This window comes from Acidobacteriota bacterium (assembly GCA_003225175.1).
GTDB lineage: Bacteria > Acidobacteriota > Terriglobia > Terriglobales > Acidobacteriaceae > Gp1-AA112.
Genome location: QIBA01000051.1, coordinates 1 through 56828 on the forward strand (window position 1 = coordinate 1; position 56828 = coordinate 56828).

Annotated in this window: 62 protein-coding genes and 1 pseudogene (1 of these 63 running past the window's edge); 26 read left to right on the forward strand and 37 right to left on the reverse strand. The window is 55.6% G+C overall.

Going from position 1 to position 56828, the window contains the following annotated elements; translation table 11 throughout:
- Positions 1-97: 97 nt before the first annotated feature.
- On the forward strand, positions 98-1174 hold the full coding sequence (locus DMG62_14120; protein ID PYY22233.1) for a hypothetical protein: 1077 nt from the start codon (positions 98-100) through the stop codon (positions 1172-1174).
- A 229-nt stretch (positions 1175-1403) separates the two neighbouring features.
- Here DMG62_14120 and DMG62_14125 read toward each other — a convergent pair whose 3' ends face one another.
- Both DMG62_14125 and DMG62_14130 read right to left on the reverse strand, forming a co-directional pair.
- Positions 1404-1820, reverse strand: coding sequence for a VapC toxin family PIN domain ribonuclease (locus DMG62_14125; protein PYY22234.1), 417 nt, complete (start codon positions 1818-1820; stop codon positions 1404-1406).
- Entirely contained in the window at positions 1817-2068 is a 252-nt protein-coding gene (locus DMG62_14130) for a toxin-antitoxin system (protein ID PYY22235.1), read from the reverse strand. Before DMG62_14130 ends, DMG62_14125 begins: the two co-directional genes overlap by 4 nt.
- Before the next feature lie 197 nt (positions 2069-2265).
- On the opposite strand from DMG62_14130, the gene DMG62_14135 reads away from it, so the two are divergent.
- Both DMG62_14135 and DMG62_14140 read left to right on the forward strand, forming a co-directional pair.
- Positions 2266-4011, forward strand: coding sequence for a lactate permease (locus DMG62_14135; GenBank protein PYY22236.1), 1746 nt, complete (start codon positions 2266-2268; stop codon positions 4009-4011).
- A 323-nt stretch (positions 4012-4334) separates the two neighbouring features.
- Positions 4335-5252: a carbohydrate kinase gene (locus tag DMG62_14140; protein ID PYY22237.1), complete on the forward strand. Its 918-nt coding sequence runs from the start codon at positions 4335-4337 to the stop codon at positions 5250-5252.
- Here DMG62_14140 and DMG62_14145 read toward each other — a convergent pair.
- Positions 5249-6091 (reverse strand): hypothetical protein, encoded by an 843-nt coding sequence (locus DMG62_14145; GenBank protein PYY22238.1) that lies wholly within the window; start codon positions 6089-6091, stop codon positions 5249-5251. The genes DMG62_14140 and DMG62_14145 overlap by 4 nt on opposite strands.
- Positions 6092-6201: 110 nt before the next feature.
- Between DMG62_14145 and DMG62_14150 the strand changes: the two genes are divergently transcribed.
- Together DMG62_14150 and DMG62_14155 are read left to right on the forward strand one after the other, a co-directional pair.
- Positions 6202-6486, forward strand: a complete 285-nt coding sequence (locus DMG62_14150; GenBank protein PYY22239.1) for a hypothetical protein — start codon at positions 6202-6204, stop codon at positions 6484-6486.
- Positions 6483-7736, forward strand: a complete 1254-nt coding sequence (locus DMG62_14155; protein PYY22240.1) for a tyrosine--tRNA ligase — start codon at positions 6483-6485, stop codon at positions 7734-7736. Before DMG62_14150 ends, DMG62_14155 begins: the two co-directional genes overlap by 4 nt.
- 67 nt (positions 7737-7803) lie before the next feature.
- Here DMG62_14155 and DMG62_14160 read toward each other — a convergent pair whose 3' ends face one another.
- The 7 genes from DMG62_14160 to DMG62_14190 all read right to left on the reverse strand — a co-directional run bounded on the left by DMG62_14160 (position 7804) and on the right by DMG62_14190 (position 17283).
- On the reverse strand, positions 7804-10035 hold the full coding sequence (locus tag DMG62_14160; protein PYY22300.1) for an oligopeptide transporter, OPT family: 2232 nt from the start codon (positions 10033-10035) through the stop codon (positions 7804-7806).
- A gap of 200 nt (positions 10036-10235) precedes the next feature.
- On the reverse strand, positions 10236-10565 hold the full coding sequence (trxA, locus tag DMG62_14165; protein PYY22241.1) for a thioredoxin: 330 nt from the start codon (positions 10563-10565) through the stop codon (positions 10236-10238).
- Between the two features lie 332 nt (positions 10566-10897).
- The gene (locus DMG62_14170; protein ID PYY22301.1) at positions 10898-11626 is read right to left on the reverse strand and encodes a hypothetical protein; all 729 of its coding nucleotides are present in this window, start codon (positions 11624-11626) and stop codon (positions 10898-10900) included.
- A 6-nt stretch (positions 11627-11632) separates the two neighbouring features.
- Positions 11633-12898 carry a cardiolipin synthase B gene (locus DMG62_14175; protein PYY22242.1) on the reverse strand — a complete coding sequence of 422 codons (1266 nt, stop codon included), beginning with the start codon at positions 12896-12898 and terminating at the stop codon, positions 11633-11635.
- A 420-nt stretch (positions 12899-13318) separates the two neighbouring features.
- Positions 13319-14734, reverse strand: coding sequence for an MBL fold metallo-hydrolase (locus DMG62_14180; protein PYY22243.1), 1416 nt, complete (start codon positions 14732-14734; stop codon positions 13319-13321).
- 12 nt (positions 14735-14746) lie between these two features.
- A complete protein-coding gene (locus tag DMG62_14185) occupies positions 14747-16498 on the reverse strand; it encodes a hypothetical protein (GenBank protein PYY22244.1) in 1752 nt (583 codons plus the stop codon).
- A 2-nt stretch (positions 16499-16500) separates the two neighbouring features.
- Positions 16501-17283 carry a 23S rRNA (guanosine(2251)-2'-O)-methyltransferase RlmB gene (locus DMG62_14190; protein ID PYY22245.1) on the reverse strand — a complete coding sequence of 261 codons (783 nt, stop codon included), beginning with the start codon at positions 17281-17283 and terminating at the stop codon, positions 16501-16503.
- A 291-nt stretch (positions 17284-17574) separates the two neighbouring features.
- On the opposite strand from DMG62_14190, the gene DMG62_14195 reads away from it, so the two are divergent.
- Positions 17575-18756 carry an acetyl-CoA C-acyltransferase gene (locus DMG62_14195; protein ID PYY22246.1) on the forward strand — a complete coding sequence of 394 codons (1182 nt, stop codon included), beginning with the start codon at positions 17575-17577 and terminating at the stop codon, positions 18754-18756.
- Between the two features lie 326 nt (positions 18757-19082).
- Here the strand turns inward: DMG62_14195 and pstS are convergent, their stop codons facing one another.
- The 3 genes from pstS to folK all read right to left on the reverse strand — a co-directional run bounded on the left by pstS (position 19083) and on the right by folK (position 21188).
- Positions 19083-20087, reverse strand: a complete 1005-nt coding sequence (gene pstS / locus DMG62_14200) for a phosphate ABC transporter substrate-binding protein PstS (GenBank protein PYY22247.1) — start codon at positions 20085-20087, stop codon at positions 19083-19085.
- A gap of 220 nt (positions 20088-20307) precedes the next feature.
- Positions 20308-20634 (reverse strand): hypothetical protein, encoded by a 327-nt coding sequence (locus DMG62_14205; protein PYY22248.1) that lies wholly within the window; start codon positions 20632-20634, stop codon positions 20308-20310.
- A 65-nt stretch (positions 20635-20699) separates the two neighbouring features.
- The gene (gene folK / locus DMG62_14210) at positions 20700-21188 is read right to left on the reverse strand and encodes a 2-amino-4-hydroxy-6-hydroxymethyldihydropteridine diphosphokinase (protein PYY22249.1); all 489 of its coding nucleotides are present in this window, start codon (positions 21186-21188) and stop codon (positions 20700-20702) included.
- Between folK and DMG62_14215 the strand changes: the two genes are divergently transcribed.
- The 19 genes and pseudogenes from DMG62_14215 to DMG62_14305 all read left to right on the forward strand — a co-directional run bounded on the left by DMG62_14215 (position 21187) and on the right by DMG62_14305 (position 40865).
- Complete coding sequence (locus tag DMG62_14215) at positions 21187-22872, forward strand: hypothetical protein (protein ID PYY22250.1); 1686 nt, start codon at positions 21187-21189, stop codon at positions 22870-22872. The two genes, folK and DMG62_14215, sit on opposite strands and share 2 nt — an antisense overlap.
- 301 nt (positions 22873-23173) lie before the next feature.
- On the forward strand, positions 23174-24106 hold the full coding sequence (locus tag DMG62_14220; protein ID PYY22251.1) for a pyridoxamine 5-phosphate oxidase: 933 nt from the start codon (positions 23174-23176) through the stop codon (positions 24104-24106).
- A gap of 145 nt (positions 24107-24251) precedes the next feature.
- A complete protein-coding gene (locus tag DMG62_14225) occupies positions 24252-24686 on the forward strand; it encodes a dehydrogenase (protein PYY22252.1) in 435 nt (144 codons plus the stop codon).
- 38 nt (positions 24687-24724) lie between these two features.
- Positions 24725-25150 carry a hypothetical protein gene (locus DMG62_14230; protein PYY22253.1) on the forward strand — a complete coding sequence of 142 codons (426 nt, stop codon included), beginning with the start codon at positions 24725-24727 and terminating at the stop codon, positions 25148-25150.
- Between the two features lie 92 nt (positions 25151-25242).
- Positions 25243-25612: pseudogene (locus DMG62_14235) on the forward strand (hypothetical protein).
- A gap of 17 nt (positions 25613-25629) precedes the next feature.
- The gene (locus tag DMG62_14240; GenBank protein ID PYY22254.1) at positions 25630-26103 is read left to right on the forward strand and encodes a hypothetical protein; all 474 of its coding nucleotides are present in this window, start codon (positions 25630-25632) and stop codon (positions 26101-26103) included.
- Between the two features lie 278 nt (positions 26104-26381).
- Positions 26382-27554, forward strand: coding sequence for a hypothetical protein (locus DMG62_14245; protein ID PYY22255.1), 1173 nt, complete (start codon positions 26382-26384; stop codon positions 27552-27554).
- Between the two features lie 2 nt (positions 27555-27556).
- Positions 27557-27850, forward strand: coding sequence for a hypothetical protein (locus DMG62_14250; protein ID PYY22302.1), 294 nt, complete (start codon positions 27557-27559; stop codon positions 27848-27850).
- A 292-nt stretch (positions 27851-28142) separates the two neighbouring features.
- Positions 28143-28547 (forward strand): hypothetical protein, encoded by a 405-nt coding sequence (locus DMG62_14255; protein PYY22256.1) that lies wholly within the window; start codon positions 28143-28145, stop codon positions 28545-28547.
- Positions 28548-28649: 102 nt separating this feature from the next.
- Positions 28650-29906, forward strand: coding sequence for an RNA polymerase subunit sigma-24 (locus tag DMG62_14260; protein PYY22257.1), 1257 nt, complete (start codon positions 28650-28652; stop codon positions 29904-29906).
- Positions 29907-30101: 195 nt separating this feature from the next.
- Positions 30102-32129 (forward strand): hypothetical protein, encoded by a 2028-nt coding sequence (locus DMG62_14265; protein ID PYY22258.1) that lies wholly within the window; start codon positions 30102-30104, stop codon positions 32127-32129.
- Positions 32080-34113, forward strand: coding sequence for a hypothetical protein (locus DMG62_14270; protein ID PYY22259.1), 2034 nt, complete (start codon positions 32080-32082; stop codon positions 34111-34113). Before DMG62_14265 ends, DMG62_14270 begins: the two co-directional genes overlap by 50 nt.
- 256 nt (positions 34114-34369) lie before the next feature.
- Positions 34370-35518, forward strand: coding sequence for an NAD(P)(+) transhydrogenase (Re/Si-specific) subunit alpha (locus DMG62_14275; protein PYY22260.1), 1149 nt, complete (start codon positions 34370-34372; stop codon positions 35516-35518).
- Between the two features lie 13 nt (positions 35519-35531).
- Complete coding sequence (locus DMG62_14280; protein ID PYY22261.1) at positions 35532-35879, forward strand: pyridine nucleotide transhydrogenase; 348 nt, start codon at positions 35532-35534, stop codon at positions 35877-35879.
- A complete protein-coding gene (locus DMG62_14285; protein PYY22262.1) occupies positions 35876-37246 on the forward strand; it encodes an NAD synthetase in 1371 nt (456 codons plus the stop codon). Before DMG62_14280 ends, DMG62_14285 begins: the two co-directional genes overlap by 4 nt.
- A 164-nt stretch (positions 37247-37410) precedes the next feature.
- Positions 37411-38565: a hypothetical protein gene (locus DMG62_14290; protein PYY22303.1), complete on the forward strand. Its 1155-nt coding sequence runs from the start codon at positions 37411-37413 to the stop codon at positions 38563-38565.
- Positions 38566-38815: 250 nt separating this feature from the next.
- A complete protein-coding gene (locus DMG62_14295; protein PYY22263.1) occupies positions 38816-39157 on the forward strand; it encodes a PilZ domain-containing protein in 342 nt (113 codons plus the stop codon).
- 73 nt (positions 39158-39230) lie between these two features.
- Complete coding sequence (locus DMG62_14300; protein ID PYY22264.1) at positions 39231-40235, forward strand: hypothetical protein; 1005 nt, start codon at positions 39231-39233, stop codon at positions 40233-40235.
- A gap of 114 nt (positions 40236-40349) precedes the next feature.
- Positions 40350-40865: a hypothetical protein gene (locus DMG62_14305; GenBank protein ID PYY22265.1), complete on the forward strand. Its 516-nt coding sequence runs from the start codon at positions 40350-40352 to the stop codon at positions 40863-40865.
- On the opposite strand, the gene DMG62_14310 is transcribed toward DMG62_14305, so the two are convergent.
- The 4 genes from DMG62_14310 to DMG62_14325 all read right to left on the reverse strand — a co-directional run bounded on the left by DMG62_14310 (position 40840) and on the right by DMG62_14325 (position 45136).
- Positions 40840-41295: an NUDIX hydrolase gene (locus DMG62_14310; protein ID PYY22266.1), complete on the reverse strand. Its 456-nt coding sequence runs from the start codon at positions 41293-41295 to the stop codon at positions 40840-40842. The two genes, DMG62_14305 and DMG62_14310, sit on opposite strands and share 26 nt — an antisense overlap.
- A 33-nt stretch (positions 41296-41328) precedes the next feature.
- A complete protein-coding gene (locus DMG62_14315) occupies positions 41329-41901 on the reverse strand; it encodes a hypothetical protein (GenBank protein PYY22267.1) in 573 nt (190 codons plus the stop codon).
- 23 nt (positions 41902-41924) lie between these two features.
- On the reverse strand, positions 41925-44303 hold the full coding sequence (locus DMG62_14320) for a hypothetical protein (GenBank protein ID PYY22268.1): 2379 nt from the start codon (positions 44301-44303) through the stop codon (positions 41925-41927).
- A gap of 170 nt (positions 44304-44473) precedes the next feature.
- Entirely contained in the window at positions 44474-45136 is a 663-nt protein-coding gene (locus DMG62_14325; GenBank protein ID PYY22304.1) for a nitroreductase family protein, read from the reverse strand.
- A gap of 74 nt (positions 45137-45210) precedes the next feature.
- On the opposite strand from DMG62_14325, the gene DMG62_14330 reads away from it, so the two are divergent.
- A complete protein-coding gene (locus DMG62_14330; GenBank protein PYY22269.1) occupies positions 45211-45762 on the forward strand; it encodes an isoprenylcysteine carboxyl methyltransferase in 552 nt (183 codons plus the stop codon).
- 5 nt (positions 45763-45767) lie between these two features.
- On the opposite strand, the gene DMG62_14335 is transcribed toward DMG62_14330, so the two are convergent.
- The 20 genes from DMG62_14335 to DMG62_14430 form a co-directional block, all read right to left on the reverse strand.
- Positions 45768-46013, reverse strand: coding sequence for a hypothetical protein (locus tag DMG62_14335; protein PYY22270.1), 246 nt, complete (start codon positions 46011-46013; stop codon positions 45768-45770).
- 223 nt (positions 46014-46236) lie between these two features.
- Positions 46237-46734: a 50S ribosomal protein L17 gene (locus DMG62_14340; GenBank protein PYY22271.1), complete on the reverse strand. Its 498-nt coding sequence runs from the start codon at positions 46732-46734 to the stop codon at positions 46237-46239.
- Between the two features lie 168 nt (positions 46735-46902).
- Positions 46903-47970, reverse strand: coding sequence for a DNA-directed RNA polymerase subunit alpha (locus tag DMG62_14345; GenBank protein ID PYY22272.1), 1068 nt, complete (start codon positions 47968-47970; stop codon positions 46903-46905).
- Between the two features lie 251 nt (positions 47971-48221).
- The gene (locus DMG62_14350; GenBank protein PYY22273.1) at positions 48222-48851 is read right to left on the reverse strand and encodes a 30S ribosomal protein S4; all 630 of its coding nucleotides are present in this window, start codon (positions 48849-48851) and stop codon (positions 48222-48224) included.
- A 190-nt stretch (positions 48852-49041) separates the two neighbouring features.
- A complete protein-coding gene (locus tag DMG62_14355; GenBank protein PYY22274.1) occupies positions 49042-49479 on the reverse strand; it encodes a 30S ribosomal protein S11 in 438 nt (145 codons plus the stop codon).
- Positions 49480-49481: 2 nt separating this feature from the next.
- Complete coding sequence (locus DMG62_14360) at positions 49482-49868, reverse strand: 30S ribosomal protein S13 (GenBank protein ID PYY22275.1); 387 nt, start codon at positions 49866-49868, stop codon at positions 49482-49484.
- A 9-nt stretch (positions 49869-49877) separates the two neighbouring features.
- On the reverse strand, positions 49878-49991 hold the full coding sequence (locus DMG62_14365; GenBank protein PYY22276.1) for a 50S ribosomal protein L36: 114 nt from the start codon (positions 49989-49991) through the stop codon (positions 49878-49880).
- A 21-nt stretch (positions 49992-50012) separates the two neighbouring features.
- Positions 50013-50231: a translation initiation factor IF-1 gene (locus DMG62_14370; GenBank protein PYY22277.1), complete on the reverse strand. Its 219-nt coding sequence runs from the start codon at positions 50229-50231 to the stop codon at positions 50013-50015.
- A gap of 22 nt (positions 50232-50253) precedes the next feature.
- A complete protein-coding gene (map, locus tag DMG62_14375) occupies positions 50254-51006 on the reverse strand; it encodes a type I methionyl aminopeptidase (GenBank protein PYY22278.1) in 753 nt (250 codons plus the stop codon).
- A 208-nt stretch (positions 51007-51214) separates the two neighbouring features.
- On the reverse strand, positions 51215-52606 hold the full coding sequence (locus tag DMG62_14380; protein ID PYY22279.1) for a preprotein translocase subunit SecY: 1392 nt from the start codon (positions 52604-52606) through the stop codon (positions 51215-51217).
- 14 nt (positions 52607-52620) lie between these two features.
- Positions 52621-53064 (reverse strand): 50S ribosomal protein L15, encoded by a 444-nt coding sequence (locus DMG62_14385; protein PYY22280.1) that lies wholly within the window; start codon positions 53062-53064, stop codon positions 52621-52623.
- 58 nt (positions 53065-53122) lie between these two features.
- A complete protein-coding gene (locus DMG62_14390) occupies positions 53123-53338 on the reverse strand; it encodes a 50S ribosomal protein L30 (GenBank protein ID PYY22281.1) in 216 nt (71 codons plus the stop codon).
- 4 nt (positions 53339-53342) lie between these two features.
- Positions 53343-53855: a 30S ribosomal protein S5 gene (locus tag DMG62_14395; protein ID PYY22282.1), complete on the reverse strand. Its 513-nt coding sequence runs from the start codon at positions 53853-53855 to the stop codon at positions 53343-53345.
- 4 nt (positions 53856-53859) lie between these two features.
- Complete coding sequence (locus DMG62_14400) at positions 53860-54231, reverse strand: 50S ribosomal protein L18 (protein PYY22283.1); 372 nt, start codon at positions 54229-54231, stop codon at positions 53860-53862.
- 69 nt (positions 54232-54300) lie between these two features.
- Positions 54301-54840 carry a 50S ribosomal protein L6 gene (locus DMG62_14405; protein PYY22284.1) on the reverse strand — a complete coding sequence of 180 codons (540 nt, stop codon included), beginning with the start codon at positions 54838-54840 and terminating at the stop codon, positions 54301-54303.
- Positions 54841-54902: 62 nt separating this feature from the next.
- Positions 54903-55301: a 30S ribosomal protein S8 gene (locus DMG62_14410; protein ID PYY22285.1), complete on the reverse strand. Its 399-nt coding sequence runs from the start codon at positions 55299-55301 to the stop codon at positions 54903-54905.
- 152 nt (positions 55302-55453) lie between these two features.
- Positions 55454-55678 (reverse strand): type Z 30S ribosomal protein S14, encoded by a 225-nt coding sequence (locus tag DMG62_14415; GenBank protein PYY22286.1) that lies wholly within the window; start codon positions 55676-55678, stop codon positions 55454-55456.
- Between the two features lie 41 nt (positions 55679-55719).
- Entirely contained in the window at positions 55720-56265 is a 546-nt protein-coding gene (locus DMG62_14420) for a 50S ribosomal protein L5 (GenBank protein ID PYY22287.1), read from the reverse strand.
- Positions 56266-56268: 3 nt separating this feature from the next.
- Positions 56269-56598, reverse strand: coding sequence for a 50S ribosomal protein L24 (locus tag DMG62_14425; protein ID PYY22288.1), 330 nt, complete (start codon positions 56596-56598; stop codon positions 56269-56271).
- Positions 56599-56623: 25 nt separating this feature from the next.
- Positions 56624-56828: the 3' portion of a 50S ribosomal protein L14 gene (locus DMG62_14430; GenBank protein PYY22289.1), read on the reverse strand. It continues 167 nt past the right edge of the window; 205 of the gene's 372 nt are visible here — the last part of the coding sequence; the start codon falls outside the window, past its right edge; the stop codon is at positions 56624-56626.

Genomic DNA, 56828 nt, shown 5'->3' on the forward strand with positions numbered 1-56828 from the left:
GAGCGGTGAAATGATTCGGCCCTTCTGCACTCGCCTCTGCAGGTTGCTCATTCTGCTTACATCGTGTTGCGCCTTTGGCGGGATTCGGCCTTCGTTCATGCTCGACTACTCCTCCTGGCATGCCACCGATATCGTGGTGGTCACTCCTCTGAGTGACGACGGCAGCTTTCAGGTGTTGGAGTCATGGAAAGGCGATCTGCTCCCGGGAACTATCGTTGCTATTCCTGATTTGGCGCCAAAGCCCGATTCAGTGCCGATTAGCTGGTATCCGCGTGATTCCTTTTCACCTTTCAAAAGATGGACTGAGGTCCCTATTGTTCCTCCGGGAAGCAGAATCGTGCTGTACCTGAAAGATGGGTCACAGGCTGCAGAGAGCAGAGGGAAAAGCTCCCGTTGGGTTGCAGCTAATCTTTTCAGCGATATGAAGGCTTCGGCAGCATGGATCTACGACGGTCGTGCGTATGGATTCGTACAGATGATCAATCCCGGTCCGAGCGTATTTGTCCGTCTGTGGTATTCGACTGAACGGAATGCGGGGGAGGTCAGGAGGGAGGAGTTGTCAGAATCCAGCCTGAAAGAGAGGACTTTCGACGTTCTCCGGCTTCAACAGCAAATCGAAGCCGCCGTCGCGATTGAAGATCGCAAGGCGCGTGCTGAGGCTTTGAGATCGTACGCCGATTCGAAAATTTACCCAGCCAAAAACTTTGTGCTGGAGGAGCTGGGAAAATCTGGAGAGGCAGCACTGCCCACGATTCGTTCCATGTTGGACGATCCGAAATTTTCAAAAGACGATGGAACGCTCATAGAACAATATGCCAAGGCGGGAGGAGCTGCGGCAGGTCCGGAGCTGACATCCAGGCTGGAAGCTGATGTGAAATATTGGCAGGCGATTGGCCCAACGCTGCCGGTAGGCTGGTGGAATCTGATCGACCAAAACGGCATTTGGGCTGAGACTCACGGTTACAGGGATCGCTATAGCCAGACAATCGCTCTTATACGATCGCTGGATGAAATTCGGTACCAACCAGCCATCTTCGCAGCCGAGCAACTCCGGGATTTTTGGAAATCCCTGCCACAGTTGAACGATCCGTCTGGACTAAACCAAACGGCCAATGAGGCCGACAAGCTTGTGAAGCACCTGCAGCCGGGGAATTCGGAAAGAGACGAACGCTGAAGTGTTAGTGTGCCAAAAGGGGAGAGCCTGATCTGTTACTGAGTACTCCCGCTGACTACTGTCCCACCTGATACCTAAGCACCGACAAGGTTGGAGGTTGGAAGATAGGCGTATCTCGCATTCGTGTTCCCGATCTGTGAATCGGTCGTTCCGCCGCCCTCGGCCGGTATGCTGCGTCCCGCTCCTGGTCACTGCGATCTTCAATTCGTGGCCGAATCCTCGCGGCAGCTTAGGCGAGCCAGGGGTTAACTACAGGGACGGACAAATCTTCAAAGTGACTCAGGTTGCGCGTGGCGAGCGCAGCGTGATGCGCAACGACGATCCCTGCGATCATCGTGTCCCGCAGCTCTCCCGGTCGGCCTCGTCGTTTACGAGATGCCCTCAAGTCAGCCGCCTGCCTGGCCGCGGCGGCATCAAACGGTGCGACCCGCTGGCTCATCATGTCGAGCAGATTTTCAAATGCTTGCATCAGCAAAGATCTGCGTTTTCCCCTGGCCATGATCTGCAGCCCGAATCGCACTTCGAGAAGCGTCAATGACGTAGTCCAGATCGATGTTCGGGGCTGCTGGTCGAGCCACGCCACAACTTTCTTATCGGGCTCCTGCTGCATTAATGCGGAAAGCACGTTGGTGTCGAGAATAATCATGACTCGAACGATGCCGGGTTTATTTCGTTACCTCGCAATTCTGCAATGTCAGAGTGCAATCCGGTTTTGGCGAACAAGCGGGCAATCTCGGAGCCAAGTCCGCGAGCCGAGCCTTCATCATCATTAATGACCGCATTGCGAAGAATTTCACGCACCTCCTCCTCCATGCTTCGGCGATTCCGCCGGGCCCGCTGCTGCAACCGTTCCTTCACAGCGCTCGCGAGATTCCGCACCACAAGCTGCCCCATATCTTCCTCCGATCTTATCGCTTGATATCATGATATCACATCATTGGTGACGAGCCTATGCCGCGTGGTTCGGGCCGATGCAATTTGAGCGTAGGAGTCATCAATCGCAAAGGATCACCCGAAATGTGAACAATCACCCAGTTCTCAGAACCGCTAACCGCAGCCGATCCGGGTGTTGTTCGGTACAATCCCCACCCATGGCCTGGACCCAGACCTACGATCCGTTCGGACATTGGTGGCTGTCCACGTTGTGCGCGGCGCTGCCGATTATTGTGCTCTTCGTGTTGCTGGCTGGACTGCAGGTACGTCCGCATCTGGCTGCGTTAGCCGGCGTGGCGACGGCGATGGTCGTCGCGACTACGGCGTTTCACATGCCTGTCTCGCTCGCCGCGGCTAGCTTTCTGTACGGTGTCTCATTTGGATTGCTGAAGATTGTCTGGATCGTAGTGGCTGCCGTCTTTCTCTACGACGTCTCAGTCGAGGCCGGCAAATTCGAGATCATGCAGCGCTCGATTGCTCGCATCACTTATGACCAGCGCCTGCAGGTGCTGCTCGTGGCCTTCTGCTTCGGCGCGTTCATCGAAGGCTGTGCCGGATTTGGATCGCCGGTCGCGATTGCCGGCGCGTTCATGATCGGCCTGGGATTCCGTCCCTTCCACGCCGCTGCGCTCAACTTGATCGCGAACACCGCTCCAGTCGCATGGGGAGCGATCGGCATCCCGGTACACACGCTGGCTGCGGTTTGCGGCCTGCCTGAGCCGGATTTGAGCGCGATGATTGGACGCATCCTTCCCATCACGGCGGTCATAGTTCCATTTTGGCTGGTGCGCGCCATGGTGGGATGGGAGCTGACCTTCGAAGTGCTGCCGGCGATCCTCGTCGTTGGATTCTCCTTCGGCGCCACGCAGTTCTTCTGGGCGAACTACATGGATAGCAATCTTGTGGATATCACCAGTGGAGTCGTCTCGATGATTGTGCTGGTGGTGTTTCTGAAGCTCTGGAAACCGAAGCGCTTATGGCGAGAGGGAAAGGTTTTTACAGCGACACTGAGTGTCACGACGAAGTCTCTGTCAAAGGAGGAGGCAGACCGCATTCGCCAGTCGCTGATCGATAACCCGCCGCCAGATCCGAAGGTATTTATGCGCGAGCGGCGCAAAGAAGCAGCATTGGCCTGGCTGCCGTTCCTCATTCTTTCCGTCATCGTGTTGCTTTGGGGCCTGCCAACCATTAAGACCGCCATGAATCGCTACACAACTCCGGCATTCCAGCGCGGCGGCTGGGAGTTCCCGATTCTGCACAACAACGTGATGCGCGCGGCTCCTGTAGTGGCCAAGCCCACGCGCGAAGCGGCGAGGTTCGATTTCAACTGGCTCTCAGCCACGGGCAGCGGATGCTTTCTTGCCGCCGTCATCTCGGGTTTCATTCTGGGACTCAGTCCGCGACGGCTGCTGCGTGTCTTCGGCCACACCTTGTATCGAATGCGCTTTGCCATACTCGCGATCTCGTTCATGCTCGGCTTGGGCTACGTCACGCGATATTCAGGCCTCGATGCCGTTTTGGGACTCGCTTTTACCCGCTCCGGAAGGTTTTATCCATTCTTCGGAACCTTCCTGGGATGGCTCGGAGTGGCGCTCACCGGCAGCGACACGTCGTCAAACGCGCTCTTCGGCAGCCTGCAGCGCATTACCTCGCAGCAGCTCGGCCTAGATCCGGTGCTGATGTGCGCCGCCAACAGCGCCGGCGGCGTAATGGGGAAGATGGTGGATGCGCAGTCGATCTGCGTGGCAACAGCAGCGACCAATCAGCTTGGAAACGAGGGCCAGATCTTCCGCTTCGTGGTGTGGCACTCGATCGCACTGGGAGCGATCGTGGGATTGATCGTTTTGATGTACGCCTATGTATTTCCCCAGGCAGTGCCACACGGACTGATCCTGGGACACTAGAATGGTCCCGAGTCGTGCTCGTTAAGAACTGTCATCCTGAGGCGCGCTGTTGGCCGAAGGATCTCCCGGAATGAATCAGACTGACTCGCTGCATCCCGGCCCTTTCACGAGGATATTCGCCAAAGAGCCGTGAGGCAGCAAGTACGTTCCAAGGCATCGCGGGAGATCCTTCGGCCAACATCGGGCCTCAGGATGACAGTTTGGCCAGTCACAACATTTCTAGTACCCAGATCACCTAAAAATGGTGTGTGGCACAGGCGCCGTCGCCTGTGTACTATGCAGAGTCCACAGCCGAGGGCGGCTGTGCCACATAGCTTCCTATCATGGCTCTGCCCGCACACTTGGTAGTCGGCATTGGCGAAGCTCTGTGGGACATGCTTCCCACGGGCAAACATCTCGGCGGGGCGCCGCTCAACTTCGCGTACATCGCTTCCCTGCTGGGCGAGCATGCAATCATCGCCTCCCGAATCGGGAATGACTCGCTGGGCGCGCAGATTCAGTCGGAGCTCGCCGGACGCAATCTCGACACCAGCGGTATTCAGACCGATTTGAAACTTCCAACAGGTACCGTGGAGGTTCGATTCAGAGCCGGTCAGCCGGAGTACGAAATCCGCCAGCCGGTCGCCTGGGATGCGCTCGAATGGACCCCGAAATGGCGCGAAATAGCCGCTAACTGTGACGCCGTCTGCTGCGGAAGCCTGGCGCAAAGAACCCCAAAATCGCGTGAAACCATTCAAAATTTTCTCGAAAACACGCGCCCGGAGTGTCTGCGAGTCTTCGATATCAATCTTCGAAGGCCGTTTTATGAGCGCGGAATCATCGATTCGTCGCTCCATTTGGCGACCATTTTGAAGTTAAATGACGTGGAATTGCCCGAAATAGCGGCGATCTTGGGCCTGAAAAGCGCTTCTAACGGCGCGCTAATGCGCGAATTGCTGGACAAATACGGCCTTAAAGTGGTGCTGGTAACGTGCGGAGAGCGTGGCGCAATGGCTGCACAAGGCGAAAAAGTCGTGTCGCATCCCGGCTTTAAGGTGCGCGTGCGCGACACAATCGGCGCCGGCGACGCCTTTACTGCCGCCGCCATCCACTGCATTTTGCGCGGATTAGAGCTGCAAAAGACGCTGGCATTTGCCAATAAATGGGCGTCCTGGGTGGCTTCGGAAGCGGGCGCAATGCCGCAAATGGATGATGCGCAACGGCTGAAACTGCTCGCGGAAGCCGCAGTTTCCGTCTTTTAAGCGCTTAACAGGCGCAAAGCGCGAGGAATAACGTGCACATCAATCGGAGTTTGGCACACCGGTTCGCCATCCGCAAACACCCAAGTAGGCGGATTGCTCTCGATTCGCAGGCGCTCGGAGGAGAAAGAAGTGACTTCCTTAAGCTGCAAATGACGCACTCGAAGCAGCGCAATGGCGCTCCGAAGAAGCTTTAAACGTCCCATTTTCTGCACCAGAACGCACTCCAGTGCGCCGTCATCGAGCTTTGCGTGCGGCGCAATGCGCAATCCACCGCCAAAAGAAGGTGTATTAGCGAAGCTAAGCATGCAGGAATCCTGCGTAATTTCGCGTCCATTAGCGCAAATTCGCAGCCGCAAAGCCGGCGCTTGCAGCAGCGCACGAGTCATTCCAAGCACATAACCGCCGTTTCCACGAAGCCCGCGCGGCATAGAATTGGCGCATTCGGCTGCAATTGCGTCCAGTCCAAGGCCGCCAACACAGCAAAAAGGGATCTCGTAACCGTATTTATTGACGATGATTCCGACGTCTATCACGCGCAGGATGGCGTTTCCGGCGACGAATTGCCGCGCCAGATCCAGCGCATTTTGTGCTGTCGAGATGCTTACAGCCCGCGCCAGGTCGTTTCCACTGCCGCATGGAACCAGCAAAACCGGGATTTTCACCCGCAAAAGCTGTGGAAGAAAGCGATGAATTGTGCCGTCTCCGCCCATAACAGCCACAAGATCGGCGGCGGATTGCGAATCACTGGTGTCCCAATGCTCAACCTTTAGGCCGGTGTCTCGCAGACGTTCTAAGTCGCTGTCCTGCGCTCCAGGTCCGAGAATGGCAAGAGCCCGCATGCGGAAAGGACGATATCGCGCAGCGTAGGTTAGCTTTGGACATCGGTTTCTTTCTGGTCTCCATGTTCAACCCGCCTTTTCCCGTAAAATGAAGGATTCCTGGAGCCCCGATGATCTGCCTGACAGTTCATATCACCGTAAAAGCTGGCCGCGAACAGGAAACGGCCGATATGTTCCGTTCCTATGTCAAATTGGTACAAACTGAGCCCGGATGCATGCGTTTCGACGTGCTCCAGTCGCGCAAAGAGCCGCGAAAATTCATGCTTTACGAGCTCTATCGCGATGACACCGCGCTCGACGCGCATCGCCGCACCCCTCATTTTCTCGACTACACGCCCAAAATGCAGGACCTGACCGAGCAACGTGAGTCGGAGCTCTTTACCCATATCGCATGACCTTTCCTCAAGTTGACGAGCAGCTCGCATATCTAAAGAAGGGCGCGGTGGAAATTATTCGCGAGCAGGAACTGCGCGAGCGTCTGGAAAAATCGTTCAAAACCGGCAAGCCCCTCAAGGTGAAAGCCGGCTTCGATCCCACCGCGCCCGATCTGCATCTTGGTCACACGGTTTTGATTCGCAAGCTCAAACATTTTCAGGACATGGGTCACACCGCCATCTTCCTGATCGGCGACTTTACCGGCTTGATCGGCGATCCCAGCGGACGTTCGGCCACCCGTAAGCCATTAACGCGCGAAGAGATCGACCGCAATGCGGAGACCTATAAGGAGCAGGTCTTCAAAATTCTCGATCATCAAAAAACGGTGATCGACTTCAACAGCCGATGGTTCTCGAAATTCAGCGCCATCGATTTCATCCGCCTCGCTGAAAAATACACAGTGTCGCAATTGCTGGAACGCGACGACTTTCATGATCGCTTTCAAAAAGAGCAGCCAATCGCCATGCACGAGCTCCTGTATCCACTCGCGATGGGCTATGACTCCGTCGCTCTGGAAGCCGACGTGGAACTCGGCGGAACGGATCAGAAATTCAATCTTCTTACCGGCCGTGAGATGCAACGCCAGCACGGTCAGCCCACGCAGGTTGTCCTGATGATGCCCATCCTCGAAGGGCTTGATGGCACGCAGAAGATGTCGAAGTCGCTGGGGAATGCGATCGGAATCAAAGAGCCGCCACTCGAGATGTACGGCAAGCTGATGTCGATCTCCGACGAGCTGATGTGGCGCTACTACACTCTGCTCACCGATTTGCGAACGGCGGAGATCGAGGACTTGAAGTCAAGGGTCGCGTCAGGCGCAGTGCATGCCATGCAAGCCAAGAAGGATTTGGCACGCAGAATTGTCAAGGATTTTCACTCCGAGCAGGCCGCGCACGAGGCGGAGGAGAACTGGGCGAAGCAGTTCCAAAAGCATCAGGTACCTGATGAACTGCCGCAATGCAACGTGCTTACTTCCCAGATTGGATTGGGTGGTGCTGCCGCCGATCCTCTTCCCATTGAGATCGACAAGCTGCTGGTAGTTTGTGCTCTCACGCCCTCGCGCACCGAGGCTCAAAGAAAAATTAAGGAAAGAGCGGTTCACGTTGAAAATGTGCTAGTGGAAGATCGAATCTTGAGACGGAGCCTTCCGAATCCATTTGTTCTCCGTTTGGGAAAAAGGATGCTGAAGGTTCATTTAAGGGCGGGCTGAGAAAGAAAACCAATGTGGCACAGCGGCCTCACAGCCGAGGGCGGTGTGCCACAAAGACAACAATGGGTTAATTTTTTGCTGCTGTGCTTCCACCACTCCCCAGCGGTTTGCGGGCAAAGTGATAGAGAGACCACGCGAGCACAAGAAACGCAATAACCGCTACTACATTCAACCCCAGTGCACCGAAACCCATCGCCGGCAACCGCGAACTGATGTCCAACGGGTTTGGCTTGTCGGCTCCAAATATGAGCTTCACACCAATACCAGCCAGGCCCATGATTCCGCCCGCAGCGATCAGGCCGCTGGCATACAGAGAACCGGGGCTAACATCGGTTTCAGCCGGAGTTTCGCCGGCGCGTTTGGCGGCGGACTCTACGAGCCAGCGGACAACGCCGCCAGCGAAGATCGCAAGCGTCGTTCCGATCGAGATGTAAGCCCCCACAGCAAACGCCAAAGAGCGAATTCCCAGCAGCTCGACCACGATCACCAGGAACACTCCAAGCATTACCAATCCCCAAGGCAGCTTGCGTGTCAGAATGCCGTTGATCACAGTCGACATTAACTGTGCTTGAGGAGCGGGAGCACGCTCACTCCCGATGCCCTGGATCCACTGTACTTCGATCTGTCCCGATTTAGGGCTGTAGAGGTACTTGCCGCTGGCAATTTCCGAGGAATTAATCGCATTCAGGACGTAGTAGTCATGCCCGGGGAGAGTGACCATCTGCCCTTGGGCATCGCGATAGCTGAAGCGATCGCGCGTGAAGCCGCGTTGCCCGTTGGTTTCTTCGACGGTGACTCCCGGCGGCAGACGATTGAGGTCTATCTGCCTAACAAGTGGCCGGAATTCTTCGAGCCCCTTGTTCATCCCTGTCAGCGTGTAACCAACGGCGAATGTGGAAACGGTGACTCCGATCAGCAAGGCCGCCTGTTGCCACTTCGGAGTCGCCCCAATCAGATAGCCTGTCTTTAAGTCCTGCGAAGTGTCGCCGGCATTGGACGACGCGATACAAACTACTCCGCCGATGGTGAGCACGAGCGCGCCGAAAGCGGGAGCCGTCCAGCCCAACGCCAGAAAGATCGCGGAGGTAGCCATCAGCGTCGCGATCGTCATTCCTGAAACAGGATTGGCCGAGCTGCCGATCAGGCCAGTAATGCGCGAAGAAACTGTAACGAATAAGAATCCAAAAACGACGACGAAGACGGAAGCCACGATATTGGCGAAGAGCGAAGTCTGCGCGCCTGGAACAGGCTTAAACGTGAGAAACCCCCACATCATGATAATCAGCAGCACCGAGCCGCCAACCGTCACCCACATAGGCAAATCGTCATCTGTACGCAGGTTGGAGCGTTCGCTCTTTTCCGAGCCCAACTGTTTCACGCTGGTGCGTATTGCCGAGACAATGGTTGGCATGGTCTTCATCAGCGTGATCAGGCCGGCACATGCCACAGCGCCTGCGCCCATGGGGCGAACATACGTGCGCCAAAGATCGGTGGGCGACATCTGTGAGATCGGCATTGTGCCGGGATAGATGGGCGTGGCCAAGCCCGCGCCGAAGAAGTGGATGGCCGGCATCAGCACGAGCCACGAAAAGACGCCTCCAGCGAACAGCACACCCGCGACTCGCGGTCCGATGATGTATCCGACGCCCATGTATTCGGAGGTGGTGTTGGCGCGAATCGACGCACCCGCATATTGCTTGATGTCCCACGTAGGCGTGCTAGGCCAGGCGGCGAGCAGATTCTCATTTTGGAAAAACGTGTAAAGCGCACCCAGGCCGAGTCCCCAGAAGACGCGGCCGGCGAAGCTGCCTCCCCGGTCGCCGGCAACGAGAACATCGGCACATGCCGTCCCTTCGGGATAGGTGAGGACGCCATGCTCCTTCACAATCAATTGCCGACGCAGAGGGATCATGAAAAACACACCGATGAGTCCACCGACAAGACTCAGCAGAAAAATCCGCGCAACTTCGAGCTGAAAGCCTAGAAAGATGAGAGCGGGCAGAGTGAAGATCACGCCCGACGCGACGGACTGCCCGGCATTCCCAGTCGTCTGCACAATATTGTTTTCGAGAATGGTGGCCCGACCAAAGGCGCGCAGAATACTGATCGAGAGCACTGCGATGGGAATCGACGCAGAAACGGTGAGACCAGCGCGGAGCCCAACGTACACCGTCACACCGCCGAAGAGAATTCCAAATATCGACCCGAGAATCAGCGCACGCGGAGTGAATTCTTTGAGCTTCGTCTCGGAAGGAACGTACGGTTCAAATCGCGCTTCCGGAGTTTTCGGTTCAGTGATGGTAGCCAATGCTCATCCTCCCGCGCGGAATCCCGTACCGTGCTGTTCCGGCGACCGATGATTCTAAGGGGAAATGAGGAAAAGCAGGTAGTAGTTGCGTCTTTAGCAGAAAAATGAAAAGCGCACCGTACTTACGGCGCGCTCTGGATACAACAAAACTTGAGCTTCGCAGCTGAGAAGCTCAGCGGATTAGAAGCTGACTACACATGCTTGTCTAATGCCTTCTGAATGGTGTCTTTCGGCACATACCCGACGATCTGCTCCGCCACCTTGCCGTCTTTGAAGATCAGCAGCGTGGGGATTCCGCGCACTCCGTAGCGCATCGGTGTCGAGTTATTGCGATCTACGTCCATTTTGTAGACCTTCGCCTTGCCGTTATAAGCCTGTGCTACCTCATCCACTACTGGCGACAGCGCTTTGCATGGGCCACACCATGTAGCCCAGAAATCCACCATTACCGGCTGTTCAGACTTGAGCACGCTCTGCTCAAAATTGGCATCGGTCACTTCCATTACCGCGTCACCTGCCATGTAAGTTCTCCCCCATCGAAATGGTCCAACCTTCAATCCTAGCATTGGGCTAGCTGAAGTTGATTAGATGATGTCCCAGCCAAAAAGAAGCGGAGCCCAGAAGGCCTTGGCGCAGTAGAAGTTAAGGGGCTCGCGTTAACCCCCGTCAATAGCGAGCCCCGAAATTCAAAGCGCCTGCCGGCCCGAAAGCCGCAAGCGCCCGGCAGCCCTCCCCCAGAACTGCCTTCGTGAGGGAGAATATTGTGAGTCACTGCCGCTGTAAAGACCTCTCTAGTAACTTCGTGGTAATCGCAAAAAGTTACTTGCTTGTGAATCGCTAACTCCTTGAAGCACTATGACTTGAGTCTGAATTCTGCCAGAAGTGGCAGGTGATCTGATGCCAGCAGCGAGAGCCGATTCCGAACTATTCGGAATCGAACAAGCTCCAACGAGGGATCGAAGTAGATGTGATCAAGCTCCAATACCGGTATTGGGCCGGGAAAAGTTCCTCGTCTTTTTTGGTGTTCATGAAGATGGATCTTGCTGAATTGCTTGACCATCAGCTCTGAGGTGAGGCCTCGCGTCCATTCATTGAAGTCCCCGAGAATCACGCGAGGGCCGGTGTGGGCGACATGGTTCAGCATTTCCTCGCTGAGCAGTAGAGGGCCTTGGGCCCGGCGCTCGAGGTAGCTTGTGCCAAGATGCACATTGAAGACGTGCAACAGCTCTCCTCTTTTCATACGAATGTCCGTGCGCAAGCACCCGCGGGGCTCGCGGTGCTTCCAGCTAAGGTCATACGTCTCGCTGCATGCAACCGGCAGCCGAGCGAGCGTGGCATTCCCATAATGGGAGCCGCGCAGGTCACGCGTCCGGCCAAAAAAAACTTCGTATTTCCCCGTCAGAGCATCTGCGATCGCCTCCGCCTGATTCACTCTCCCTAATGGAGAGCCGTCCACTACCTCCTGCAGCGCAATGCAGTCTGCCTTTAAGGGCGCCAACACACGCGCAATGCGCTCCGGAGAAACACGGCGGTCCCAGCCGCGGCATTTGTGGATGTTGTATGTAACCAGGCGGATCGTGATCGCCATTTATTGCTGTCGCTGAAGAAACCACCCTGCGGTTTCGAAAGCACGCTCCCATACCGGCCGCTTTTTCCACTGGTCGTAGGTGACTCTCCGGCATTCGGCGAGATCGTGCTGGAAATCTTGCGTCAAGCGAGAAGCAAGTTCGGGACTGCGAGTTGCAAGGTTTACCTCATCGTTGATGCCGAGCGAGCGATTGTCGAAGTTCGTGGACCCAACTACAGACCAGTGTCCATCGACGATGAGCACCTTGGCATGGATCATTGTCGGGTTGTACTCGTAAATCTCAGCTCCCGCTTCCAGCAGATCGCCATAAAGCGCACGGCCGGAATTGCGAGTCATCGCATGGTCACTCTTGCGTCCTGGGGTAATGATTCTGATCTGCACGTGACGCTCTTTGATGGCTCGCAGCATCTCCTCGCGAATGGAGGTGTCCGGAAGAAAATACGGAGTTGTAATGTAAATCGACTTATTTGCCGAACGTATCAAAGCTTGATAGAGAACGTGGGCCCGAGTCGATCCGCCGAACGACGGACTGCTGTCGATCACGAATCCCTGCGCGCTTCCATTCGTCGGAAGCTCCGGAAAGAAGTCGTTTCCAGCAAGAATCTCGCCCGATGAATTGAGCCAGTTCTCGAGAAAGACGCCCTGCAGTCCAGCAACTGCTTCACCGCGCACACGACAGACCGTATCGCGCCAGCGTGGCTGCCGGCGAGTACCGGAGAGCCACTGATCGTCAATTCCAGCTCCTCCGATAAACCCAACTTCGCCATCCACCACCATCAACTCACGGTGCGTTCGATTGTTCACCCTGGTCCAGTTGTTCCATCGTAGCGGGTGATACCACTCCATATGTCCGCCAGCCTCGAGCAGAGGCTTGAAAAAATGTCGCGAGGTACTGAAGCTTCCCAACGCATCGACCACAATGCGAACCTGCACTCCGGCTCGTGCGCGCTCGACCAAGGCTTCCAGAAAGCGGTTGGCGATTTTCCCATGATGGAAGATGTAAGCCTCGAGATTGATATTCCGCCTTGCCTTGCCGATCGCCTCGAGCTCAGCTTCATAAAAATTTTCTCCATTTGTCAGCACATCAATGGAGACAGCGCGCTGCAGCCTGGTATCCGTCATCGCTTCCAGTTGGCGAACGAAATCGGGTGAGTCGATGGAACCGTCAGGCGTTTGCGCCAGGTGGTATTTAGGCGCGGGCTGCAGCAATACGATCAGCGCCCATGCAATGCCGACGATGGTGACGATGATCGCGAGCGTGCTCATGTTGTGGTGCCGGTGAAAAAGACGCGGATTCTTATGAAGCCTGAGAGTGCGCGGCCGGTGACTGGAACTCGCGGAATTCGCAGTACGCAGCATCAGAAGCTTGGATGCTGACGGGAATAGGGCTGTGGTTTAGCGATCGAGAGATTTCGCGACACTTTCGGAGAACCGACGTGTTGAGCTCACCTCAATCCCTCCCATCCTGTGCCCCTCCTTTGGGCGAAGGATCGCCGGCGATCATTCGATTCCATGCCGTTTCGTGGCTCTTATACGACAAATCCTCGTGAAAGAGCCAGGATGCAGCAACGGAGTTCGGCTCATTCCGGCAGATCGTTCGGCTAAAGGAGAGGCTCAGGATGCCGGTTTCATAATGGACAGCGCCGGGTACAAAGCCTTGCGACTGACATTGGCTTGACGGTCGAGCTAGTGACCGATCTCCACCTTCTGGAGCCACTGCGCGACATCCACTTTCCACCCAAGCTTCTCGCTAATTGCATCGCGCAGAGCTGCAGCCGCCGGCGGTTCGCCGTGGACCAGATACGTCTGCGACGGGTTTTGCGTGAACGTCGAAAGCCACTTCAGCAACTCCGGCGTGTCGGCATGATCGCTGAACTGCTCGAGTGCGGCGACCTGCGCGCGAACGTGGACCTCTTCGCCGAACAATTTGACTGATGATGCACCAGCTTTTATCAGAGCACCTCGCGTGCCTGGTGCCTGAAAGCCAATGAAGATTACAGTGTTTCTCGGGTCTGAAAGCCGATGGATCAAGTGATGCACAATGCGCCCGCCGGTCACCATGCCGCTGGAAGAGATGATGATCATCGGATAGCGCGCGTCGTTTAGTTTGCGCGAGTCTTCCTGCTTCTGATCGAAGAAGAAGCTGTCCCACTGGAGAGGAGAGCCATAACGCGCGATCAATCCACGCGTCTGCGGCGTGTATTCCTCGGAGTGCTTCAGAAAGACCTGAATCGCGGAGATAGCCATGGGGCTATCGATATGGACGGGAATGCTCGGAATCTGCTTCTCCTCCATCAGTTCCTTAATAAGGAAGAGAAGCTTTTGCGTGCGCTCGACGGCGAAGGCAGGAATTACAACGGTGCCACCACGCGCAGCGGTATCGGAGATGAGTTTCGCCAGCTCGGGACGAACGTCGCTGGTCGGATGCAGGCGATTCCCATAAGTGGATTCCATCACGAGCACGTCGGCAGACTCGCCCTCTCGCGGACCAAAGTGTTGAACCTTTCCCGAAGAAACCTCGTCATCATGTACGCGGCCGATATCTCCGGTAAATAGCAATCGCTTATTTCCACCGTTCAGCGTCAGCTTAATCTCGGCCATCGACGAACCCGCGATGTGGGCCGCCGGCACAAATCGAAATTGAAAAAACGAGCCGAGCTGCGCGGGCCTCTCGAACGGAATAGGCTCGAAGTACTTCAGAGAATCCTGTGCCTCGGAGAGTGTGTAAAGCGGCAGAGCGGGATTGTGCTTCGAGGATTTATTACGGTTGTAATGAGCTGCATCTTCTTCCTGCAGATGTCCTGAATCGGGAAGGAGAATCCCACATAAGTCGATGGTTGCCGGGCTGGCATAAATCCGTCCACGAAAACCCTGCTTGACCAGCTTGGGAATCCATCCGGAGTGATCCAGGTGCGCGTGCGTGAGAACCACCGCATCGATCTCGCTTGCCGGAATCGGCAGCGGCTGCCAGTTGCGTTCGCGCCACTGCTTCAGTCCCTGGAAGAGGCCGCAGTCGACCAACACCTGCTTGTCTCCAGTATTGATCAGGTGTTTCGATCCGGTCACGGTGCCGGCGGCGCCGAGGAATTGGATATATGCCATTCAGCTTCCTTTCTATTGAGTGGCAATTCGTATTGGAGTGATGTTGTCGGATCGATCCGCTTCCGGAACACTTCCGTCATTGACGGTCAGCTCAATGGGACGGCTGCCGACTTCGATTCGGACCGCTACTTTGCTGTGTCCTGGAACGCGCTGGCGAGTCGGAACATCTCCCTTGTCGGTGTGCACGATAACCGGCACTTCCGCCGCCGCAGCTCCTTTGTTCTCGATGGTTGCGGACACTAGATAAATACCCTGCAGGCTCGCACGCGCATATCCATTGCTGGCGGTAAATTCCGGAAGGCCACGGTCCTGGTAAACCCAATCATCGAAGAACCACTCCAGATCCTTGTGCGAATTCTTTTCGAGAAGCTTCTGGATATATGACGGCTCTTTATCCACATCGGGATCATACTGCTGCAAGGAGTCGAGCAAAACGCGCTGCCCGACGGCTTCACGCAGCATCCACCAGACATACATTGCCTTGGTGCGAAAGAAGACTTCGCTCGTTGTGTTCACCAAGCTGCTGCTCTTAGCCGATTCAGGAGCGGTGGAGTCCACAAGCAGCAGTGGCGTGAGGCGCTGCTGCATGTAGCTGATGGCAGCGGCGCGCCCATCCTGCTGTTCGCGCATCAGCGCCTGGGCGAGGTGGGCGGCACCGGCGTAGATCCAGGCGCGAGGCGACCACAGGGTCTGATGAGCAAGCATGTACGCAGTAGTGACTTCCAGTGACTTCCGATCAATCGTTTTGAGGGGTGTGAGAAGTATCGTATCAGCTTCGAATGTTGAATCCTCTGCTTCTGGCAATTCCAGCACCGAGGCTAGCGGCGGAAATTTTGAATTGCGGATGATCGGAGCCACGGTGTTGCGGATCACACGAGCATAGTCGTCGGCTTGCGCTTCGTGTTCAGGTAAGAAGCGGATCGTGAAAACGCTATTGACATCGTTTCTGGCAAGTACGGAACGATATTGAGCGCCCACAAGCACAGGTCCGGAGAGGCCAAGGTGATACCAGGAAAAAGTCCGCAAGCCATGGCCTAGTTGCCCATTGGAAACGAACCCGAATTTCTGCGCATTCGCAGAAAAGTAGTCAATTTCGGGTACGTCCGAATCCGATATGTTTAGGGTCATGCGGGACATGGAATGTCGCACCGCCCATGCGCTCGTCTCCTCAAACACGCGATTGCCCTGTGCGAGAATCGCCGGCGAGATCGAAACAGGAAACCAGAGCACATGGCCGACCCCGCGCAGACAGGTAAAGCTGGGCGTGATGCGGTCATAGTCACTCGCTACACGCGCTGCGAGAGGCGCCCCAAGCTGCGCGAGACGTGTGGTGTCGAGCGAGACAGTTCCGCTGTAGCCGACTTCCAACTCAAGCGATGCTCCCGGTGAAAGCGGCACAGGCAGCGTGATCGCTGCCTCCTGCACATTGCCACTGTGATCCAGATCGGAACGTACTTTGGAAGCCGTGAAGGGAATCGAGCTGCCGTTTTGCTTGATGGATGCCCACTTCAATGACGATGAGATCTGAAGCGGAATCTGGCGCTGTGGCTGATCAGAGTCGTTGCGCATGGTGATCTTGCCGCGCACAGAGAGAGATTCTGAAGCCGTCTCGATGCGGAGGTTGAGATCCCAATTCAGGAAAGTAAAGGCACTGCGATCGAGTTCGGTCGATTTCTCAGGCGATTGGATTAACGCATCCGTGGAGACGCAGCATGCTGCATCTTCGCTTAAGAACGCCAGCGCGAAGCCCAGGGCGATGACCAATCTCACGAGCCGAGGCCCTTACGCTGTTTGGCTGGACGGTCGACTGATACCGTATCCAGCGCGCGCCTCTGGCGCGCGACTTCATACATCACGATTGCCCCTGCGACCGACACGTTCAATGATGGAACCTTTCCCGCCATGGGAATCGAGACGAGGTAGTCGCATTTCTTGCGAACCAAATCGTGTAAGCCGTGACCTTCGGCTCCCAGTACCATCGCGCAATCCATCCGGTAGTCGAGTTGGTCGTAGCTGCGATCACCGCGCTCATCCAGACCGACAATCCAGATGTTGCGTTCCTTCATCTCTTCGAGCGCTCGCGCCAGGTTGACGACGCGGGCGATGTTCACGTGCTCAGAAGCGCCCGCCGATGCCTTCGCAACTGTCGCGTTAACCGCCGCAGCTCGACGCTCGGGAATCACGACTCCGTCGACTCCGGCGCCATCAGCGGTGCGGATAAGCGCCCCAAGGTTGTGCGGATCCTCCACACCGTCGAGCACGACGACAAAAATGTGCTTTCCGTTTTTATGAGCAAGAATTTCATCGAGTTCGGAATAATTTTTGCCGGTTACGACGGCAACGACTCCCTGGTGCGACTTGGTTCGCGCAAGGCGGTCAAGCTGTTCACGAGGAACAAAGCGCAACGAAACGCCCTCTTGGCGCGCCAGATCGATCAATGCCTGCAGCCGCTGATCGTGCCGCTCTCGAGCGACTTCCACGTGATCCAGCGAGCGGCTGCGTGCGCGCAACGCCTCTTCCACCGCATGGATTCCGTAGAGAGCATCCATCGCAGACAGTGTACAAGCCCAGGATGTTCAGATTCTGCGACGCACCCTGCGACGCCCCTGCGCTGCCTACGTGCTTCCGGCCGCCTCGGCCGGTACGCTGGTTGGGATGTCCATTCATCGGAGTAGAACGAAACGCTAAATCTCACAACCTCATTTTGAGAGAGCATGGGCTTTAGACATACGGCTTGGGTGCTTCAGCCTTCTACGGGCCGAGGCGGCCGGAACCACGTAAGCAAAGGCACACCAACTGCTACGATTGAGAAAGGACTGTTCTCACAGTAAGGAGCTTTTTTGTCTGACGTCTTTATTCTCTCTGCCGTGCGCACGCCTATCGCCAAGTTTGGCGGCTCGCTTGCCCACATGACTGCTGCCGATATGGGAGTCATCGCGGCCAAGGCTGCGCTGGAGCGCGCCGGAGTCTCATCCGAACGGGTTGAAGAAACCATCATTGGCAACGCACGACAAGCTGGTGGAGGGCCTAACGTCGCGCGCCAGATATCCATCCGCAGCGGCGTTCCCGAAACTGTACCGGCCTATACGGTGAATCAGGCATGCGCCTCGGGACTAAAGGCGATCGCGTTGGGGTTTCAGGAGATCGCAAACGGAAGTCTGGAATGTGTGCTGGCCGGAGGTACGGAGTCGATGTCCAGGCTACCTTATTACCTTGACGGTGCGCGTTGGGGATACCGTCTGGGGAATCAGGAGCTGGTCGATGGCATGTATCGCGACGGCTTTTTCTGCCCCATGGCGCAGATGGTGATGGGGGAAACGGCTGAAGTCTTGGCGCGGGAATTCCAGATCTCCAGAGAAGAGCAGGACCGGTATGCGCTCTGTTCTCAGCAGCGTGCTGAACGCGCCATCCAGAGTGGACGCTTTGACGCGGAGATCGTTCCGGTCGCGATCGAAAGCAAAAAAGGTAAGCAGGTATTCGCACGCGATGAGCATCCGTTGCCCGCGGCATCTCTCGAAAACATGGCAAAGTTAAAACCAGTCTTTTCCGGAGAGGGAACTGTGACAGCAGGGAATGCCTCTGGGATCACAGATGGAGCGGCCGCAGTGGTATTGGCAAGCGAGGAGTTCACGAACAAACACAAGCTGAAGCCGCTCGCGAGAATTGTTGGCGCGACCACGGCGGGAGTCGATCCCAAGCGCATGGGTATCGGTCCAGTGCCTGCGTTGAAGAAGCTAGAAGAAAAGTACGGCATCAAGGTTTCCAATGTCGACTTGATCGAGCTGAACGAGGCTTTCGCAGCACAAGTCCTGGCCTGCGATCGCCAGCTGCATTTTGATTACGAAAAGCTCAATGTGAATGGTGGGTCGATTGCGTTGGGCCATCCCATTGGCTGCACCGGCACGCGAATTACGGTCACGTTGCTGCACGAGGTGCTCAAGCGGAAGGCCAATCTCGGGATCGCGACATTGTGCGTGAGCGGCGGGATGGGGATTGCCATGGCGATCGAAAACGTGGCGTAGCCTGGCTTGCGTGGTTCCGGCGCCTCGGCCGGTATGCTGCCAAAGAACTCCAAAGGGTATCTTTAAGAATACGAATGCCTGCCCGCAGTGCCGCTTTCAATTGGCGCCGACCTGCCCACAATGCCAGCGCACGGTACGCATCACTGACGCTTTCTGCGGCAATTGCGGCGAGAGTCTTACGGCGGACCATGTTTATCAGGATCGGGAAAAGCGTTAGACAACCAGCAGCCTGCTAAACTCTGATCGCTTGGAAACGAGCTTCAGGACTCGATATGCAAAGAGGCGCAGGATGCTGCGCCTCTTTCAAGGAAGTACAGGGGAGGAGTTTACTGCAGGTTTTGAATGGTATTTTTTACGCGGCCCTGGAGCTCCGGCGGAAGGGGAGCATAGTTCAGCGATTCCACCATCTTCTGGCCATCGTCGATCATCCAGCTGAGAAAGTCCTTGATGATTTTCGCTTTATTTGCATCGGATGGTTTGGTCGGAATTAGCAACCAGGTGAAAGTTGAAATTGGGTATGCGTCCTTCTTGGGGGAATTGGTGATAGAAACGCGGTAGTCGTTGGGGATTTTTACGCCGTTCGAGGCCGCGCTGGTGTTCTGCAGATCGGCCTTCACGAATGCGCCGGCCGCATTCTTTACCGAGCCGTACGGGATCTTGCTCTGTAAGGCGTAGATCAACTCGACATATCCGATGGCGCCATCAACCGCGCGAATCGTTCCGGCAACACCTTCGTTGCCTTTGCCGCCAATTCCCACTGGCCACTTTACTGATGTCCCACTGCCAACACTGTTCTTCCATTCGGGGCTGACCTTGGACAAATAATCGGTGAACACGCCTGTGGTGCCGCTACCGTCAGAGCGATGAACCACGTTAATGTTCTGGTTGGGGAGTTTCAGATCGGGATTGATTTTTTGAATCGCTGGATCGTTCCAGCTCGTGATCTTGCCAAGGAAGATGTTAGCCAGAACCTCAGGGGTGAACTTCAGATCTTCTTTAACTCCGGGAACGTTGTAAGCCGGTACTACCGAACCCATTACCGTTGGAATGAGCTGAATAGGCGACTTCGCCTGCTTCATCTGCTCATCAGTCATGCCCACGTCACTGGCGCCGAAATCAACGGTTCCAGCGATGATTTGGCGAATGCCGCCGCCGCTGCCAATCGACTGATAGTTGATCTCAACCTCAGGGTGCTGCTTGTGGTACTCGCTAAACCACTTGGAATAAATCGGATATGGAAATGTAGCGCCTGCTCCGTTCAAAGTCGTTTGGGCTGCCGCAGAACCGACCAGCAGCGCTGCAATTGTAAGGGTCCGCTTAAGACCTCTCATTGGCGATTTGCTCCTTCTATGGGTACTTAACTTCATATTCCGAGGGAGGTGTTACAGAATGGTTACAGCGAAATAAATTTGCAGTAAAAGGCCGCGAACTCAGTTTGAGGATAGGCGGATGCCGTCTTGATGATGCGGCAAAGAGCACAGTAGGGCGGAGGATAAAGTTTGCCGCAGGTGGAGACGCAGCATGTTGCATCTGTACCGGTGAGCCAGGCACCTACGGCATCATGCGGGCCAGAGCGCGGCGCAAACTTGCCACTCTCTTCGAAAGCCCCGAAGCCGCATTACTCAACGAACTAAACTTAGAGTGTGGGTGCCGGAACTCCGCTGGCTCGGCCGCGAACTCGCGCAAATAAAATTCATTAGAGAACGGACGCGGATCAAGCATCGGCATCGAAAGTTGACGCCTGAAATCCTCAAATGAAACTGTCTGCGAATCGAGCTGCGATTTCAGTTCAGAGGCAGGAGCCGAATACTGCCTGGTGGGAACGCTCGCGGTTGCAGGAACGACGAAGGTCATGACCCCGAACAGGAACACTGGCATAATTCGGCGCACCCAGAGATTCTACCCAAATCCAGAGCTGCGTGCTCGTCTTGGGAGCAAGAAAATTACTTAGCCGCAAGACGCCGGACGATTCCATTTTGTGGATGTAAGTTTTGCAGCAGCTCCCATGCTGTACGCCCCAAAATAGGATGTCGTACCTCTGGCGCAATCTCCGCAAGTGGTTCCAGGACAAACCTTCGATTGTGCATCGCGGGATGCGGCAGCTGCAAATCCTTCGTTTCAACAACTGTCGAGCCGAGAAGAAGGATGTCGATATCAATTGTGCGAGGCCCTTTGAGAACTTCGCGTGTGCGCCCGAGGTCAGCTTCAATCCGCCGGATGTTGGCTAAGAGTTCCTCCGGGCTGAGTGAGGTTTCGAGCTCCACAACACAGTTTATGAACCACGGCTGCTCCCGCAATTCCATGGGCTCGGTTTCATAGAAGGAAGAGACCTTACTCACGCGTCCAGCCGAGCCGAGGAGGACAATACATTCGCGAATGTTGGCCACTCGATCGCTGATATTGGAGCCGAGGGAGAGATAGGCAGTGTTCATGAGTCAGGTAGAGACACAGCATGCTGCGTCTCCTCGATGCAGCATGTTATGCCAACCCAGCATGGTGCTCGCTGCAAAGGATGCGCGACTGACTCACGCCTGTTACAGTTTCACCAGCATGGACCAACTGCACGGTTTTGACATCAACTCCGCGCCTCAGAACTTCGATCCAAAGCGTACACTCCCGAGCGGATTTCTTGAATTCTTTCTTCGTTTGCATGAGCGTTTCACGCCAAGACAGCGCGAGCTCGTTGGCAAACGCAAACGCGTACTGGCCGATGCTCATGCAGGGAAGATGCCGAACCATCTTCCTCCATCGGAGGCAACGCAGGCGAAGTGGAGCATCACATTACCAGAATGGTGCCAGGACCAACGCAACCAGATGACTGGCCCGGCAGATGACGCCGAGTTAGTCGTCAAAATGCTCAACTCCGGCGCTCCCGGCGTGATGCTCGACCTGGAAGATTCGATGGCGAACTTCTGGGACCATCTCGAGCTTGGCATCAATAACATTCATGCGGCCCTGCGCGGCGAACTGACTTATTTCGACAAGAAGCGGAATAAGCAAATTGGAATTAACGAGAGCAAGACGGTGATCTTCACTCGTGCGCGAGGACTGCATCTTTCTCAGCGCCTGCCGGGAATCAAAGGTGACGATCTGGCCTCGGCTTCGCTCTACGATGTGTGCCGCATGGCGTTTGACGTAGATCCCGGCAAGTTGAAGCATCCGCTGTCGTTCTACATTCCCAAATCAGAATCAGCCGAGGAAGCCCTATGGTGGAATGATTTGTTCAATGAGATCGAGAAGCTGCGCGGGTGGCAGCACGGCTACATCAAATGCATGGCACTGGTCGAGTCGCATCCCCAGGCATTCCAGATGGAGGAGTTTCTCTACAACCTGCGGGATCACATGCTCGGCTTAAACCTCGGGCGTTGGGATTACATGGCCTCGCTGATCCACTTCAATCTCAACGATCCGGAGTGGGTACTTCCCGACCGCAACACGATCCCGCACGACATCGCATTCTTCCAAAACCTGCGCGATCTGCTGGTCTCGATCTGCCATGGTCGTGGCACGTTTGCCATTGGCGGTATGACCGCACTGTATCCTGATCGTACAAATCCTGAGCTGAACGCTCGCGCATTGGCAGTTCTGGAAAAAGATAAGAAGAATGAATCCGACCGTGGCTTCGACGGCGCCTGGACGGGGCACCCGGATCAAAACCAAATCGCCGTAGATCAATTCCCATTTCCGAATCAGATCAAGACGCACAGGCCAGTCGGCGAACGCTATCCCGACCTGCGCCCAAAACCGACTCGCGTAGGCAAGCGCACAATTAGTGGCACGCGCGCGGCTGTGCGCACTGTAATTCGCTATCGAAATGGAGTGCTGAACGGCAAGGGTGCCAGCCTGCTCGACGGCTACATGGAAGACTTGGCCACGGACCGCATCTATCGCCTAATGATCGCGCAGCGCGTGACACATCGCGACAAGGTCCCATTGACCGACGACAATGGCAAGCCCGTAAAGCACACGCCGGAACTGATCACCCGCCTCTTCGACGAGGAGCTGGAGAAGCTGATAAATGCTCTCCCTGACGGAGATCCGCAAATCAATACCTTCCGCCAGGCTCGCAAGATCGCCGAAGCCATGATCGTGAACGGCGAAATCGATCCGGTGTGAAAAAAGCGGCGAAGGTACGGAGCTCATTCGCATTATCCGTCCGTTCTGTTCTTTTGTCCCATCCTCATCGATGACACCGTGAGTGGCTTAATTTGCTGAAACTTTGGAAGAAGCTCCGCAATCTGACAAATGCAGTCCACCGCGAGACTTTTTCTTTGCGCTGCATGGTCTCTTTATGGTTTGAGACATTTGGTTGAGTGGCGCGTGGGATCTGCTGTTTCGCGTTTTCAAAGAAAACGCAGATGCCTCCAGGCCGCAGCAGCCTTGTTGTCCCATCGGCGGCTGAGAGGCGGTTTGAGGCATGACAGTCTCTGGGTTTCAGCGAGCGATGAGAACATCACCTGAGGATTCAGTCTGGCACGAGGGCGAACTCGCTGTTCAACTGCGTGCCGGGGTTGGAGAAGTGTCTCGGCGCGGGATTCATTCGCAAATCCCCGACGGACTTGTCGGTTTTCTTAGCGAGCGACGTCTGGTTGTGTTTGCCAGCATTGATTCCGACCGCAGGACCTGGGCATCGCTGCGACTCGCAGAACCGGGCTTTCTGCGCGTGTTGGATCGGCTCACGTTGGAGACGGGTGCTGCCGACCTGGACGGAGATCCGCTCTTGCCAAATCTGAAGCAGAATCCCAATCTCGGCATGGTGATCATTGATCTAGCTACTCGCCGGCGCGTTCGTATTAATGGTGAGGCGGAGGTCTTGCCCCACGACGGCTTGCGGGTTCAAGCTCGTCAGGTCTACGGTAATTGCCAGCAGTACATCCAATTGCGAGTGGCGGAAGAAGCGCGACAGACTAACAGGGCATCGAGCCTGATTTCGCGCGGCACTCAATTAACCCCAGTGCAGCGCGAATGGATCGCGCATGCCGACACGCTCTTCATTGCGAGCGCTCATCCTGAGCGCGGAGCAGACGCCTCCCATCGCGGAGGCAGACCTGGTTTTGTAAGAGTCGACGGAGATTCCCGTCTTACCATCCCGGATTACAGCGGCAATAGGATGTTCAACACGCTGGGCAATATCGAAGTAAGCCCGCGCGTCGGCTTGGTCTTTCCCGATTTTGCACAGGGACGCACTCTGCAGCTTTCTGGCTCGGCAACGATCGACTGGGACTCCGATCGCGGCGCATTTCCGGGAGCCCAGCGCCTGCTCAGGTTCGAGATTGAGAAGGTTATCGAAATCGGGCAGCCTTGGCTGGCGAGTTACAGGCTCAGGGAATATTCGCAATTCAATCCTTAGTCGCTCAACCCGGCTCTCCCCAAGCTGACACACCCAGTCGCGCAGCAAAATATTTCTCCAAAAAAAGAGATTGGACTTGTCGATTACCGCCTTTCCCATACGCCGTCTGAGTGAAGGCAAGATTCTTCATCAGGAGAAAATAGCAATGAGAGTCATCGTGATCGTTAAGGCCAGCAAAGATTCGGAGGCTGGCAAGTTACCGAGCGAGAAATTGCTCACTGAAATGGGAAAGTTTAACGAGGAGCTGGTGAAAGCTGGAATCATGTTGGCCGGCGAGGGTTTGCATCCGAGCTCGAAGGGCGCTCGCGTGCAATTTTCCGGGACGAAGCGCAGGGTGATCGACGGACCTTTTAGCGAAACTAAGGAGCTGATCGCGGGATTCTGGCTGTGGAAGGTGAAGTCGCTTGAGGAAGCCATTGAATGGGTGAAGCGCTGCCCCAATCCGATGGAAGGGGAAAGTGAAATTGAGATCCGCCCGATCTTCGAGGCAGATGATTTCGGTAAGGAGTTCACGCCGGAGCTGAGGGCACAAGAGGATCGCATTCGCCAGCGGATAGCTGCGAACACGAACAAGAGATAGAGATCCTGAAGAAGAGATTAGAGCCTCAGGAGAAAGACATGCGATTCCTCATCATGGTAAAAGGCAACAAAGAGACAGAATCCGGCAGATTGCCCAAGGACCGGCTGATTGCGGCTATGGCAACGTACCACGAGGAGCTGGCAAGAGCTGGCGTGCTGCTGGATGCATCTGGGCTGCAGCCGACGTCAAAAGGCTGGCGCGTTCGCTATTCGCGCGCCAAGCGGACGGTGATTGACGGCCCGTTTACCGAGTCGAAAGAGCTGGTCGCGGGATATACATTGATCCAGGCGAAGTCTCGAGAAGAAGCTCAACAGTGGGTGAAGCGCTTCCCTGCTCCTTTCGGTGAAGATGCCGAGGGAGAGATCGAGGTTCGGCAGTTATATGAGCTGGATGATTTCCAACCCAGTGATGCGGTGGAACGCTTTCGCGAGATGGAGAAGGATTTCGTGGGAAAGCAGAAGTAGCAGTATCCCTTCAAAATTCCTGGATTGAATACAGGCGAGGTGGAGAAGAAATGCAATCAGCGACTCAAATTTCTTCAGTATCGAAGGAGATGCTGTCGACTGGGCGCGTTTTCAGCGGACTTGCTGTCCTGTTTCTCCTTTTTGATAGCATCTTCAAGCTTCTGAAGCCTACTCCGGCCTCGGTAGTAGATGCGTTCAACAAGGTCGGATATCCTCCGACGCTCGCCATGAACATCGGACTGCTCCTGCTGGCCTGCGTTGTCGTGTATGTCATCCCGAGGACGGCGGTGCTGGGAGCGATCCTGCTGACCGGTTATCTGGGAGGCGCAGTAGCAACTCACCTGCGCGTGGGGGACCCATTGTTTAGCCACGTCCTCTTCCTGTGTATAGGGTCTGTTTATCTGGGGAGGGCTTTACTTTCGAGAGGACCGCGTGCGAGCGCTCATTCCTCTACGCCATTGAGTGAAAGGAATAATGCAATGCAGAAGATCACCCCATTTCTTTGGTTCGATAACAACGCCGAGGAAGCAGTTAATTTTTATCTCTCTATCTTCAAGAACTCGAGGATCGTGAACATGTCCCGCTGGGGAGATGCTGGTCCTGTTCCAAAAGGAACCGTGATGTCGGTCACCTTTGAACTGAACGGACAGGAATTTATGGCTCTGAACGGCGGTCCCACTTTCAAATTCTCTCCGGCCATATCGTTCTTTGTGAAGTGCGAAACGCAGCAGGAAGTCGATGACTATTGGGAAAAACTTTCTGTTGGGGGAACGAAAGAACGTTGTGGGTGGCTCAAGGATAAATTCGGAGTATCGTGGCAAATCATTCCCGATGCCTTGAGTAAGTTCTTGCAGGAAAAAGATGTCGCCAAATCGAAGCGAGTGATGAACGCCATGTTGCAGATGCAGAAGATCGATATCCAGGGTTTGCAGCGGGCGTACGAGGAAGCTTAGAAGCGGCAAGCGTTGGGGAAGGGCATCGCTTCAGCCGTGCCGTGTAGAACAAATCAGGGCCTCCGGCTTTAGCCACTGAGGTGCCTTCCAAGAGATGACAGTACCTCGTGGCTAAATCCATACGAATTGCCGTTTTTCTTTATCGGCACGGCTGAAGCCGGTGTCCTCTCCTAGCACTTGTAGTACTTACAGAAATTTCACAGTAATGTCGTGAACATTCGTGCTCGTCCGTCGTATCAGTGGACTGGGCAACGACCTAACTTCATAAGGAGCGAAGAATGAGTAAGGTGCGGGTTTTGGTTGGTACGCGCAAAGGTGCGTTCGTTCTGACGGCAGATGGAAAACGGGAAAAGTGGGAGGTAAGCGGTCCGCACTTCTCCGGTTGGGAGATGTATCACCTGAAGGGGTCGCCTGCGGATCCGAATCGCATTTACGCTTCGCAGACGAGCGGGTGGTTTGGACAGGTGATTCAGCGATCGAATGATGGTGGCAAGACGTGGGAGTCTCCGGGCGGCGGGCTTACCGCTGAGGGCGGCAGGCCGAAGGTGAGCAACAAGTTCGCGTATGACACCTCGGCCGAGACGGGCAAACCTCTTACGACGCACCAGTGGTACGACGGGACTCAGCATGCCTGGGAGTTCAAGCGCGTTTGGCACCTTGAGCCTTCGCTTACTGATTCGGACACGGTCTATGCCGGCGTTGAAGATGCTGCCATCTTCCGCTCGACCGACGGAGGAAGTTCATGGCACGAGCTGCCCGGCCTGCGCGGCCATGGCACAGGACCAAAATGGCAGCCGGGGGCAGGCGGAATGTGTCTGCACACGATCATTCTTGATCCCAGCAATCCCAAACGGATATTTATCGCGATCTCTGCGGCCGGAGCGTTTCGCACGGATGATGGCGGCAAGACGTGGAAACCGACCAACCAGGGACTCCATTCCCAGTACATTCCCGATCCGAAAGCGGAAATTGGGCACTGCGTTCACCACATGGCCATGAACCCGAAGCGTCCAAACGTGCTCTTTATGCAGAAGCACTGGGACATCATGCGCAGCGACGATGCCGGCGATTCCTGGAAAGAAGTGAGCGGGAACATCCCCACTGACTTTGGCTTCGTAATCGACATTCACGCACACGAACCCGACACGATCTATGTTGTGCCCATCAAGAGCGATGCGGAACACTTCGTGCCGGAAGGCAAGTTGCGTGTCTATCGTAGTCGCAGCGGCGGAAATGAGTGGGAGCCGCTCACCAAAGGCCTGCCGCAAAAAGACTGCTACGTGAACGTGCTGCGTGATGCCATGGCCGTCGATTCGCTTGATAAGTGCGGCATTTATTTCGGGACGACAGGTGGACAGGTGTACGCATCGGCCGACGCGGGAGACACCTGGGCTCCGATTGTGCGGGATCTTCCCGCCGTGTACTCAGTGGAAGTGCAGACGCTGTCGTGAAGATCCGAGTCGAACTCCCCCAGCATCTGCGCACGTTGGCGAAAACAGGCCGAGAGGTGCAGCTCGAAGTCCAGCCCCCGGTGACGTTGCGCTCCGTACTCGACGCACTCGAAGCGAAGTATCCGATGCTGCGTGGCACTATCCGCGATCACGTCACGCTGCAGCGCCGGGCGTTCTTGCGCTTCTTCGCATGCGAACAGGATTTGTCGCATCAGTCGCCGGACGCTCCCCTGCCGGATGCGGTTGTCTCGGGCAAGGAGCCCCTTCTGGTGATCGGCGCCATTGCGGGCGGTTAACCTTACGTGGTTCCGGCCGCTCTCGGCCGGTACAAGGCTGACGATGTCCACACGCTGTGGTGAGATAAGAAATTAGCGGAATGCCATACAACGACGGAGTATCGCAATCGCTAAGCGCCAAAGAGCTATCAGCCTCGTACCGCCCGGGGGCCGGCACCACTAGTCAAAACAAATTATGTGAACTGTCGATTTTCAACGTGGGCGTTCGCCGTGTAAGTGAGGGCAGGAAGAACCGGGGAGAGCGCTCGGAGATCCAGCTCAAACTCAAAATCGAATTGAAGGAGATGTCACCATGCCGCGATTTCTATCGATTTATAAAACTGTTGAGAGAACCTCGCCTCCATCCCCCGAAGAGATGGCCCGAATGGGAAAGCTGGTTGAGGACGGCTTCAAGAGCGGTTTTCTGGTCGCAACTGAAGGGTGCTTGCCGACCACATTAGGCGCGCGCGTCAGGCTTTCACAGAACAAATTTAGCGTTACCGACGGGCCCTTCACGGAAGCGAAGGAGGTCGTCGCCGGCTTCGCGATCCTGAATGCGAGTTCGAAGGAAGAGGCGATCAAGTTGACGAAGGATTTCCTCCAGGTGGCCGGTGAAGGCGAATGCGAGATTCGCCAGATCTTTGAACCAGGCCAGGGCTGCCCAGGGTTGGCGACTGACGCGGCGGATAACAAAAAGGAACCTGCTCTAGCGAGCTAATTGAGCCAGACCGATTTAGGGAGGGCCGGGACGGAATCCGTGCCTCCCTGAACAGCTCTCTGGCTTGCGCCTTCGGTGCCGAAGATGGTGTGATGAGTAGCTGTGACTGTTACGGACACCCATCGCGCCATCGACGCGGTCTGGAAGATCGAGTCAGCTCGACTGATCGCGGGACTCACGCGAATCGTGCGCGACGTCGGAATTGCCGAAGACCTTGCCCAGGATGCTCTGATCTCAGCGCTCGAGAGCTGGCCCAAATCCGGAATTCCAGAGAATCCCGGGGCCTGGCTCATGGCTGCAGCGAAGCACCGAGCCATCGACTTCTTCCGCAGGAACAAACTGCTGGAACGCAAGCACGAAGAGCTGGGTCGTGAGCTTGAGGCGCAGGAGATGGCTGTACCGGATCTGAATGCCGCAATCGACGACAACGTCGGCGACGATCTGATGCGGCTGATGTTTATCTCCTGCCATCCGATTCTCTCCACAGAAGCGCGAACAGCGCTCACGCTCCGCCTGCTTGGCGGTCTTACGACTGATGAAATTGCGCGCGCGTTCCTGGTGCCGGAAGCGACGGTTGCACAGCGCATCGTTCGCGCCAAGCGAACGCTATCCGAGGCTCACATCCCTTTTGAGGTCCCTCGCGGAGCAGAGCTCGCTTCGCGGCTCTCGTCGGTACTCGAAGTCATTTACCTCATCTTCAACGAGGGCTATTCGGCCACGGCGGGCGACGATTGGATGCGTCCCGCTCTCTGCGATGATGCGCTGCGCCTCGGCCGAATCCTGGCGGAACTCGCTCCAAACGAGCCAGAGGTGCATGGCTTGGTTGCTCTGATGGAAATCCAGGCATCGCGCTCACGTGCACGAGTTGGTCCGTCAGGGGAGCCGATTCTGCTGCTGGATCAGGACCGCAGCCGCTGGGATCAGCTCCTCATCCACCGAGGATTCGCAGCTCTCGAGCGAGCCGAGAAGCTCGGCGGCGCCGGACCGTACGTCCTTCAAGCCTCCATCGCAGCATGCCATGCACGTGCCGGGAGGAGCAACGAGACTGACTGGTCACGCATTGCGACGCTTTACGCTCGACTGGCTGAACTGACATCGTCTCCAGTTGTGGAACTGAACCGCGCGGTTGCGCTCTCGTTCGCCTCCGGTCCGGCCGCGGGGCTGGAACTGGTCGACAAGCTCACCTCAGAACCTTCGCTGAAGAGTTATCACTTGTTGCCCAGCGTCAGGGGGGATTTGCTGAAGAAGCTCGGCCGCCTCAACGAGGCGCGGATAGAGTTTGAGCGCGCTGCCACCCTTACGCGCAATGCCCGTGAGCGCAAGCTGCTTCTTGATCGTGCAACCGCCTGCGGAAATTAGCTCCTGAAGCTAGGTGCTTGACAGGTGTAGGCAGTCCTTAATCAAGGTTAAGGCCAATCTCTGAGCAACAAGTATCATCTAATTTCCCACTTTGGAAACTAAGGGTTAGGGCGGTTCCTCCCATTACGTTAGGCCGAACCCCTCTTGTGAGTACGCGGATTTTCGCGGTATAACTTTCCTATTTGGCCCAGCCCTATGGGGCTGCTTTTCCCAGTATTTCCTGAGGTTCCTGGAATGAATTTCGTACCAATTCGTCGACTCTTGCCGGTTAGATTTGTCCTCGTCGTTGTGTTGGCGCTCTCTTGCCGCAGTTTTGCGTTCGATGACTGGCGTCCTATTTCGCAGGAAGAGCTCAAGATGACCAGCGAACCGCAAGCTCCGGGAGCTCCGGCCATCATCTTGTGGCGCCAAGTAGATCGCGACGATCGTGGGCACACTCCTCACGAAGTGGACTACATCAGGATCAAGATTCTTACCGAAGAAGGCCGAAAGTACGCCGACGTAGAGATTCCCTTCTCCAAGAGCATTGGAAATGATGTGGTGCATATCAGCGCGCGAACCATCGAGCCAGACGGGTCGATAACAAACTACGATGGCAAGGCATTCGAAAAGTACATTGTGAAGGCCAAGGGAGTGAAATACATGGCGAAGACCTTCACACTCCCTAACGTCCAGGTTGGCAGCATTATCGAGTACTACTTTACGGTTGATCTCGCCGAGTACAAGATCTTCGACTCGCATTGGATTCTGAGTCACGAGCTGTTCACGAAAGACGCCAGCTTCTCGCTGAAACCGTACACGAGCAGCTATTACCCGATCAACATCCGCTGGAGTTGGCAAGGATTGCCGCCTGGAACCGAGCCTCCGAAGGAAGGCCCGGATCACGTGGTTCGCATGCAGGCGCACAATATCCCTGCGTTTCACACCGAAGACTTCATGCCTCCCGAGAATGAGTTGAAGTCGCGGGTGGACTTCACTTACAGCGACGAGCTTCCGGAGAAGGATGCCAAGGAGTTCTGGAAGAAAAAAGGCAAGAAGCTGAATGGTTCCGTAGAGAGCTTTATTGGTAAGCCCAAAGCAATGCAGCAGGCGGTAGCCGAGATTGTTTCGCCAAACGATTCTTCCGAAGTGAAACTGCAGAAGATCTATGCCAAAGTGCAGCAACTTCGGAACACTTCTTACGAGGTTCGCAAGACTGAGCAGCAGCAAAAGCGCGAGAAAGAAAAAGAAGCGGCCAACGTCGAGGAGGTTTGGAAGCGGGGTTACGGCGATGGAGTACAGCTGACCTGGCTATTTCTGGCTCTCACACGTGCAGCTGGCTTTGAATCGTACGGCGTGATGGCGTCGGATCGCCGTAACTACTTTTTCAATCCCATTGTGATGGATGCATACAAGCTGGACGCAAACGTCGTGCTGGTGAAGCTTAACGGCAAAGAGATGTACTTCGATCCGGGAGCGGCGTTCACACCCTTCGGAATGCTGGCCTGGTCAGAGACTGGCGTTCAGGGATTGCGTCTCGACAAGGATGGCGGTACCTGGGTTCATACAACTTTGCCCGAAAGCTCAGAGTCACGCATTGAGCGGAATGCTGCTTTGAATTTGTCAGAAACCGGCGATCTGGAAGGCAAGCTCACTATCACCTTTGTAGGCCTCGAAGCCATGCAGAGGCGTGTAGAAAAACGGAATGAAGATGAGTCGGAGAAGCAAAAATTTCTCGAAGACGAGGCCAAGGAGTACGTTCCTGCCGCGAGTGAAATCGATTTGACCAATAAGCCAGACTGGGGCAGTTCTTCCACACCCTTGGTTGCGGAATACAAGGTAAGGATTCCCGGATGGGTTTCCGGAGCAGGACGGAGAGCGATGCTTCCCGTCGGTATCTTTACCGCGTCGGAGAAGCGCGTGTTTGAACACGCGCAGCGAGTGCATCCGATCTACTTCGAGTATCCGTTTGAAAAAATCGACGATGTAAGCATCATGCTTCCAATTGGCTGGCAGGTGAGCAGCCTTCCTCCTGCCAAGACTCAGGATGCCAAGGTTGTTCTCTACTCACTGAAAGCTGCGAACGACAAAAACACAATTCATCTGAATCGGAAATTGAAGGTTGACTTGTTGTTGTTGGAGCCGAAGTACTATCCGGCACTGCGCAATTTCTTTCAGGTCGTGAGGTCAGGAGATGAAGAGCAAGTTGTCTTACAGCCGGTGGGCGCCAGTGCAAGCAACTAAGCGCAGTACTACAGCAGTTCTATTTTGGGTCGTAGCCAGCGTTCTCACGTTTGTGCCGCAGCTCGCTGCGTCAGGAGACGCCCCTTCGTGGATGCATGCGCAGGTAAACGCGCCATTGCCTGCACACGACGAGAAGACCGACGCAGCGTTGCTCTACGGTGAGACGAATGTCAACGTCATCTCGAGTGACAAGATCAAGATTACTGTTCGTAGGGCGTACAAAATCCTGCGTCCCGGCGGTCGCGAATACGGCACCGTCGTCGTCTTCCTGAATTCCAACCGCAAGGTGACAAGCCTGCACGGCTGGTCCATTCCGGCACAGGGCAAAGACTACGAAGTGAAAGATAAGGACGCGATGGAGGTATCGCCGCCGAAGGTTGAAGGCAGCGAGCTGGTTGCAGATGTAAAGGCGAGAGTGCTCCATATACCGGCTGCCGATCCGGGAAATATTGTCGGATACGAGTACGAAGTTGAGGAACATCCCCTGCTATTGCAAAAGAGTTGGGATTTTCAGGAGGAGAATCCAGTTCGGGAAATCCACTACTCGCTGCAGTTGCCCAGCAGCTGGGAATACAAGGTGTCATGGCTGAACTATCCAGAGGTGAAGCCAACGCAGTCCGGATCAAATCAATGGCAGTGGGTGCTCACCGACATAAAGGGAGTTCGCAAGGAAGACGACATGCCGCCCATGGCGGGGCTCGTGGGACAGATGATCGTCTCGTTTTATCCGCCAGGCGGCGCCGGAATGAACGGCTTTTCGACCTGGCAACAGATGGGGACCTGGTACGCAAACTTAACCGCCGGACGTCGCGATGCGTCCGATGCGATCAAGCAGCAAGTCACGACGTTAACCACACAAGCTCCCAATCAGCTCGACAAGATGAAGGCCATCGCCAGATTCGTGCAACATGAGATTCGTTACGTCGCAATCGAGCTTGGCATTGGCGGCTGGCAGCCTCATCCTGCAACCGACGTCTTCTCGCATCGTTACGGCGACTGCAAAGACAAAGCCACGCTGATGAGCTCGATGCTCAGCGCGATGGGCGTGGAGTCTTATTACGTCATCATCAATACGGAGCGGGGATCGATTACGGCGGACACGCCTGCGCACAATGGTTTTGACCATGCGATTCTTGCGATCAAGCTGCCAGATGGAGTAAGCAGCCCAACGCTCGTTTCGACATTGCAACATCCTAAATTGGGAAGGCTGCTCTTCTTCGATCCCACGAACGAGCTGACTCCTCTTGGCCAAATCGGCGGCTACCTGCAAGCGAATTACGGCTTGCTGGTCACACCTGACGGTGGAGAACTTGTCGAGCTGCCGAAGCAGCCCGCGTCGCTGAACAGCATCCAGCGAACAGCAAAACTCACGCTGGATACAACTGGCAAGCTGCAAGGGACGGTTGAGGAAGTGCGGGTGGGCGACCGAGCGTGGTCGCAGCGGCATGCTCTGCGTACAGTTTCCAACAACGCCGATCGGTTGAAGCCGATTGAGAACCTCCTTTCCGGCTCGCTCTCGAACTTCCGGATTACGAAGGCGTCGATTGTGAACCTCAATATGAGCGACCAGCCCTTTGGCTTCAACTACGCATTCGAGGCCGATAACTATGCTAAGAATGCCGGCAACTTGCTCCTGTTAAGACCGCGCGTCTTCGGAAGCAAAACCCGGGGAATACTCGAAACCAAAGATCCTCGCCGCTTCCCCATTGAGTTCGACGGGCCGGTGCAAGACACAGACAACTTCGAAATCACTTTGCCTCCCGGATACGCAGTTGATGAACTGCCTCCTCCGGTTGATGCCGACTTCAGCTTCGCCAGCTACCATTCCAAAACCGAAGTGAAAGGCAACGTGATCGGATACACGCGTACCTTCGAAGTAAAAGAACTGAGCGTACCTGTGAGCAAAGCAGAAGAATTGAAGAAGTTTTATCGAATCATTGCCGGAGACGAGCGCAATACAGCCGTGCTGAAGCCAGCACAGTAAAGCGGCGACTTCGCCGCGTATGATTTCCCGATTTTGTCTGCAACACTGAAAATCCAATGGTCGCCGGCGAAAACAGCAGATCCCCCGCGCCGCAACACCAATTCTTTGACAAAGACCATGGTTGACGCGGCTCGAGGATGACACTTCTTGAGTTTATTGCCTCCATCGTGCTCTTGAACTTACGAATGTGGTTTCCTCCTTCCTAGTTAGCAATCTTGATGTTTTTCGCTACACTGTCGAACAGGTGAACTGACTGATGCGAGTTGCCGTCTTACGCGAAACCCTGCCCGGCGAGGCTCGGGTAGCATTGGTTCCTGAATCTATCAAGAAGCTGACTGCCGCCAACAACGAAATGTGGGTAGAGGCTGGCGCGGGCGAAGCTGCGGGCGTGAACGACGCGGATTACGAAGCTGCAGGCGCCCGGGTTACGTCTGATCGCACACAATTGCTTCCGGCTGCCGAGGTCTTGGTCTGTGTGCAGCGTCCAGCACCGTCTTATATGGCGGCGATGCGTCCGGGATCGGTCGTGCTTGGGTTCCTTCGTCCCTTGGATGAGCCCGGAGCTCTCGAGCCTGCTGTCGGACTCAAGCTCACTACATTTGCCGTTGAATTGATACCGCGCATCACGCGCGCCCAGGCAATGGACGCACTCTCATCGATGGCAACGGTTGTCGGTTACAAGGCTGTCTTGATGGCGGCCTCGAGTCTTCCGCGCATGTTTCCCATGCTGATGACGGCGGCGGGAACTGTCGCTCCAGCAAAAGTGCTGGTGTTAGGCGCGGGAGTCGCTGGTCTGCAAGCGATTGCAACGGCGAAAAGGCTCGGCGCAGTTGTGGAAGCCTACGACGTGCGCGCTGCCGCGGGCGAGCAGGTGAAGTCGCTTGGTGCGACCTTCCTTGAAGTCGATCTAGGCGGCATCGCGACAGAAGACGCGGGAGGATACGCGCGTGAACTCACTCCAGAAGCCCTTAAGCGCGGGCGCGATTTGATTGCAAAGCAAGCTCGCAACGCCGACGTGATAGTCACGACCGCGGCGGTCCCGGGCAAACATGCTCCACTCATGATGGACGACCAGGCGGTGCTCGCCATGAAGCGAGGATCGGTCATCGTCGATCTTGCCGCATCTACTGGAGGAAACGTCTCGTTGAGCCGTCCCGACGAAGTGGCAACGACTGCCAACGGCGTCACGATTTTTGCGCCACTGAATCTGGCGGCAACGGTTCCCTACCATGCCAGTCAGCTTTTTTCCCGTAACATGACTTCGTTTCTTCAGTTGCTCAGCAAAGATGGTCAATTGACGATTGACATGCACGACGATGTCGTGGGCCCTTCTTGCGTCACTCACCAAGGGCAGGTAGTGAATGCCCGTGTGGCCGCTCTCTTGGGCGAACCCGTAACCAGATAGTCGGAGGAAATGAATGGAGCAATTGGTTTTTGATCCGCGAGTTCTGATGGCCTCACTGTACGTATTTGTCCTGGCTGCGTTTCTGGGTTACCAGATTATTTCGCGAGTCCCTCCCCTGCTGCACACTCCGCTAATGTCGGCAACCAACGCGCTCTCGGCAATTTCGGTAGTTGGCGCGATCGTCGTCGCCGGACGCGGGCATGCCAATGAGAGCCCGGTCGCGACGTGGCTTGGCTTCATCGCCGTGATTTCCGCCTCGATTAACGTAATTGGCGGATTCATGATTACGGACCGCATGTTGAAGATGTTCAAGCGCGAGCCGCCCGTGAAGCCTGCCGGAAAGAAGGGGAACTCGAAGTGAATATCTACATCGAGTTCTGTTACCTCGGAGCTTCCATCCTGTTTGTCTTTGGACTGAAGGGACTCACGCATCCGGATTCTGCCCGGCGAGGCATGCTGCTTGCCGCAGCGGGAATGGCTGCGGCAATTATCGGGACGTTGTTCCATCCCGAAATCGTCACGCGAGAGTGGATATGGATTGGACTACTTATCGGCGGCTCGATTGGCGCAATCATGTCCATCTGGATGCCGATGACCGCTATGCCCGAGCGAACTGCGCTCTCGCACGCATTCGGTGCGTTGGCCGCTGCACTTGTGGGCATCGCGGAGTATGCGAATCATGGTGCCAGTCTCGGCCCACTGAAAGTTGGAGCACTCGGCTTCGAAATCATGCTTGGCTGCCTCACCTTCACCGGCAGCTTGATCGCCTTCGGAAAATTGTATGGAGCCGTGAAAGGCACTCCGATCACGTTCAAAGGTCAAAACATTTTCAACATGACCTTGCTCGCCGTGATGGTCGGATGCTTTGTCTTCCTGATTTACGACGCGAGCGCGGCGGCAGCTTTTTACATCATGATGACGCTGGCCTTCTGCTTCGGCGTCTTGCTCGTAATTCCGATCGGCGCCGCTGACATGCCGGTGGTGATGTCGCTACTGAACTCCTACGCCGGACTTGCTGCAGCCGCCACGGGATTCGTTCTCGGCAACAATGTTCTCATCATCGCTGGAACGCTGGATGGATTCTCCGGATTCATCCTTTCCGTGCTCATGTGCCGGGCAATGAATCGCTCAATGAAGAACGTCCTCTTTGGTGCTTTCGGAGCTGTCTCTGAAACCGCGGCAGGCGCAGTGACAGGAAGCATGCGAGAGGTCTCGCTCGAAGATGTCGCCACGCAACTTGCCTACGCCAAGCAGGTGGTCTTCGTTCCCGGATATGGCATGGCCACCGCACAAGCGCAGCACGCTGTGCGGCAACTGGCAAATCTTCTGGAAGCGCGGGGCGTGGGCGTGAAATTCGGTATCCACCCGGTGGCAGGCCGAATGCCGGGACACATGAACGTGCTGCTAGCGGAAGCAAACGTGCCTTACTCACTCCTCTATGAAATGGATCAGATCAATCCTGATCTCTCACAGACCGACGTCGCTGTAGTCATTGGCGCTAATGACGTGGTCAATCCCGATGCTCGCGATAATCCCAAGAGTCCCATCGCGGGAATGCCCATCATCGAAGTTGACCGCGCGAAATCGGTAGTGGTGCTCAAGCGCGGTAATGGCAAAGGCTTTTCGGGATTGGAGAATCCCCTCTTCTTCAAGCCTGTTACGGGCATGCTCTACGGCGACGCAAAGTCGTCTCTGACGAGCCTGACTCAGGCTGTGCAGGAAGTCTAGAGCAAGTTGCATAGTAAGAGGTAGAGACGTAGCATGCTACGTCTTCTCCATACTGTGAAGAGCGCCACATTTTTGCGGATTCTCCCGCAGCATGTTAGAGGCGCCCGCCGCGGCGGGATGCGTCTCTATTTTCGAGGCAGGCCGTTTGCTGGAACGAGGTTTTTATGCTCACCCGACGAAGCTTTCTGCAATCTCTTGGGGTAGGCGCAGCGGCTGGAGCAGCGCTTTCTTCTCCGTTTCCGCTTGCAGCTTTCGAGCCTTCTCGCTATGGACAAGCCGTCGGCGCCAAAACCGCGCTGGGCGCATCGCGCGCCAATGCGATTCTGCTCAACAGCAACGAAAACGCATATGGTCCGCTACCGAAGACCGTCGCTGCCATGCAGGAGGCGATCCGTTGGGCAAACCGTTATCCCGATTTCGACTATGACGGGCTGGTGTGGACGATCTCAGACCTGCACAAAATAAAGCCGCAGCAAGTAGTCACCGGCTGCGGATCGACTGAGATTCTGCGAGTAGCGGCTGCGGCCTTTCTCGGACCGGGGAAGAGATTGATCGTTGCCACTCCGACATTCGAGGCTATAGGTGAATACGCGGCGGCGACTGGAGCAGAAATTGAGAAAGTTCCGCTCACGAGCAGCTACGCTCACGATCTGGAAGCGATGCTGGCGAAGGCTGGTTCCTCCCCGTCACTTATCTATATCTGCAATCCGAACAATCCCACTGCCAGTCTGACGCCTCGCAAGGGGCTCGACGCTTTCATGAACAATCTGCCCGCAACCAGTTATATCCTCATCGACGAGGCCTATCATCACTTCGCTATAGAGTCGCCTGAGTACGCCTCCTTCCTTGATCAGCCAACGGATAATCCGCGCGTCATCGTGGCCCGAACCTTCTCCAAGATTTACGGAATGGCAGGCATGCGCCTGGGCTATGGGGTCACGACGATTGAGAACGCGCAGCGTCTGCGTATTTTCCAGACTCAGGACAACGTAAACATGATGGCCGCCCAAGGTGGGGTTGCCGGGTTGCAGGACACGGCCGAAATGCAGGCGGCGGTACGACGCAACGCCGCCGATCGGCAGGAGTTCTTTACACAAGCCGAGAAACGCGGTCTGAAAGCGATCCCCTCATTTGCAAACTTCGCCATGATGGATGCAGGGCGACCAGCAACTCAGGTCATGAATTACTTCAAGCAGAACGGGATTCTCATCGGCCGGCGCTTTCCTGGTATGGACAACTTCGTCCGCATTTCCTTTGGCAAACCTGTGGAAATGCAGAGGTTCTGGGCAGTTTGGGATCGCATGGGAAGGGCATCCTGAGTGGCTGCTGATGGACTTAGGGAGGGCACGGATTCCATCCGTGCCGGTTCAGGAAATGGCCCTTTCAAAGATTCAGCGGCTTCAGCACAGCTGAAAAGCCGCTGAATACACGAGAAGTTGAGGCAACACTTTTTTCGGCACGGATAGAATCCGTGCCCCTCCCTAAACCTGTCCTAAGTTCCCCGAATTGCCTTGACGGCAGGCGGTATCCGAGTCATTCTCATAAAGTCCCCGCGCGAGGTTAACTCTTATGGCAACATCAGCCACCAAGACCGAGCAGAGAACCAGCCGTCGGTTCGCACTCAAGCTACCGGTCTCGATCCGCTGCGAGAACGGACAGATCACCGAAGTACCGGCCGAAACGCGTGACGTAAGCGCCCAAGGCGTTTTCTTTTATACCGGTTCCAAGCTGTCTCATGGTTCCAAGGTGGAATTCACCCTTACGTTGCCTCCGGAGATCACACTCACGGAGAGCATCCGCGTGCGCTGCCGTGGACGAGTCGTTCGCATCGACGAGGCACGTCCGCACCAGACCGGTATCGCTGCGATAATTGAGCAATATGATTTCGTGCCGGAGACAGCCGACGCGTAAATTTTTGCCTCCAGCGCTGCACTACCCTCCCATGTCAAAGACCCTACGCCAAAGGCGTGGGGTCTTTGTTTTAATGGCTTGCCTAATATCCAGCATCGCGGGAGCACAGCGCATTGGCGACGTCTATGCCTCCGACGCGACGGTTAAGGGCAGCGTACGCTATACCTCGACCGGCTTGGAAGTCGATAACGGATCGGTGATCACGGCGGGACAGCATTCTGCCTCAGTGCGTCTGGCGCGTGGCGGCCAGGTGCGGATCTGTCCTGGAACAAACCTCACCGTCAACAGCTCGCCAAAGGGGCAGGAATTGATGTTCGCCATGAGTGCAGGATCGTTTGAAGGAGAATACGATCTGCCTCCTACTGCCGATGCGATTCTGACGCCGGATTTTCGCATTCTCATTTCGGGACCGGCAAAAGTGAACGTCTCTATCACCGCTCAATCGAACGGCGATGCCTGCGTGCGCTCGCACGGAGAAGACTCTTACGTCGTTATCTCCGAGCTGATGGGGGATGATTTCTATAGGCTACAGCCCAATGAGCAAGCCATCTTTCATCCGGGGAATGTGAAGAAGCCGGAGGTAAACGATACGGCGAACTGTGGATGTCCGGCTCCACCAGCGGTCAAGACTGCTGAAGTTGCGCCTGTGGCGCCGCGGGCGGAAGTTCCTGCGGCACCCGTTCCCTCGGCACCTGCCTCTCAAGTAGCTACTCCTTCGATCGCAACTCCTCCGCCGGAAACTCGTCCGGCGCCAACGCCACAACAAAAGGCGGCTGCGCTTGCCGCCGTCCAGAATGAACCGGCCGTGGCAGCCGCAGCCAGCGCGGCAGCCTCACTCCCGCAGCAGTCCGCAGCGCAAGTCCAGGTTCAGGTCGATGCCCCAATGGTTTTTCGTGGCGCCAGCACAGCCACAGACGGCGACGTGACCGCGACGCTCGCCCGTGTTCATATCGAGCGCTTACCCTGGCCTGAGACCCCAACCATCACTCCGCAGCCTCCCTCCGCGTCGAAAGCAAAGGTACAAACTAACGAGAAAAAGGGGTTCTTCCATAGGCTGGCAAAGGCTTTGTTTGGCTAGTTGGTTTTCTGAGTTGCTGAGACATCACTCGCTAATCCAGAGACATCGCATAGGAGGCGCCACTCTGAATCTGAGGGGAGGACAAGCATGAGCCTTCGAAGGCGGAGTCTCGTCTTGGCGGTCTTCATCTTTTTTTCCTGCTTTGGTCTTGCCCAATCGCCCGCAGCGCGAGGAGGGATCTCATACCATCCGTACGAGGCATCCGCCGCGTTTGCTCACATGCTTACTGATGGAAGCTACGGAAATGGTGTGAGTCTCAACGGATTTACGGCCTCCATCAGCGCTGGGGTCCTGCCTTCCGTACGCGGAACGGGAGAATTCGGGAACTACCGCGGCCACGGAGTTTCCTTAACTTCATTCCTTGCTGGACCGCAGGTCGGATTTCATATCTACCGATTTCAACCATTTGTTCGCGGACTCTTCGGACTTTCGCACACGAGTATCAACTCACGCGGTTTCGGGAATAGTTTCACCATCGCTACTGGCGGAGGATTGAACTATCCCCTGACCGACCAGCTGGCGATACGAGCACTTCAGGTCGACTACTTCCGGCCTATTGGCGGTGGATATCACGCTGCGGACTTCCTGCGTGTAGGCTGCGGGATCAGCTACGAGTTTGGAACGCGCTAGAGTTTCTGGCCGCGTTCAGACCCTTGTGAATCACATCGCGTGTCTCTGGTGTGATCCCCAATTCCTGTAGTTTTTCAAGAGGCACCCAGCGAATCTCGCTGACGTCCGTGCCTGGACAAGCCTCGCCCGATACGATGCGGCATAAGTAATCGATCACGACGAAGTGATATTGCACGCGCGAATCACCGTCGCGCAGGATGCGTTCGAAGACTTCGACTAAATCCAGTGGCTCGACGATGAGACTAGTTTCTTCGCGGATCTCGCGAATGAGCGCTTCTCTTGTAGTTTCACCGGTTTCAACGAGGCCGCCCGGAACGGACCACTGTCCCTGTAACGGAGGATGGCTGCGGCGAACCACGAGAACTTGTTCGTTTCGAACGATAACTGCGCCCACGCCAAGGAGAGGACGATCAGGATAATCGCGCTTCAAAGGAGAGTGGAATCCACGGTGACAATCGCACCGTCATGAGAAGAAATTTCGAGGCTGCAGATCAACGATCTTCCAACCTTTGTCGCCGCGTTCCATTTCGAAACGGAGCTGATCCCGCTTCCGGACGGGCTGACCGTCCGCCGCTCGCGGGAGTTCTTCCATCTCGAAGTCAATAAGTGCCACTCCCTTGCTTGCTTCCGTGCTGGTTTCGGAGATGCGGAAGTGAACGCGGAATGAATCATAAGTGCGAAAAAAGGTCATAATCTGCTGTTCAAAGTTGAGATATCCCGCCATCTTGCTGTCGTCGAATACTGAGAGCATCAACCGATCGCTGCGCCCTTCCAGGCCATCGGCCAGCTTTTCTAGCAGGCTCTGGGCGACAGCTTCAGAAAAAGTGGATGAAGCAGTTACATCGTCAATATTTCCTGTGTCTTTATTCTTTTTCTTTTTCTCCTTTTTGGCTTTGTTGCTCTGCTGCTGCGGATCCTGACGAGCCTCACTACTCTTCATACTAGCAGTACGTGAGGAAGTCCCTGACGTCTGATCCTGAGTAACGGCCGGGGTAGCAAAGACCAGAGCCGTCAGAAGAAGGACGAGTTTGCTCATGAGACTCTTCTCTGCTCCAGATACTACTTGGTCTTCATTGCGTACACACCGTCCCAATCAGGTTCTGGTGGCACGTCCATCAGCTCCTGCGAGCGCTGAATAAATGTTTCTGCGGGACCATCGTCGGAAAACTTCGCTTTGATCTTGCTGAACAAGTCAATTGCTTCGTGCCACTCTTGCCGGCGGTAGGCTGTAAGCGCCTCGGAAAAGCGCACGATGCGTTCAGTGTAGAACGATTCGTTTCGCGTCCAATCGAGCAATTCATAGATGGTCACCGGAACCGTCTTACCTTTAACTTTGATCCGGTCGATTTCGCGGAAAACATATTGCTCTTTCGCCGCGCGATAGGTCGCTTCGGAAACGACGCACTGGACGTGATATTCCTTGGTGATTCCCTCGAGACGAGAAGCCAGGTTCACGTTGTCGCCCATCACCGTCCACGAAAAGCGTTTCGAGGAACCCATGTTGCCGACATTCACTTCCCCAGTATTGATTCCAACTCCAATCGCGAGCTGTTTGCGGCCTTCAGCGTCCCACTTCATGTTTAACTGCTGAAGCCGCGTGCGCATATCCAGAGCGCAGGCGCAGGCACGAAGGGCATGATCATTCTGCGGGAACGGCGATCCCCAAAATCCCATAATGGCATCGCCGATGTACTTGTCGAGCGTTCCCCAGCGTTTGAAGAGGATGTCGGTCATCTCGCCCAGATACTCGTTAAGAAGGCGAACGAGCTCGTCCGGCGTCAGCCCTTCTGAGATCGTAGTAAACGACCGGATGTCGCTGAACATGACCGTAAGCTCTTGAGACTCACCGCCTGTCTTGAAATACTTCTTCGGGTTCTTCTCCATCAACGCGATGACGCCGGGAGAGACGTAGCGCTCAAAGGTCTTCCGGACCTTTCTCTTTTCGCGCTCTTCAAAGATCATGCGGAAGCTGGTGATGCTCGCATAATTTGCAACCAATGTTCCCGCAGGAAGAATGAAGCTTAACCACATCCCATAATGGGAGAACGCCAGGTACACAATAGCAGCGAAGATGCACAATGCAGGAAACAGACCAAGCGTTGCCGTCAGCGGTTTGGTGCGGCTGAACCAGTAGCCGAGACCGAGGCCGAAGGTGAGGATGAACAAGAGATCGATCGCCTCCTCCTTGTAGCCACGCGTTATGAAGCCGCGCCCTGGTTCAGCGGAATGAAGGATGTTGTCGATAACGTTCGCATGGATCTCCACTCCCATGTAATCTGCATCGTGAAAGGGCGTGGTGCGTGTGTCGCCAACGGCAACTGCTGTGGCGCCGAAGACCACTAGTTTGTTCTTGAATGTTCCCGGAGCAAATCGCCCATCGACCACATCAACCATCGGATAGTGCTTGTACGTCCTGTAAGGGCCAGCATAGTTCACCAGGACCGTGCCGTCTCGACTCGTGCGTAAGTTGTGCGAGCCGAGCTCGATATGATCAATGCCGTTTTCGGCGATATATGCAACGATATTTTCCCACTGTATGTTCTGGTATTGGCGTACAGCTTCAAGATCGAGCGACGGGTAAAACTGTTCGTCGTAATTCCCATATTTGTAACTGACCAGGAGAGGCGTTCTGCGGAAGGTTCCATCGGAGTCCGGAGTCTCGTTGAAGAATCCAAATGATCGGGCCGAAGCCGCGAGTATATCCAGATTCGCGTAGATCCCACTCGCGTTCAAATCACTATATTCGTTTGCCTCGGCGGTAATCTGTTTCCAAACTTGAGCCGGCGAGACTGCGCCTATCGAAATCACTTGCGGGAATGGATGAGCGGACAATGTCGCGAAATATTCCTGTGCCCCAGCGGCATCAACAGACTTAGCACGCTCGGCATCCAGAAAGAGATGACCTAGAATGACGTTCCCTGCGTCTTTCAGGGACTTGGCTAAAATCTTGTCGTTGTCGCTGGTTGCTTCAATTTCGCGAATCTTCTGAACTACCGCCGCATTTGCCTGGCCCTCAATACTCCTTTCCAACTTCTTCAAAGCGTCTACTGCTGAGTTCTTCTCCGGGAGAGGAAAATTGACGTCGAAGACAAGAAGCCTTGCTCCGTCCCTGCGCAGCTGATCGACCATCTTCGCGTACGCGTTGCGCGGAATGGGAAACGCACCAACCTTTTGTAGTGTTGTCTCCTCCAGGCCAACGATGACGATGTTCTCGTCATGAGAGCGCGCTCCTCGCAAGTTGAAGCGTGCATCCAGAGAGCGTGCCTCGACATTCTCGATAAAGCGTAGGCCCGCAGCATTCCGGCCGCTGATTTGGGTGTAGATGTAAATCGCGAGAGCAACAAAGGTGACGAAGATAGCCAATCCAAGATCAACACGTTTGATTCCCTTGCTTCGGGAAAGGAACTTTGCCAGGAGTTGTTGGATCTTTCTCTTCATAAGTGCTGATCGCTATTGCTCATCTCTCGAGGACGCTGCGCAAGCATTCTGGCGAGACGGGCCACCAAATGAGCAGACGACAACGCAAACCGGGGCAATTAGTGCGTTCCATATTCTCATGATTCCATGAGATTCCGAGGTCAGCAGTAGGAGATTTGGCGGTCTCAGGGTTAGAGAGGGAGCGGGTTTCCGAAGCGTTCGGCAAAAATTACGCGCTCTGAAGGGAATCGCCCACCATAATGCTTATCCTCGCCTTCGCAGTGGCCGATGGCAAGCAGACAAATGACCTCCATGCGGTCGGGAGCACCTACGACTGACCTAACCTTCTGTTCTTCGAACCCCTCCAACAATGCCGTGTCATATCCAAGGGCTTCGGCCATCAACATCATGGTGGTGAGCGCAATCATGACCTGACGGTTTAACCACATGGGCATGTTCTCATGCTCAGTGAAGTACTTCTCAATCACGTGGCGCATTTCGCCCGACTTTGAGGGATGAGCATACCCATGCTCGGCGCCGATCCGAATCATCGCGTCCAGATCGCCTTCTTGCCAGCCTAGCGGGTCCCCCAAAGCCACAATCACGACAGGAGCCTGCTCGACTTTTGGTTGATCATGCGAGGCCGCTCGTAACCTGCGGCGCTGCTCCAGAGTTTGGATGACGACAAATCTCCAGGGCTGGAGGTTGTACCCGCTAGGAGATTCCAAGCCAGCCACAACAATTCGTCTTAGATCCTCTTCCTGGATTGGGGTGGATGCGAAACGCGGCGTGGAGCGACGATCTGCGATCACGGCGCTGATTGTCTTCTCCCGACTTTGCTCAATCACCTTCATCTGCATATCTCCATTGGACGCAATGGTTGCTACGATGCTAGAGCGAGCTCGAACTCGACGTTATACTTCGTCGGATGATCCGGAGGTGCAGTGTGGGCCAACGGGTGTTCCTCGCTCTTCGCAGTCTGTTGTACGTAACCGGCTTTGCCCTGGTCTGGCTCTGGTTGATGCCACAGTGGATCAACCTTCGTACGTCGACCAGCTTTCCCTCACAAACTCCCTCACGACGGCTTGGGCTCATTCCCTTAGTATTGGGTGCAGTGCTTGCGTTCAACTGCTTTGCCAGATTTCTGTTTGCTGGAAAGGGTACTCCGGCTCCTTTTGACGCGCCTCGGCGGCTTGTAATCAGCGGACCTTACCGCTATGTGCGTAATCCGATGTACCTTGGCGCGGGGCTCGTTCTCACTGGCAGCGCAATCCTTTTCGCGAAATTTTCGGCCGTGCTGGCGGCCTATGCAGCGGCAATAATCGTCGTCGTGAACCTGTTCATTCTGTTCTACGAAGAGCCCACGCTTCGGCTGAAGTTCGGGGACGAATACTACGAGTACTGCAAGAACGTGCGGCGATGGACTCCACGCGCCACGGCATGGTATCCGGGCAAGAAGCAGGCGGTGGCAGAAGGATAACAGTACTAAAATGGGAGCGGATCCTTCTCGTCTCCCTCAATCTCCTGGCGTGCGGTTAAAAATTCCTCGCTCCAGGGCTTCCCATTGCATTTTGGGCACTCATCGATGATTCCACCAATGCTGAAGCAGTGATAGCACTCGTGGCCGGAGGCGTCCGCTGGAAACTTCTTGCATTTCGGACATACATCGTAGAACTCTCGTTCAAGCGCCTGATGATCATTGAATAACTGCAGCTCGCACAGCATGCACATAAGTCGGCTCCAAAAATGCGCCGAGCATTTTCGCACAGAGTTGGGCTGGTGCGCACCGTTAGAGACGTAGCATTCCACGTTTCAAACCATGCATTTAGGTACCTAAGTGCCATTCGGACTACTTAAGCCCGCGTAGTCGAGACGCAGCATGCAGCGTCTCGACCAAAACGGAGCCAAAAAAAGGCGCGGAGGTATCCACGCCTTTTTCACCGGTGTTAAAAATTTACTCTGACTTGGCCTCGCTCGCGGCTGGTCCGCCGCTGGCCTCAAGATTCGCTTGTTGCTCCTGCATTGCTTTCTCGATCTCCTCGCGGCGCTTGGCGCGTAGTTCCGCGCGTTTTTCGCGACGTTCGTCGAGAATCTTCTCGGAGCCGATGAGCTCGATGAAGGCCTTCTCACCGCCGTCGCCTTTACGAAAGCCCGTCCGCACAATGCGAAGATAGCCACCGTTACGATCGCCATAGCGGGGCGCTACTTCGCCAAAGAGGCGATCTACGGCCTCACGAGAAGTAAGAAAAGATGCGGCAAGGCGCCGCGCAGCTACATCTCCACGCTTGCCGAAAGTGATCATCTTCTCGACGTGAGGACGCATCGCCTTGGCCTTCGCCACAGTGGTTTCAATGCGCTCTTCGAGAATGAGAGAGCTCACCAGATTTCGCAGCAGTGCGCGACGATGGCTGGTGTTACGTCCTAATTTCCAAGTTGCTTTCAGATGACGCATGTGTATTCCTAACTTGCGATATTGTCACGCGAGCAGTGTCGCGCTTTAAACCAAGCACTCAGCACTCAGCTGTCAGCATTCAGCCGCTAAACTGCCTCGCCAAGTTAGAGTCATGCCGCCATGCAGTCAGCACTAGCTGAATGCGGAGTGCTGACGGCTGAATGCTTTTTAGAACCCGCCTGCTGGTTCTTCCTCGTCGAGTTCGTCTTCCGGAGTGGAATACGCGCCGGCCAATACAGCCGCCGGTGGCTGGCTGGTTGGACCGGGAACCGCATTTCCGTGCTCGTCGATCTTCATTCCCAGACTGAGACCCATCTGGGCGAGGATTTCTTTGATCTCGTTCAACGACTTGCGTCCGAAGTTCTTCGTCTTCAGCATCTCGGCTTCGGATTTCTGAACCAGTTCGCCGATCGTCTGAATGTTAGCGTTCTTCAGGCAGTTGTAGCTGCGGACCGACAACTCCAGCTCTTCGACAGAGCGATTGAGATTTTCGTTGCGGATCTCTGGCTTGCGATCTTCTGCGCTTTCAGCCTCGTGCTCTTCCTCGAAGTTGATGAAGATGCTCATGTGGTCCTTCACCAGCTTAGCCGCGAGACCGATCGCATCTGCGGGAACGACTGCGCCGTTGGTCCAGACTTCGAGAGTGAGCTTGTCGTAGTCCGTGATCTGGCCCAGACGAGCCGCTTCTACCGTGTAGTTGCACTTACGAACGGGCGAATGTACTGAGTCGATCGGGATGAATCCCAATCCGAGGTCCTCGTCGAAATTCTTATCTGCGGAGACATAGCCGCGTCCGCGCTTCAGACGCATTTCCATGTCGAGCTTTCCGCCTTCGCTCACTGTGGCGATGTAAATATCCTTGTCGAGGATCTCGACGTCGCCATCAGCTTCGATCATGCCGGAGGTGATCACGCCTGGCTGGTCGGTCTTCAGGTAGATCGCCTTGGGATTTTCGCTGTTTAACTTGAACGGAATCTGCTTGAGATTCAAGATGATGTCGGTGGCGTCTTCTACCACGCCGGGAATCGACTGAAATTCATGCAGAACGCCCTCGATGCGAACCGCGGTGATAGCCGCGCCTTCGATCGATGAGAGCAGAACGCGACGAAGCGCGTTTCCAATCGTGGTTCCGAAACCACGCTCAAACGGCTGCGCATAGAACTTGCCGTATTTATCAGTGAGCGTGTCGGTATCAGCGGCAAGCCGCTTTGGTTTTTGAAATCCCTTCCAGAGCATGTCTTTGTCCTTTTCCTTTAATTCAGTGAGCTGAAGTTTCCTGCGCGGCTAATGGCGTCGCGAAGCATTCTGCAACGGCCGCGCCGATGTCCTTTCGCGTTGGTGGTTAGTCTCCGGTTTATCGCATCGGGCTGTCGGCGATCAGCTTTCGGCTTCGGCCAGTCAACCCAGATTGCTCAGTTCAACAACTCTTAGAAGCGCCGCTAAAAGTGATTGCCCGAACGCCGAGTGCCGATAGCGAACAGCCTCTCTTACTTCGAATACAACTCAACGATCAACTGTTCGTTGACCGGCAAATTGATGTCCTCGCGCTTCGGCAACGCAGTTACGCGCCCTTTGTAGTTGTCGCGATCGACTTCCAGCCAGTTCACTGCCGGCTGATGACTGGTGAATTCTTTCGACGTCTCAAGCACAGTCATCTTTTTGCTGTTGTCGCGCACTGCGATCTCTTCGCCGACCGCAACCTGGTACGAGGGGATGTTCACCTTGCGACTATTGACTGCTACGTGCCCGTGCCGAACCAACTGGCGAGCTTGGCGACGGGAAATCGCGAATCCTAGGCGATACACGACGTTGTCGAGGCGACGCTCAAGTTGTTCCAGCAGCTTTGCGCCGGTTACACCCTTGGAGCGCGCGGCCTTCTCAAAGTAGTTGCGGAACTGCTTTTCCAGCGTGAAGTAGATGCGCTTCGTCTTCTGCTTCTCGCGGAGCTGCAAGCCATAGCCAACTACTTTGGCTTTGCGGTCTTTGCCATGTTGTCCAGGGGCGAAGTTGCGCTTCTCGACTGGGCACTTATCGCTAAAGCACTTCGTGCCCTTGAGAAATAACTTCATGCCTTCGCGTCGGCAAAGGCGGCAAACTGGTCCTTTATATCGTGCCATCGTTTCTCCAAACTTCGGATTATTGCGATCGGTTTACAGGCGGCACGCCCTTCCTCCCGATCAGAAAGCACTCAGCATTCAGCGGTCAGCATTCAGCCTCTGACCAGATCTTGCCGAGTAAGAAATCATTGTGTCCCCCATGCACTGCATTGGCTGAATGCTGAGTGCTGACGGCTGGCTGCTCGCGTCGTCAGACGCGCCTCCGCTTCGGCGGACGGCATCCATTGTGCGGGATCGGCGTTACGTCGCGGATCACACGCACTTCCAGTCCGGCTGCCGCAAGGGCACGAATTGCCGACTCTCGTCCCGATCCGGGACCACTCACGCGAACATCCACGGATCGCATGCCGTGATCCCGCGCCTGATTGGCGGCGTTCATAGCGGCCTGTTGCGCCGCGAACGGAGTTCCTTTTCGGGAACCGCGGAAGCCGAGCGAGCCGGAGCTTTTCCACGACACCACCTTACCCTCAATATCCGAGATGGTGATGATCGTATTGTTGAAGGAGGCTTGAATGTGCGCCAATCCGAACGGGACATTCTTGCGCTCTTTCTTCTTAAACTGCTTCTTCTTGCCCTTTTTATCGGGCGCTGCTGCAGCGCCGCCTGTTGTTGCTGCCGGTTTCGCCATGGTTATGTCTTAGCCGCCGCTTTCTTCTTGTTCGCCACTGTTCCTTTGCGTGGACCTTTCCGGGTACGGGCGTTGGTGTGTGTCCGCTGTCCGCGAACCGGGAGGTTACGACGATGACGGAATCCACGATACGAGCCGATTTCGATCAGCCGCTTGATGTGCATCGAAACATCTTTGCGGAGGTCGCCTTCGACGTTGCCTTCGCTTTCGATGACTTGGCGGATGCGATTGACCTCGTCTTCGTTCAGGTCCTGCACCTTCTTGTCCGGATCGACTTTGGCTGCTGCCAGAATGCGCGCCGAACGCGGATTGCCGATTCCGTAAATATATGTCAGCGCGATGACCACGTGTTTATTGCGCGGAAGATCGACGCCTGCAATGCGTGCCATATGTGTTCCTTATCCCTGCCGCTGCTTATGCTTGGAGTTCTCGCAGATCACCCGCACCACGCCACGGCGATGGATGATCTTGCACTTATCGCAAATCTTCTTTACTGAGGCTCGTACCTTCATGATTCCTTAGCTCTATTCGGTTTACTTATACCGATAAACGATTCGGCCACGGTTCAAGTCGTAGGGGGAAAGCTCCACTGCTACACGGTCACCGGGCAAAATCTTGATGAAATTCTTGCGCATACGTCCGGAGACATGAGCGAGAACCTGATGCTTGTTCTCCAGCTCCACCCGGAACATTGCATTGGGCAGCGGTTCCAAGACTACTGCCATTACTTCAATCGCGTCTTCTTTGCTCAATCGATCCTTAAGTATTCAGTTTCTATGCTGTCAAAATCACTGGGCCGTCTTTGGTTACAGCCACTGAGTGCTCAAAATGGGCACTCAAACTTCCATCAACAGTTACGGCGGTCCACTTATTATCGAGCAGCTTCGTGTCTGGCCTCCCGACATTCACCATCGGCTCGATCGCCAAGACCATTCCTTCACGAAGTCGAGGCCCGTGTCCTCGCGTTCCGTAATTGGGAACCTGAGGTTCTTCGTGTAGCTTAGTACCGATTCCGTGTCCTACGAACTCTCGAACCACGCTGAAGCCGTTGGCTTCCACCATTTCCTGTACCGCGGCGCCAACATCGCCGACTGTACTGCCGATCCGCGCCGTCTGGATCGCTCGCTCCAGCGAGGCCTTAGTCACTTCCAGCAGCTTCTTGATCTCCGGCCTAAGATGATTTCCTACCGGAACCGTCACCGCGGAGTCGGCGTAGTAACCATCCAGAACCACGCCACAATCGATCGAGACGATATCACCTTCCTTTAGCACGCGCTTCGGGGAAGGAATACCGTGCACAATCTCCTGATTCACCGACGTGCACAGCACGCACGGATAATCGTAATAGCCCTTAAACGCCGGCTTGGCTCCCAGCTCCTCGATCTTGGCGGCGGCTACTGCCTCCAAGTCCATCGTCGTAATGCCAGGCTTCACTGCTGCCACGGTTGCGTCGAGTACCTGACGAACGATGCGCCCACTGCGGCGCATCTTCTCAATCTCACCAGCCGACTTGCACATAATGGCCATCAGGCCACGCTCTCACAAAACACAGAATTCCGCACAGGCTCGTTTCCTCGTCGGAGAACGGCATCGGAACCTTCAGGCGTTAGATGAATCCGCCGGGGCGGACTGCCGAGGGCGGGACACGGACCACGTCCGGAGAGCCGTTGCAATATTTGATTATAACCGATGCACTTAGGACGCAGCCAGCTTCCGGCCATCGGTTTCCAGCTACTCACCATCGCCGCCCGCGAATCCGGCCACTCTTGGGAGTAAAGCCCTCATAGTGACGCATTACCAGCTGCGCCTCGATCTGATTCACGGTATCCATCGCGACACCGACGACAATCAGCAAGGAAGTACCGCCAAAGTAGAACGTGACGCCCAAGCCGTTGGTAAACCATGTCGGAAAGCGCTCGAAGAAATTTCCCAGCACGCCGGGCAGGTGGTTCAGGTGGATGCCGCCGATCATCCACTGCGGAATGATCGAGACAATGCAGAGATAGAGGCCTCCCACCAGCGTGAGCCGGGTAAGGATGCTATTCACATATTCCTGCGTGCGCTTGCCGGGACGAATGCCGGGAACAAACCCACCATATCGCCGCATATCGTCGGCCACCCGGGCCGGATCAAAGATGATCGAGACGTAGAAATAAGCGAAAAAGATGATGCCGATAATGTACAGAAACTCGTACAGCGGCTCGCCGCCACGCAGCTGATCGAAAATCCAAGAAAATCCACGGGTGTTCTTGAAGTATTGCCCCAAAAATAAAGGCGCGCTGAGGATCGACGAGGCAAAGATCACCGGCATCACGCCGCCAGCATTCACGCGGAAAGGCATGTATGTACTTTGTCCGCCCATCATCTTCCGTCCGACGATGCGCTTTGCGTACTGCACCGGAATACGCCGTTCGCTGCGTTCAACGAAGACGATGAACGCGACCACCACGATCATTACTGCAATCAGCAGCACCATCGCTGGCACCGTAAAGCCGCCCCATGCTTGTGTCTTTACCTTCTCGTATAGGTCGGCAATGCCGCGCGGCAGTCCTACGACGATTCCGGCAAAGATCAGCAGCGACATTCCGTTTCCGATGCCACGTTCCGTAATCTGCTCGCCCAGCCACATGATGAAAGCTGTTCCAGCCGTTAGCGTGATGACCGTCATCAAGATGAACCCAGGACCTGGATTGGTGACAAACTGGACGCCGCCAGAATTCTTCTGCAGCGTGATAGCGATACCAAATGACTGCAGGGCACCGAGAACAACGGTGAGGTAGCGGGTCCACTGCGTGATTTTCTTGCGCCCGAGCTCCCCTTCCTTCTGCAGCTTCGCCAATGGTTCGTAGACGACGGTCAGCAACTGCAGAATGATCGATGCCGTGATATACGGCATGATGCCCAGGGCAAATATCGTCAGGCGGCGCAGGTTGCCGCCGCTAAACAGGTCCACAAAGCCGAGCACGGTTCCACGCTGCTGGTCGAAGAACTGGGACAGCAGATCCGCATTAATACCAGGCGTAGGAATGTGACCACCCAGACGATAGACAGCCAGCATCGCCAAGGCGAACAGAACACGCGTCCGAAGATCCGGGACGCGAAAGATGTTCGCTAACTTCTCAAACATAGTGGACCAACTTCTTAAGCACCGCCGATGATTTCTGCCTTGCCGCCGGCTTTGGTGATTTTTTCCTGGGCAGACTTCGAGAACTTATGAGCCTGCACGTTAACCTTCTTCTTCAGTTCGCCATCACCCAGAACTTTGACCAGGGCGCCGTCCTTAACCAAACCGGCTTTGACCAGCGTTTCGAGCGTCACATCGCCTTCACCAAGTGAGGCAATCCGGTCGATGTTCAGGACCGTGTATTCGGTCCTGAAAATATTAGTAAAGCCGCGCTTGGGTAAACGACGGTGGAGCGGCATCTGACCGCCTTCAAAGCCACGCATCATGCGCGACCCAGAGCGGGAGCGCTGTCCTTTGTGTCCGCGGGTCGAGGTCTTACCCATCCCCGAACCCATGCCGCGTCCGACACGCTTCTTGTTCGAATTCGCCTTCTTGGGCGCTCGCAAATTGGAAAGATTCATAGTGTTCTCTTACTGCATGGCGGAAACGCAGCATGCTGCGTCTCTACTTTGCTGCTGATTACTGAACAAACTCAAGCAGGTGCGGAATCTTCTTCACCATTCCACGAATCGACGGCGTATCTTCCCGTTCGACTACTTGGTTCAGGCGTGTAAATCCCAAGCCCTTGACGATTTTCTTATGCTTCACCGGCGAGGCAATGTACGACCGCACCCAGCGGATACGCACCGTTCCCTTTGCCCCTGACTTCTGAGAGCTAGCTTTTTTCTCTGCCATCTGTCTACAGCTCCTGGGCGGTCTTGCCGCGAAGGGCGGCCACTTCCGCCCGATCACGAAGCTTGCCGAGTGCATCGAAGGTGGCTTTGATCACATTGTGCGGATTCGCCGTGCCCAGCGACTTCGTGAGCACGTTCTGCACTCCTGCCGAAGTCATCACCGCACGCACTGCACCGCCGGCGATCACGCCGGTTCCTTCCGGAGCCGGCTTCAGAAGAACATGTCCCGAACCGAAGCGTCCGAGCACCGCGTGCGGGACCGTCGTCTGCGTGAGGTTCACCTTAATCAGGTTCTTCTTCGCTGACTCGATACCCTTGCGGATGGCCTGCGGAACTTCCTTGGCTTTGCCGGAACCATAGCCCACTACTCCGGCGGCCGGATCTCCAACGACTACCAACGCGGCAAACGACAGGTTCTTGCCGCCCTTAACTACCTTCGTAACGCGATTGATGGCGACGACCTGGTCCTTAAGCTGAAACTGACCAGCATCGATTCTCTTCTTTGCGGTTGCTGCCATTCGTTTAAAACTCCAATCCTGCTTCGCGCGCGGCATCAGCGAGAGCCTTGATGCGTCCGTGGTACAGATAGCCGCCGCGGTCGAAGACTACCTTCTTGATACCTTTTTCCTGTGCCCGCTGCGCGACCAGCTTGCCAATTTCCTTGGCCGACGCGAGATTGCCACCAGTCTTTTTCTTGCTTTTCCCTTCCTTACCGCTTGCCGTGGAGGCAGACACCAAGGTGACACCGCTGCCGTCGTCAATCACTTGCGCATAGATGTGATTCAGCGAGCGGTAAATGTTCAGGCGGGGACGCGCATCGCTTCCCTGAAGCGCCTTACGGATTCGCGTGTGAACCCGTCGCCGTACTGCATCTTTTGAAATCTGGGGAATCATGTTTTTCTATTGCAGCATCTTCGCCGCTGCATCCTTTCCTTCGCAGAACACCCTGGTTCCGCGATGAAGTTACTTCGCTCCCGTCTTACCGACCTTCTTCTTCAGGCGCTCGCCTGCGTAGCGAACACCCTTGTTCTTATACGGATCTGGTGGCCGCAGCGCACGCATATCGGCAGCGACCTGTCCAACCTTCTGGCGGTCAATTCCAGTGAGGGTCAATCGCGTCTGCTTGGGATCGACCGCAACATCAATGCCCGTGGGTAGCGGGAACTCGATGGGATGGGAGAATCCCAAGGTGAAGACCACGGTGCCCTTACCCTTCATCTCCACGCGATAACCAATTCCAACGATCTCGAGTTCTTTCTTCCAGCCGTGGGTCACGCCTTCGACCGCGTTGAAGACCAGAGCGCGCGCTAATCCATGAAGAGCCGCCTGCGAATCGTTCTCGCGTATGGCAACGAGGTGTCCGTCTTTTTGTTCGACCTTGATTCCGCCTGGGACTGGAGTATCCAGCCTGCCCTTGGGTCCCTGCACCGAAACGAGATTGCCCTGGATGTTCACTTTCACCCCACTGGGCACTTCGATCGGCTTTTTTCCAATTCTCGACATAAGTTCCTTTCGGTGAGTCGTCCCAGGGTTACTGGAAGTCCACAACCGTGATTAGCTCTTAACTACCAAACCTCGCAGAGGATTTCGCCGCCGATTCCGCTCTTGCGCGCCTGGCGGCCGGTCATCACGCCTTTTGGAGTTGTGAGAATGTTGATTCCCAACCCGCCGAGAACGCGCGGAATCTCTTCGTGGCCAACGTACACGCGGCAGCCCGGGCGCGAGATGCGCGCGAGGTTCGTGATGGCGGCGTCGTTGTTCGAGCTGTACTTCAGATATACGCGCAGAACTTTGCGCCCGTTCTCTTCGGTGGCCTTGAAGTTGGAAATATAGCCTTCCTCTTTCAGGATGCGCGCGATTTCCATCTTCAGCTTCGAAGCGGGCACGTCCAGCTTCTGCTGGCGTGCGCTAACAGCGTTACGAATTCGGGTCAACAAATCTGCGACCGGATCGGTCAAACTCATTCTTATCTCCTCTTATCGTTTCGCGTTAGCCCCGGTCTGCCCGGGAACCGGTCCGAAACGTACTGCAGTGAGCACCCGGCTTTCGGCACTCAGCCTTTGGCCTAAACCATCATGGGCTCGACCGGCCGAACGCTGAGTGCCGAAAGCCTCTTTTACCAGGACGACTTGGAGACGCCTGGAATTTCGCCGCGAAGAGCGAGTCCGCGGAAGCACAGGCGGCACACGCCGAACTTGCGCAGGTACGCGCGTGGCCGTCCGCACAGCTTGCAGCGGTTATGTCTGCGGGTTGAAAACTTGGGTAGCGCACCTTTGCTGCCGCGCGCCTGCTCAAACTTTTTCTCGATCTTCGCGTCCTTCACTCGTTTTGCTGTGGTCATGCAATCCTTAGAAATTTCAGAACTAACTACTGGTAACTTCGTTATGCAGCGCGGAACGGCATTCCGAAGCTGCGCAGCAGTGCGCGGGCTTCGTTGTCGTTCTTGGCCGTTGTCACGATGGTGACATTCATCCCTTTGAGTTTGTCCACCTTCGCGTAATCAATCTCTGGGAAGATCAACTGATCTCGCAGTCCAAGCGTGTAGTTGCCGCGCCCGTCGAAGGACTTCGTCGATACTCCGCGGAAATCGCGCACGCGAGGCAGCACGACATTGATGAGACGGTCGAGGAACTCGTACATCCGATCACCCCGCAGAGTGACCATGGCGCCAATCGGCATCCCTTCGCGAACCTTGAATGCGGCGATCGACTTCTTCGCCTTCGTGACTACCGGCTTCTGTCCAGTGATCTGGCCAAGTTCGCCAACAGCGGGATCGAGGACCTTCGCGTTCTGCGTAGCCTCTCCGACTCCCATGTTCACAACGATCTTGTGCAAACGCGGAACCGCCATCGGATTCTTCAGCGACAGTTCTTTCTGGAGCGCCGGAGCGATGTCTTTGTGAAATCTCTCTCGTAATCTCGCACTCATGGCTTAACTCTTCTCCAGCGTGGTCTTGCAGCGTTTGCAAACGCGCACGCTTTTGTCGCCGTGCCGCTCATGGCCAGCCCGCACTGGGCCACAACTCGGACAGACGAGCTTTACGTTCGAGATTGCGATCGGGCTCTCCTGCTCGGCGATGCCACCCTTGATATTCTTCTGCGGATTCGGCCGAACGTTCTTCTTCACCATCATTACGTGCTCAACGAGCACGCGGGCCGTATCGGGAAACACGCGCAACACACGCCCTTCTTTGCCTTTGTCTCGACCGGCAATGATCTTTACCTGATCATTGCGGCGGATGTCATAAGTTTTCTGCATCATCGTCAAACTCTCTCAACCAGCTTGCCTAGAGAACCTCTGGGGCAAGCGAAACAATCTTCAAAAACTTCTTCTCACGCAGCTCCCGGGCGACAGGACCAAAGACACGCGTCCCAATCGGCTCGCCGGCTTCGTTGATCAGTACTGCTGCATTCTGGTCAAAGCGGATGTAGGTGCCATCACGTCGCCGCGATTCCTTGCGCATCCGCACAACGACGGCCTTCACTACGGTT

Coding starts and splice junctions, on each gene's coding strand:
- DMG62_14190 (PYY22245.1), bottom strand. CDS start 17,283: ATGGATGCTCTCTACGGAATCCATGCGGTGGAAGAGGCGTTGCGCGCA.
- DMG62_14240 (PYY22254.1), top strand. CDS start 25,630: ATGCAGAAGATCACCCCATTTCTTTGGTTCGATAACAACGCCGAGGAA.
- DMG62_14365 (PYY22276.1), bottom strand. CDS start 49,991: ATGAAGGTACGAGCCTCAGTAAAGAAGATTTGCGATAAGTGCAAGATC.
- DMG62_14385 (PYY22280.1), bottom strand. CDS start 53,064: ATGAATCTTTCCAATTTGCGAGCGCCCAAGAAGGCGAATTCGAACAAG.
- map (PYY22278.1), bottom strand. CDS start 51,006: ATGGCCATTATGTGCAAGTCGGCTGGTGAGATTGAGAAGATGCGCCGC.
- DMG62_14255 (PYY22256.1), top strand. CDS start 28,143: ATGCCGCGATTTCTATCGATTTATAAAACTGTTGAGAGAACCTCGCCT.
- DMG62_14175 (PYY22242.1), bottom strand. CDS start 12,898: ATGAGCACGCTCGCGATCATCGTCACCATCGTCGGCATTGCATGGGCG.
- DMG62_14135 (PYY22236.1), top strand. CDS start 2,266: ATGGCCTGGACCCAGACCTACGATCCGTTCGGACATTGGTGGCTGTCC.
- folK (PYY22249.1), bottom strand. CDS start 21,188: ATGAACACTGCCTATCTCTCCCTCGGCTCCAATATCAGCGATCGAGTG.
- DMG62_14380 (PYY22279.1), bottom strand. CDS start 52,606: ATGTTTGAGAAGTTAGCGAACATCTTTCGCGTCCCGGATCTTCGGACG.
- DMG62_14340 (PYY22271.1), bottom strand. CDS start 46,734: ATGCGTCATCTGAAAGCAACTTGGAAATTAGGACGTAACACCAGCCAT.
- DMG62_14220 (PYY22251.1), top strand. CDS start 23,174: ATGACAGTCTCTGGGTTTCAGCGAGCGATGAGAACATCACCTGAGGAT.
- DMG62_14155 (PYY22240.1), top strand. CDS start 6,483: ATGACCTTTCCTCAAGTTGACGAGCAGCTCGCATATCTAAAGAAGGGC.
- DMG62_14225 (PYY22252.1), top strand. CDS start 24,252: ATGAGAGTCATCGTGATCGTTAAGGCCAGCAAAGATTCGGAGGCTGGC.
- DMG62_14280 (PYY22261.1), top strand. CDS start 35,532: ATGGAGCAATTGGTTTTTGATCCGCGAGTTCTGATGGCCTCACTGTAC.
- DMG62_14420 (PYY22287.1), bottom strand. CDS start 56,265: ATGAGTGCGAGATTACGAGAGAGATTTCACAAAGACATCGCTCCGGCG.
- DMG62_14270 (PYY22259.1), top strand. CDS start 32,080: ATGAAGAGCAAGTTGTCTTACAGCCGGTGGGCGCCAGTGCAAGCAACT.
- DMG62_14315 (PYY22267.1), bottom strand. CDS start 41,901: ATGAGCAAACTCGTCCTTCTTCTGACGGCTCTGGTCTTTGCTACCCCG.
- DMG62_14145 (PYY22238.1), bottom strand. CDS start 6,091: ATGCGGGCTCTTGCCATTCTCGGACCTGGAGCGCAGGACAGCGACTTA.
- DMG62_14245 (PYY22255.1), top strand. CDS start 26,382: ATGAGTAAGGTGCGGGTTTTGGTTGGTACGCGCAAAGGTGCGTTCGTT.
- DMG62_14425 (PYY22288.1), bottom strand. CDS start 56,598: ATGATGCAGAAAACTTATGACATCCGCCGCAATGATCAGGTAAAGATC.
- DMG62_14150 (PYY22239.1), top strand. CDS start 6,202: ATGATCTGCCTGACAGTTCATATCACCGTAAAAGCTGGCCGCGAACAG.
- pstS (PYY22247.1), bottom strand. CDS start 20,087: ATGAGAGGTCTTAAGCGGACCCTTACAATTGCAGCGCTGCTGGTCGGT.
- DMG62_14265 (PYY22258.1), top strand. CDS start 30,102: ATGGGGCTGCTTTTCCCAGTATTTCCTGAGGTTCCTGGAATGAATTTC.
- DMG62_14345 (PYY22272.1), bottom strand. CDS start 47,970: ATGCTCTGGAAGGGATTTCAAAAACCAAAGCGGCTTGCCGCTGATACC.
- DMG62_14405 (PYY22284.1), bottom strand. CDS start 54,840: ATGTCGAGAATTGGAAAAAAGCCGATCGAAGTGCCCAGTGGGGTGAAA.
- DMG62_14330 (PYY22269.1), top strand. CDS start 45,211: ATGATCCGGAGGTGCAGTGTGGGCCAACGGGTGTTCCTCGCTCTTCGC.
- DMG62_14125 (PYY22234.1), bottom strand. CDS start 1,820: ATGATTATTCTCGACACCAACGTGCTTTCCGCATTAATGCAGCAGGAG.
- DMG62_14120 (PYY22233.1), top strand. CDS start 98: ATGCTCGACTACTCCTCCTGGCATGCCACCGATATCGTGGTGGTCACT.
- DMG62_14360 (PYY22275.1), bottom strand. CDS start 49,868: ATGGCACGCATTGCAGGCGTCGATCTTCCGCGCAATAAACACGTGGTC.
- DMG62_14410 (PYY22285.1), bottom strand. CDS start 55,301: ATGAGTTTGACCGATCCGGTCGCAGATTTGTTGACCCGAATTCGTAAC.
- DMG62_14140 (PYY22237.1), top strand. CDS start 4,335: ATGGCTCTGCCCGCACACTTGGTAGTCGGCATTGGCGAAGCTCTGTGG.
- DMG62_14215 (PYY22250.1), top strand. CDS start 21,187: ATGAGTCAGGTAGAGACACAGCATGCTGCGTCTCCTCGATGCAGCATG.
- DMG62_14295 (PYY22263.1), top strand. CDS start 38,816: ATGGCAACATCAGCCACCAAGACCGAGCAGAGAACCAGCCGTCGGTTC.
- trxA (PYY22241.1), bottom strand. CDS start 10,565: ATGGCAGGTGACGCGGTAATGGAAGTGACCGATGCCAATTTTGAGCAG.
- DMG62_14395 (PYY22282.1), bottom strand. CDS start 53,855: ATGGCAGCAACCGCAAAGAAGAGAATCGATGCTGGTCAGTTTCAGCTT.
- DMG62_14335 (PYY22270.1), bottom strand. CDS start 46,013: ATGTGCATGCTGTGCGAGCTGCAGTTATTCAATGATCATCAGGCGCTT.
- DMG62_14400 (PYY22283.1), bottom strand. CDS start 54,231: ATGATTCCCCAGATTTCAAAAGATGCAGTACGGCGACGGGTTCACACG.
- DMG62_14205 (PYY22248.1), bottom strand. CDS start 20,634: ATGCCAGTGTTCCTGTTCGGGGTCATGACCTTCGTCGTTCCTGCAACC.
- DMG62_14130 (PYY22235.1), bottom strand. CDS start 2,068: ATGGGGCAGCTTGTGGTGCGGAATCTCGCGAGCGCTGTGAAGGAACGG.
- DMG62_14300 (PYY22264.1), top strand. CDS start 39,231: ATGGCTTGCCTAATATCCAGCATCGCGGGAGCACAGCGCATTGGCGAC.
- DMG62_14275 (PYY22260.1), top strand. CDS start 34,370: ATGCGAGTTGCCGTCTTACGCGAAACCCTGCCCGGCGAGGCTCGGGTA.
- DMG62_14230 (PYY22253.1), top strand. CDS start 24,725: ATGCGATTCCTCATCATGGTAAAAGGCAACAAAGAGACAGAATCCGGC.
- DMG62_14355 (PYY22274.1), bottom strand. CDS start 49,479: ATGGCGAAACCGGCAGCAACAACAGGCGGCGCTGCAGCAGCGCCCGAT.
- DMG62_14350 (PYY22273.1), bottom strand. CDS start 48,851: ATGGCACGATATAAAGGACCAGTTTGCCGCCTTTGCCGACGCGAAGGC.
- DMG62_14390 (PYY22281.1), bottom strand. CDS start 53,338: ATGGCAGAGAAAAAAGCTAGCTCTCAGAAGTCAGGGGCAAAGGGAACG.
- DMG62_14290 (PYY22303.1), top strand. CDS start 37,411: ATGCTCACCCGACGAAGCTTTCTGCAATCTCTTGGGGTAGGCGCAGCG.
- DMG62_14415 (PYY22286.1), bottom strand. CDS start 55,678: ATGACCACAGCAAAACGAGTGAAGGACGCGAAGATCGAGAAAAAGTTT.
- DMG62_14180 (PYY22243.1), bottom strand. CDS start 14,734: ATGGCATATATCCAATTCCTCGGCGCCGCCGGCACCGTGACCGGATCG.
- DMG62_14320 (PYY22268.1), bottom strand. CDS start 44,303: ATGAAGAGAAAGATCCAACAACTCCTGGCAAAGTTCCTTTCCCGAAGC.
- DMG62_14325 (PYY22304.1), bottom strand. CDS start 45,136: ATGAAGGTGATTGAGCAAAGTCGGGAGAAGACAATCAGCGCCGTGATC.